The 49,081-nt window shown below is 56.7% G+C and carries 59 protein-coding genes, 3 tRNA genes and 4 pseudogenes; 57 read left to right on the top strand and 9 right to left on the bottom strand.

Features of this window, described 5'->3' with window-relative positions; genetic code table 11:
* Positions 1 to 138: 138 nt before the first annotated feature.
* From ACUVTA_RS00330 to ACUVTA_RS00315, 4 genes are all read left to right on the top strand, one after another.
* A complete protein-coding gene (locus tag ACUVTA_RS00330) occupies positions 139 to 2,556 on the top strand; it encodes a tetratricopeptide repeat protein (RefSeq protein WP_445950987.1) in 2,418 nt (805 codons plus the stop codon).
* A gap of 55 nt (positions 2,557 to 2,611) precedes the next feature.
* Positions 2,612 to 2,691, top strand: a tRNA-Asp gene (locus ACUVTA_RS00325).
* Between the two features lie 11 nt (positions 2,692 to 2,702).
* Positions 2,703 to 2,778 (top strand) — tRNA-Phe (locus ACUVTA_RS00320).
* Positions 2,779 to 2,892: 114 nt separating this feature from the next.
* A tRNA-Gly gene (locus ACUVTA_RS00315) sits at positions 2,893 to 2,967 on the top strand.
* Positions 2,968 to 3,124: 157 nt separating this feature from the next.
* On the opposite strand, the gene ACUVTA_RS00310 is transcribed toward ACUVTA_RS00315, so the two are convergent.
* A complete protein-coding gene (locus ACUVTA_RS00310) occupies positions 3,125 to 3,937 on the bottom strand; it encodes a YkgJ family cysteine cluster protein (RefSeq protein WP_445950986.1) in 813 nt (270 codons plus the stop codon).
* Positions 3,938 to 4,159: 222 nt separating this feature from the next.
* Here ACUVTA_RS00310 and rpmG point away from each other — a divergent pair, with 222 nt between their 5' ends.
* From rpmG to ACUVTA_RS00165, 29 genes are all read left to right on the top strand, one after another.
* Positions 4,160 to 4,309 carry a 50S ribosomal protein L33 gene (gene rpmG, locus ACUVTA_RS00305; protein ID WP_123931691.1) on the top strand — a complete coding sequence of 50 codons (150 nt, stop codon included), beginning with the start codon at positions 4,160 to 4,162 and terminating at the stop codon, positions 4,307 to 4,309.
* Between the two features lie 20 nt (positions 4,310 to 4,329).
* On the top strand, positions 4,330 to 4,704 hold the full coding sequence (secE, locus tag ACUVTA_RS00300) for a preprotein translocase subunit SecE (protein ID WP_445950985.1): 375 nt from the start codon (positions 4,330 to 4,332) through the stop codon (positions 4,702 to 4,704).
* Between the two features lie 42 nt (positions 4,705 to 4,746).
* The gene (gene nusG / locus ACUVTA_RS00295; protein ID WP_445950984.1) at positions 4,747 to 5,274 is read left to right on the top strand and encodes a transcription termination/antitermination protein NusG; all 528 of its coding nucleotides are present in this window, start codon (positions 4,747 to 4,749) and stop codon (positions 5,272 to 5,274) included.
* A gap of 15 nt (positions 5,275 to 5,289) precedes the next feature.
* Complete coding sequence (gene rplK / locus ACUVTA_RS00290) at positions 5,290 to 5,718, top strand: 50S ribosomal protein L11 (RefSeq protein WP_445950983.1); 429 nt, start codon at positions 5,290 to 5,292, stop codon at positions 5,716 to 5,718.
* A gap of 64 nt (positions 5,719 to 5,782) precedes the next feature.
* Complete coding sequence (gene rplA / locus ACUVTA_RS00285; RefSeq protein WP_445950982.1) at positions 5,783 to 6,478, top strand: 50S ribosomal protein L1; 696 nt, start codon at positions 5,783 to 5,785, stop codon at positions 6,476 to 6,478.
* A gap of 198 nt (positions 6,479 to 6,676) precedes the next feature.
* A complete protein-coding gene (gene rplJ, locus ACUVTA_RS00280) occupies positions 6,677 to 7,201 on the top strand; it encodes a 50S ribosomal protein L10 (RefSeq protein ID WP_445950981.1) in 525 nt (174 codons plus the stop codon).
* 57 nt (positions 7,202 to 7,258) lie between these two features.
* Positions 7,259 to 7,642 (top strand): 50S ribosomal protein L7/L12, encoded by a 384-nt coding sequence (gene rplL / locus ACUVTA_RS00275; RefSeq protein ID WP_445950980.1) that lies wholly within the window; start codon positions 7,259 to 7,261, stop codon positions 7,640 to 7,642.
* Positions 7,643 to 7,820: 178 nt separating this feature from the next.
* On the top strand, positions 7,821 to 8,021 hold the full coding sequence (gene rpmE / locus ACUVTA_RS00270) for a 50S ribosomal protein L31 (protein WP_445950979.1): 201 nt from the start codon (positions 7,821 to 7,823) through the stop codon (positions 8,019 to 8,021).
* A 28-nt stretch (positions 8,022 to 8,049) separates the two neighbouring features.
* The gene (locus ACUVTA_RS00265; protein ID WP_445950978.1) at positions 8,050 to 8,958 is read left to right on the top strand and encodes a DUF1385 domain-containing protein; all 909 of its coding nucleotides are present in this window, start codon (positions 8,050 to 8,052) and stop codon (positions 8,956 to 8,958) included.
* Positions 8,933 to 10,000, top strand: a complete 1,068-nt coding sequence (gene prfA, locus ACUVTA_RS00260; protein WP_445950977.1) for a peptide chain release factor 1 — start codon at positions 8,933 to 8,935, stop codon at positions 9,998 to 10,000. Before ACUVTA_RS00265 ends, prfA begins: the two co-directional genes overlap by 26 nt.
* Before the next feature lie 43 nt (positions 10,001 to 10,043).
* Positions 10,044 to 10,895 (top strand): peptide chain release factor N(5)-glutamine methyltransferase, encoded by an 852-nt coding sequence (prmC, locus tag ACUVTA_RS00255; protein WP_445950976.1) that lies wholly within the window; start codon positions 10,044 to 10,046, stop codon positions 10,893 to 10,895.
* A gap of 54 nt (positions 10,896 to 10,949) precedes the next feature.
* Positions 10,950 to 11,957, top strand: a complete 1,008-nt coding sequence (locus tag ACUVTA_RS00250; protein WP_445950975.1) for an L-threonylcarbamoyladenylate synthase — start codon at positions 10,950 to 10,952, stop codon at positions 11,955 to 11,957.
* On the top strand, positions 11,954 to 12,496 hold the full coding sequence (locus tag ACUVTA_RS00245) for a manganese efflux pump MntP (RefSeq protein ID WP_445950974.1): 543 nt from the start codon (positions 11,954 to 11,956) through the stop codon (positions 12,494 to 12,496). The genes ACUVTA_RS00250 and ACUVTA_RS00245 overlap by 4 nt, the downstream gene beginning before the upstream one ends.
* Before the next feature lie 23 nt (positions 12,497 to 12,519).
* Positions 12,520 to 12,984: a low molecular weight protein arginine phosphatase gene (locus tag ACUVTA_RS00240; protein ID WP_445950973.1), complete on the top strand. Its 465-nt coding sequence runs from the start codon at positions 12,520 to 12,522 to the stop codon at positions 12,982 to 12,984.
* 94 nt (positions 12,985 to 13,078) lie between these two features.
* The gene (gene rpiB / locus ACUVTA_RS00235) at positions 13,079 to 13,531 is read left to right on the top strand and encodes a ribose 5-phosphate isomerase B (protein WP_445950972.1); all 453 of its coding nucleotides are present in this window, start codon (positions 13,079 to 13,081) and stop codon (positions 13,529 to 13,531) included.
* 79 nt (positions 13,532 to 13,610) lie between these two features.
* Complete coding sequence (gene glyA, locus ACUVTA_RS00230) at positions 13,611 to 14,852, top strand: serine hydroxymethyltransferase (protein WP_445950990.1); 1,242 nt, start codon at positions 13,611 to 13,613, stop codon at positions 14,850 to 14,852.
* A complete protein-coding gene (locus ACUVTA_RS00225) occupies positions 14,853 to 15,335 on the top strand; it encodes a deoxycytidylate deaminase (protein ID WP_445950971.1) in 483 nt (160 codons plus the stop codon).
* Entirely contained in the window at positions 15,325 to 15,642 is a 318-nt protein-coding gene (locus ACUVTA_RS00220; RefSeq protein ID WP_334111242.1) for a MazG-like family protein, read from the top strand. Before ACUVTA_RS00225 ends, ACUVTA_RS00220 begins: the two co-directional genes overlap by 11 nt.
* Positions 15,639 to 16,835, top strand: coding sequence for a non-hydrolyzing UDP-N-acetylglucosamine 2-epimerase (gene wecB, locus ACUVTA_RS00215; protein ID WP_445950970.1), 1,197 nt, complete (start codon positions 15,639 to 15,641; stop codon positions 16,833 to 16,835). The genes ACUVTA_RS00220 and wecB overlap by 4 nt, the downstream gene beginning before the upstream one ends.
* A 244-nt stretch (positions 16,836 to 17,079) precedes the next feature.
* The gene (locus tag ACUVTA_RS00210) at positions 17,080 to 17,352 is read left to right on the top strand and encodes an AtpZ/AtpI family protein (protein ID WP_445950969.1); all 273 of its coding nucleotides are present in this window, start codon (positions 17,080 to 17,082) and stop codon (positions 17,350 to 17,352) included.
* A gap of 28 nt (positions 17,353 to 17,380) precedes the next feature.
* A complete protein-coding gene (locus ACUVTA_RS00205; RefSeq protein WP_445950968.1) occupies positions 17,381 to 17,785 on the top strand; it encodes an ATP synthase subunit I in 405 nt (134 codons plus the stop codon).
* 59 nt (positions 17,786 to 17,844) lie between these two features.
* Positions 17,845 to 18,660 carry a F0F1 ATP synthase subunit A gene (gene atpB / locus ACUVTA_RS00200; protein ID WP_445950967.1) on the top strand — a complete coding sequence of 272 codons (816 nt, stop codon included), beginning with the start codon at positions 17,845 to 17,847 and terminating at the stop codon, positions 18,658 to 18,660.
* Positions 18,661 to 18,750: 90 nt separating this feature from the next.
* A complete protein-coding gene (gene atpE / locus ACUVTA_RS00195) occupies positions 18,751 to 18,984 on the top strand; it encodes a F0F1 ATP synthase subunit C (RefSeq protein ID WP_445950966.1) in 234 nt (77 codons plus the stop codon).
* A 128-nt stretch (positions 18,985 to 19,112) separates the two neighbouring features.
* Positions 19,113 to 19,604, top strand: a complete 492-nt coding sequence (gene atpF / locus ACUVTA_RS00190; protein WP_445950965.1) for a F0F1 ATP synthase subunit B — start codon at positions 19,113 to 19,115, stop codon at positions 19,602 to 19,604.
* Positions 19,598 to 20,146: an ATP synthase F1 subunit delta gene (gene atpH, locus ACUVTA_RS00185; protein ID WP_445950964.1), complete on the top strand. Its 549-nt coding sequence runs from the start codon at positions 19,598 to 19,600 to the stop codon at positions 20,144 to 20,146. Before atpF ends, atpH begins: the two co-directional genes overlap by 7 nt.
* Positions 20,147 to 20,161: 15 nt before the next feature.
* Positions 20,162 to 21,685 carry a F0F1 ATP synthase subunit alpha gene (gene atpA / locus ACUVTA_RS00180; protein ID WP_445950963.1) on the top strand — a complete coding sequence of 508 codons (1,524 nt, stop codon included), beginning with the start codon at positions 20,162 to 20,164 and terminating at the stop codon, positions 21,683 to 21,685.
* Between the two features lie 20 nt (positions 21,686 to 21,705).
* Positions 21,706 to 22,584 (top strand): ATP synthase F1 subunit gamma, encoded by an 879-nt coding sequence (atpG, locus tag ACUVTA_RS00175; RefSeq protein WP_445950962.1) that lies wholly within the window; start codon positions 21,706 to 21,708, stop codon positions 22,582 to 22,584.
* Positions 22,585 to 22,611: 27 nt separating this feature from the next.
* Complete coding sequence (atpD, locus tag ACUVTA_RS00170) at positions 22,612 to 24,033, top strand: F0F1 ATP synthase subunit beta (protein WP_445950961.1); 1,422 nt, start codon at positions 22,612 to 22,614, stop codon at positions 24,031 to 24,033.
* A gap of 12 nt (positions 24,034 to 24,045) precedes the next feature.
* Positions 24,046 to 24,468, top strand: a complete 423-nt coding sequence (locus tag ACUVTA_RS00165) for a F0F1 ATP synthase subunit epsilon (protein ID WP_445950960.1) — start codon at positions 24,046 to 24,048, stop codon at positions 24,466 to 24,468.
* Between the two features lie 135 nt (positions 24,469 to 24,603).
* Here ACUVTA_RS00165 and ACUVTA_RS00160 read toward each other — a convergent pair whose 3' ends face one another.
* Entirely contained in the window at positions 24,604 to 24,825 is a 222-nt protein-coding gene (locus tag ACUVTA_RS00160) for an FmdB family zinc ribbon protein (protein WP_445950959.1), read from the bottom strand.
* 210 nt (positions 24,826 to 25,035) lie between these two features.
* On the opposite strand from ACUVTA_RS00160, the gene ACUVTA_RS00155 reads away from it, so the two are divergent.
* From ACUVTA_RS00155 to ileS, 13 genes are all read left to right on the top strand, one after another.
* Complete coding sequence (locus tag ACUVTA_RS00155; RefSeq protein WP_445950958.1) at positions 25,036 to 26,583, top strand: MBL fold metallo-hydrolase RNA specificity domain-containing protein; 1,548 nt, start codon at positions 25,036 to 25,038, stop codon at positions 26,581 to 26,583.
* 123 nt (positions 26,584 to 26,706) lie between these two features.
* Complete coding sequence (pgeF, locus tag ACUVTA_RS00150) at positions 26,707 to 27,468, top strand: peptidoglycan editing factor PgeF (protein WP_445950957.1); 762 nt, start codon at positions 26,707 to 26,709, stop codon at positions 27,466 to 27,468.
* A gap of 102 nt (positions 27,469 to 27,570) precedes the next feature.
* A complete protein-coding gene (locus ACUVTA_RS00145) occupies positions 27,571 to 28,077 on the top strand; it encodes a substrate-binding domain-containing protein (RefSeq protein WP_445950956.1) in 507 nt (168 codons plus the stop codon).
* A complete protein-coding gene (locus ACUVTA_RS00140; protein ID WP_445950955.1) occupies positions 27,995 to 28,417 on the top strand; it encodes a hypothetical protein in 423 nt (140 codons plus the stop codon). Before ACUVTA_RS00145 ends, ACUVTA_RS00140 begins: the two co-directional genes overlap by 83 nt.
* A 3-nt stretch (positions 28,418 to 28,420) precedes the next feature.
* Positions 28,421 to 29,176 carry a phosphate ABC transporter ATP-binding protein PstB gene (gene pstB, locus ACUVTA_RS00135; protein ID WP_445950954.1) on the top strand — a complete coding sequence of 252 codons (756 nt, stop codon included), beginning with the start codon at positions 28,421 to 28,423 and terminating at the stop codon, positions 29,174 to 29,176.
* Positions 29,177 to 29,280: 104 nt separating this feature from the next.
* Entirely contained in the window at positions 29,281 to 29,952 is a 672-nt protein-coding gene (gene phoU / locus ACUVTA_RS00130; RefSeq protein WP_445950953.1) for a phosphate signaling complex protein PhoU, read from the top strand.
* 57 nt (positions 29,953 to 30,009) lie between these two features.
* Complete coding sequence (locus ACUVTA_RS00125) at positions 30,010 to 30,732, top strand: YggS family pyridoxal phosphate-dependent enzyme (protein ID WP_445950952.1); 723 nt, start codon at positions 30,010 to 30,012, stop codon at positions 30,730 to 30,732.
* Entirely contained in the window at positions 30,713 to 31,144 is a 432-nt protein-coding gene (locus ACUVTA_RS00120) for a cell division protein SepF (protein WP_445950951.1), read from the top strand. The genes ACUVTA_RS00125 and ACUVTA_RS00120 overlap by 20 nt, the downstream gene beginning before the upstream one ends.
* A gap of 3 nt (positions 31,145 to 31,147) precedes the next feature.
* Entirely contained in the window at positions 31,148 to 31,975 is an 828-nt protein-coding gene (gene proC, locus ACUVTA_RS00115; RefSeq protein WP_445950950.1) for a pyrroline-5-carboxylate reductase, read from the top strand.
* Positions 31,976 to 32,039: 64 nt separating this feature from the next.
* The gene (locus ACUVTA_RS00110) at positions 32,040 to 32,312 is read left to right on the top strand and encodes a YggT family protein (RefSeq protein ID WP_445950949.1); all 273 of its coding nucleotides are present in this window, start codon (positions 32,040 to 32,042) and stop codon (positions 32,310 to 32,312) included.
* 50 nt (positions 32,313 to 32,362) lie between these two features.
* A complete protein-coding gene (locus ACUVTA_RS00105; RefSeq protein ID WP_445950948.1) occupies positions 32,363 to 32,923 on the top strand; it encodes a DivIVA domain-containing protein in 561 nt (186 codons plus the stop codon).
* Positions 32,907 to 33,233: a DUF167 domain-containing protein gene (locus ACUVTA_RS00100; protein ID WP_445950947.1), complete on the top strand. Its 327-nt coding sequence runs from the start codon at positions 32,907 to 32,909 to the stop codon at positions 33,231 to 33,233. The genes ACUVTA_RS00105 and ACUVTA_RS00100 overlap by 17 nt, the downstream gene beginning before the upstream one ends.
* A gap of 252 nt (positions 33,234 to 33,485) precedes the next feature.
* Complete coding sequence (gene ileS, locus ACUVTA_RS00095; protein WP_445950946.1) at positions 33,486 to 36,266, top strand: isoleucine--tRNA ligase; 2,781 nt, start codon at positions 33,486 to 33,488, stop codon at positions 36,264 to 36,266.
* 98 nt (positions 36,267 to 36,364) lie between these two features.
* Here the strand turns inward: ileS and ACUVTA_RS00090 are convergent.
* The 4 genes and pseudogenes from ACUVTA_RS00090 to polA form a co-directional block, all read right to left on the bottom strand.
* Positions 36,365 to 36,799 (bottom strand): annotated as a pseudogene (locus ACUVTA_RS00090) (lytic transglycosylase domain-containing protein); the annotation flags it as partial.
* Entirely contained in the window at positions 36,796 to 37,419 is a 624-nt protein-coding gene (coaE, locus tag ACUVTA_RS00085) for a dephospho-CoA kinase (RefSeq protein ID WP_445950945.1), read from the bottom strand. The gene coaE and the pseudogene ACUVTA_RS00090, both read right to left, overlap by 4 nt.
* A 16-nt stretch (positions 37,420 to 37,435) precedes the next feature.
* On the bottom strand, positions 37,436 to 38,257 hold the full coding sequence (gene mutM, locus ACUVTA_RS00080) for a DNA-formamidopyrimidine glycosylase (protein WP_445950944.1): 822 nt from the start codon (positions 38,255 to 38,257) through the stop codon (positions 37,436 to 37,438).
* 3 nt (positions 38,258 to 38,260) lie between these two features.
* The gene (gene polA / locus ACUVTA_RS00075) at positions 38,261 to 40,855 is read right to left on the bottom strand and encodes a DNA polymerase I (protein ID WP_445950943.1); all 2,595 of its coding nucleotides are present in this window, start codon (positions 40,853 to 40,855) and stop codon (positions 38,261 to 38,263) included.
* A gap of 137 nt (positions 40,856 to 40,992) precedes the next feature.
* On the opposite strand from polA, the pseudogene ACUVTA_RS00070 reads away from it, so the two are divergent.
* The 7 genes and pseudogenes from ACUVTA_RS00070 to ACUVTA_RS00040 all read left to right on the top strand — a co-directional run.
* Positions 40,993 to 41,097, top strand: a pseudogene (locus tag ACUVTA_RS00070) (SEC-C metal-binding domain-containing protein); the annotation flags it as partial.
* A gap of 24 nt (positions 41,098 to 41,121) precedes the next feature.
* A complete protein-coding gene (locus tag ACUVTA_RS00065) occupies positions 41,122 to 42,264 on the top strand; it encodes a hypothetical protein (RefSeq protein WP_445950942.1) in 1,143 nt (380 codons plus the stop codon).
* A 3-nt stretch (positions 42,265 to 42,267) separates the two neighbouring features.
* Positions 42,268 to 42,870, top strand: coding sequence for a DedA family protein (locus ACUVTA_RS00060; RefSeq protein WP_445950941.1), 603 nt, complete (start codon positions 42,268 to 42,270; stop codon positions 42,868 to 42,870).
* Between the two features lie 139 nt (positions 42,871 to 43,009).
* Positions 43,010 to 43,243: pseudogene (locus tag ACUVTA_RS00055) on the top strand (N-acetylmuramoyl-L-alanine amidase family protein); the annotation flags it as partial.
* Positions 43,244 to 43,305: 62 nt separating this feature from the next.
* Positions 43,306 to 43,794: an N-acetylmuramoyl-L-alanine amidase gene (locus ACUVTA_RS00050; RefSeq protein WP_445950989.1), complete on the top strand. Its 489-nt coding sequence runs from the start codon at positions 43,306 to 43,308 to the stop codon at positions 43,792 to 43,794.
* A 27-nt stretch (positions 43,795 to 43,821) separates the two neighbouring features.
* A pseudogene (locus ACUVTA_RS00045) lies at positions 43,822 to 44,096 on the top strand (divergent polysaccharide deacetylase family protein); the annotation flags it as partial.
* Between the two features lie 37 nt (positions 44,097 to 44,133).
* The gene (locus tag ACUVTA_RS00040; RefSeq protein WP_445950940.1) at positions 44,134 to 44,571 is read left to right on the top strand and encodes a divergent polysaccharide deacetylase family protein; all 438 of its coding nucleotides are present in this window, start codon (positions 44,134 to 44,136) and stop codon (positions 44,569 to 44,571) included.
* A 45-nt stretch (positions 44,572 to 44,616) separates the two neighbouring features.
* Here ACUVTA_RS00040 and pdaB read toward each other — a convergent pair whose 3' ends face one another.
* The gene (gene pdaB, locus ACUVTA_RS00035; RefSeq protein WP_445950939.1) at positions 44,617 to 45,366 is read right to left on the bottom strand and encodes a polysaccharide deacetylase family sporulation protein PdaB; all 750 of its coding nucleotides are present in this window, start codon (positions 45,364 to 45,366) and stop codon (positions 44,617 to 44,619) included.
* 152 nt (positions 45,367 to 45,518) lie between these two features.
* On the opposite strand from pdaB, the gene ACUVTA_RS00030 reads away from it, so the two are divergent.
* From ACUVTA_RS00030 to ACUVTA_RS00020, 3 genes are read left to right on the top strand one after another with little or no spacing between them, the layout of a single operon-like run.
* Positions 45,519 to 46,178 carry a D-alanyl-D-alanine carboxypeptidase family protein gene (locus tag ACUVTA_RS00030; RefSeq protein WP_445950938.1) on the top strand — a complete coding sequence of 220 codons (660 nt, stop codon included), beginning with the start codon at positions 45,519 to 45,521 and terminating at the stop codon, positions 46,176 to 46,178.
* Positions 46,117 to 46,677, top strand: a complete 561-nt coding sequence (locus ACUVTA_RS00025; RefSeq protein WP_445950937.1) for a hypothetical protein — start codon at positions 46,117 to 46,119, stop codon at positions 46,675 to 46,677. The genes ACUVTA_RS00030 and ACUVTA_RS00025 overlap by 62 nt, the downstream gene beginning before the upstream one ends.
* 39 nt (positions 46,678 to 46,716) lie before the next feature.
* The gene (locus ACUVTA_RS00020) at positions 46,717 to 47,142 is read left to right on the top strand and encodes an EamA family transporter (RefSeq protein ID WP_445950936.1); all 426 of its coding nucleotides are present in this window, start codon (positions 46,717 to 46,719) and stop codon (positions 47,140 to 47,142) included.
* Between the two features lie 286 nt (positions 47,143 to 47,428).
* Here the strand turns inward: ACUVTA_RS00020 and ACUVTA_RS00015 are convergent, their stop codons facing one another.
* Complete coding sequence (locus ACUVTA_RS00015; RefSeq protein ID WP_445950988.1) at positions 47,429 to 47,725, bottom strand: VanW family protein; 297 nt, start codon at positions 47,723 to 47,725, stop codon at positions 47,429 to 47,431.
* A gap of 535 nt (positions 47,726 to 48,260) precedes the next feature.
* Here ACUVTA_RS00015 and ACUVTA_RS00010 point away from each other — a divergent pair.
* Positions 48,261 to 48,722: a pyruvoyl-dependent arginine decarboxylase gene (locus ACUVTA_RS00010; protein WP_445950935.1), complete on the top strand. Its 462-nt coding sequence runs from the start codon at positions 48,261 to 48,263 to the stop codon at positions 48,720 to 48,722.
* An 87-nt stretch (positions 48,723 to 48,809) separates the two neighbouring features.
* Here ACUVTA_RS00010 and ACUVTA_RS00005 read toward each other — a convergent pair.
* The coding region (locus ACUVTA_RS00005) for a hypothetical protein (protein ID WP_445950934.1) at positions 48,810 to 49,081 on the bottom strand (272 nt) is incomplete at its 5' end.

Below are 49,081 nucleotides of genomic sequence, written 5' to 3'. Positions count from 1 at the left end.
AAAACTCGGGGAGAATAGGAGATACGGCGTACTTTCAGCAGTGGAATCATAGATTGACAGCAAAAGGATGTCCCATTTAATATAGATGAAGATATTACGGGGTGCCGAGGGGCGCCTTTTTGGTAAGGTGGTAGGAGGATGGGGGTTAGAGCGGAGATCCAGAGACAAAGGGTTCCGGTAACAGAAGCCGCGCCGCTTCCGCTATCGTCAGCGATAGCCTTCTGGGGGATAGCGGGGCTTTTATTTTTTACCCCCTTTTTCCGCGGCCTTTTCTTCCCGCCGGAACAGGAAAGGGCGCTAATTGTAGCGGCATTATCCTTTTGGCTTCTCTACTTTGGCCGGTGGTTGCGGCGGAAAACAAGATTCTTCGAACACCCGCTCGATTTCTGGGTCCTCGGGCTACCGGTAGTTTACGTGCTGAGTGCTTTTGGGGCCGTGAACAAAGGCCTGGCGGTAAACGAGATCGTTAAGGCTGCGCTCTACTTCGTGGTTTTCTGGACGGTTTCCCGGTTGGTGGCCGGGGAGGCGGATATTCGCCGGCTCCTGAAGGTAATCTGGGCCAGCGGCGTTCTGGTTGCTCTGGCGGGCTTGGCTACGGCCACCGAAATCATCTTTATCCGGGACGGTTTCCTGGGTGGCAGGATCTACTCCTCTTTCCAGTACCCCAACGCACTGGCCAGTTACCTGCTCTGTGTCCTCATCCTGGGCGCTTATCTTTGGGCTTGGGCACTGGGGCACGGTGCGGGGTTTAAAAATATCTGGCCATCCTGTCCGGCCTGGGTGGAGCGTCTCCGTCCTTATGCATATCTCTTTGCAGCGGGCAATTTCCTGATCGCCACGGTTTTCTGGGGCGCGAAATCGAATGGTGGTCTCCTCACACTGCTTATCGTTGCGCCGCTGTTGCTTCTTGGCGTGCCGGCAGAAAGGCGTGCGTCGCTTGTCTTACACGCCGTGCAGGTAGGTGTTCCTGGCCTTTTGGTTGCGCTTCCGTTTGTTAACTCGGCCACGGCAAAGAATTATGACCTTGCCTGGCTTTTGGTTTTCGCGGGTCTGGTGGTAGCGGTCGGCGTGCAGGTCTTCTACGACCTGGTGGTACGGCCTAAAGGCGTCAAAAAGATCCGCTTGCCACGCTGGGGCTTGCCAGCCGCGGCTGGCATCGCTGCAGCCGCTGTGGCGGTTGTTTTTCTGGTGCGCCCGGTTTTAGGGCATAAGATCCTATCGCTTATTCATTTCCGGAACGCGGTTGAGCGCTTCTATTTTTACCGGGACGCCTTAGAGATGATAGCGGCACGGCCTTTGCTGGGCTGGGGGGGTGGCGGCTGGCAGGAGGCCTACCGGGCCTACCAGGACTACTTGTATAACTCCACGCAGGTTCACGGCTACTACTTCCAGATTGGGGTCGAGACGGGCATCATCGGTCTCATCGTTATCGGCGGCATCTGGCTTACCTTCCTGCTTTCGGCCCACCGCCTCTACCACGGCGCGCAGGGGAACGAGGAGCGCCGCTTTCTGGTCTGGGTGCTGACGGTGAGCGCTTTAGGTGTGGGGCTGCACGCCGCCATCGACTTTAACCTTTCTCTTTCCGCCCTGGCCCTCGTTCTTTTTGCGATTTTCGGTATGGTTGCGGGGCTCGCGCGGCCGGAGGAAAAAGTTGTGGTGGCCAAGCGCCCGAAAAAAGTACAAGAGCCAGTAAATACGGCACCGCTCATAGCCGTGACCACTGCCGTCGTCCTCTTGGTGGCCGGCAGCTTCAGTCTGGCGTTGGCCGGAGATTGTGCCCTGGAAGCGAACATGAGGCTGGCGAAGAACGATATTGCGGGTGCCCAGAAGAAGTTAGAGCGCGCTCGGGTGTTTAACCCCTTCGACGCTGATTGTGATATGCTGCTGGGACGCATCTATATGAGCCAGGGCGACGCAGCGGCGGCTATCGGAGCGGCGGAGGCCGCGCTTGCCAAGAGCCGGTATAGCGCGGCGAAGCACGCGGAGTTGGGGATGGCCTACATGAATGCGGGCCGGTACGAGGCGGCTGTAGCCGAAGCACGCCAAGCGGTGGCGATGGCCCCCTTCCAGGTTCAGTGGTACGAAAACCTGGCCCGGACGGCTTTAAACGCCGGCTATTTAGAGCTACGCGCCCGGCAGCAGGAAAAAGCCCGTGCCTTTTTCAAGCAGGCAGCGGCGGTGCCTGGGAAGATCAAGCGCCGGATGGCCACGGTAACACCGCAGGAGCGTAAACTCTGGGTCGTCGCGCCGCTGATGGAACCTACCCCAGCGGTGAATATCAGCGCGGGTGGCGCGCTCTATTTCCTCGGGCGCTTTCCGGAGGCTGCGGAAATATTGCAAAACGCGCTCAAAGAGGTGGAACGTGAGGGCGTGGCCGAGCAGGAGAAGGAGATGTACGCGGAAGGCTGTTTGTGGCTGGCGCTGGTAAGTGAAAAACAGGGCCATATGTCCCTGAAGGAAGAGTATCTGAAGAAAGGCAGGGAAGCTGTGCCGGCGGTTGCGGAATGGTACAAGTACACGGTTCAACTGCCGGTTCTCGGCGCGGCTAAAAAGTAAATTGTCCCCTCTTGACTTTGGGCCGTGGTTTTAGTTATACTAAGTTTGGTTTTGCGGAGCCGTGGTGTAGCCAGGTTTTAACACACTGGCCTGTCAAGCCAGAGAGCGCGGGTTCAAATCCCGTCGGCTCCGCCAGGACTCTACTTGCCGCGGTAGCTCAGTAGGTAGAGCAGAGGACTGAAAATCCTCGTGTCGGCGGTTCGATTCCGTCCCGCGGCACCAGTTTAGAGCCAGGAGGCAGGAGGTCAGAGGTCGGGGGAAAGAAACTGGCCTTGCCAGTTTCAATAAAATTTAATAGGTTCTCGCGTCCGACTTCTTGCAGGGGATGTCTGTTGCGCGGAAGTGGCTCAGCGGTAGAGCATCGCCTTGCCAAGGCGAGGGTCGCGGGTTCGAATCCCGTCTTCCGCTCCATCTAAGAAATAAACGGCTTTCCAGGTTTGGCGGGAAGGCCGTTTTTAGTTTAAAAAGCGTTATGGGCGATGGCCCTTGCTAACTACTCTTGCGTTCGGGGCTGGCGGGCATTTTATTTTCGACTGGCCCTTTTTACCGCCAGCCGCAGGACCGGCTACTATGCATCCGGCAGGATAAGCTGCCGGACGCGCGTGGCAAGCGACATTTCCTGGTCGGCGCTATCCTGACCGGCAAATGGCCCAAAGCCAAAGGGGGCCGCCATCTCGGTGAGAATCACCCGTGCGGCTTTAAGGCGCCGGCGGTAGAAAGTTTCGTGGTCCATCATCTCTTCGGCGATGCCGATCTTTTTACGGAGGCGGTCGGGGGTAAAGAGGAGCGGCATCAGGATGCGGGCGGTGTTAGGGGTGAGCCAGACCCGGCAGTTGAGCGTCTCGCTGGCGTAGTGAACAAGCGCGAGATAGAGGTCGGAAAGTTCGTAGTACTTAAAAGCGTCCGCAGCGGCGAGCCATTCTTTAACGGTCCAGACGCGTTCTCCATCATGTCCCAGGCAGGGCCTGTTCTTTTCCACCATGAGAAAAAAACGCTCCGTTACCCGGGGAGCCTCGCCGGCGGCTTCAATTTTCACGGCCCGTCCTACGGGGTAGGTGCGGCAGTTGCGGGGCCGGGCCGGGTAGATGCTGCACTTTCCGTCCGGAAGCATAAAGGCGCAGCAGCCTTTTTCGGCGTGTTTCAGCCAGACGAAGGGCCAGTGGGAGGTGGCGCCGAAGTCATAGCTGCAAAAAAGATCGAGGAACTCGGTGCTGGGAAGTTTTAAATGGCGGGCCATCACCTCGATATCCCACGGGTCAAGGAGAATGGTGATCAGGCGGCAGCAGTTACCCATGCATTTTTCGCTGCATTCAAAGGCGAATCGGTCGTTAAGCTCGATTTCCTGGCGTCCGGCTTTAGAGAAACTGATCGTGTGCTGCATGTCGTTTCCTCCTTTTTTAGTTAGGCCACTTAAAGCCTATCGCGTAGCAGTCTTGGTGTCAATGGCTGCCTGTCCGGAGAGTAAAGGGGCGCAAGCCTAAATATAGACATAATAAAAAGAGTTGACAGCATGTAGCCCATATGCTAAATTACTTAAGGCGTGGTTTGTGTGACCGGGGACGCTTCTTTTTTTTACTTTTTTGCGAGGCAGGTGTTGGCGCGAATGCGGGTTATTATCACCCTTGCGTGTACTCAGTGTAAGCGGCGGAATTACGCGACCACCAAAAACAAGAAAAACGACCCGGGGCGGCTTGAGCTCAAGAAGTACTGCCGGTGGTGCGGGACCCATACCGTTCATAAGGAAACCAAATAGTTTTAAGCGAGGATAAGATTATGGCGCCGACGAAGACCAAAAAAAAGGCGGGAAAGACGCTGCCCCCTACGGAGAAGGTGGTAGTGCCGCTGGAAACAAAGGCGAAGGCAAAGAAGGAGGTTCCGGCGGCGCGGGAATCTGTGGTTAAGCCGTTACGCCGGGAGGGTGCCCAGCGCGAAGTCCCCAAAAAACGCTTCCAGTTAGGGGAGTTTATTGCTAGCGCCCGGCAGTTTTTTGCGGGGGCCTGGCAGGAGCTCAAGAAGGTGCACTGGCCGTCACGGCGTGAGGTAATCATCTATACCGGGGTAGTCCTGGTGGTAGTAACGATTGTGATGCTCATCATCTGGATTGCCGACTCTGTTTACAGCCAGATCCTGCGCTTGATCATTAAGTAACGTATTTGTTTTTAGGAGGTGAGGGAGGGGGACCTCCCTGCCGTGAGCAAGCAGTGGTACGTTATCCATACCTATTCCGGCTACGAAAATAAGGTTAAGGCGAACTTAGAGAAGCGGATCGCCTCGATGAATATGGGCGATAAGATTTTCCGCATTGTCGTACCGGAAGAAGACGAAATCGAAATCAAAGGCGGTAAAAAACAGGTTTTAAAGCGGCGGATATTTCCTGGTTACGTGCTTGTGGAGATGATCTTAACCGATGAGTCTTGGTACGTGGTGCGTAATACGCCGGGAGTAACGGGTTTTGTGGGGAGCGGTAATAAGCCCTTGCCGCTAACGCAGGCGGAGGCGGAGGAGATTCTGAAGCGAATGGAAGGCGAGTCACCGCGGATCCGCCTCGACGTTACGCCCGGCGAGAAGATCAGGGTGACTTCCGGCCCCTTCCAGAACTTTATCGGCGTGGTTGAGGAGGTTAACGCCGAAAAAGCAAAGTTAAAGGTATTAATCTCGATGTTTGGCCGGGAAGTGCCGATAGAACTTGATTATTCCCAAATAGAAAAGACCGTGTGACGGGAGGTGAGACGATTGGCCAAAAAGGTCGCGGCAGTAATCAAGCTCCAGATACCCGCAGGAAAAGCTACGCCGGCACCACCTGTCGGTCCCGCTTTGGGCCAGCATGGTGTTAACATAATGGCCTTTGTGAAGGAGTACAACGAGCGGACGGCAGCGCAGGCCGGTTTGATCATCCCGGTGGAGATCACCGTTTACGAAGACCGTTCTTTTAGCTTTGTTTGCAAGACGCCGCCTGCGGCGGTGCTTCTGAAAAAGGCCGCCGGCATCGAGACAGCATCTGGTGAACCCAACAAGAAAAAGGTCGGGAAGGTGTCCCGGTCCAAGGTCCGGGAAATCGCGGAGCTAAAGATGCCCGATCTGAACGCGGCTTCGCTTGAGGCGGCTATGCGGATGATCGAAGGGACGGCCCGGAGTATGGGTATTGAGATCGTGGAAGGTTAAGACGCTGCTTTAAAGGCAAAAGGTGGGAGGAGTTATCTCCGCAAGACCACAAGGGGGAATAAAGTTGCCAAAACACGGGAAAAAGTACCAGGAAGCGCGCAAACAGATCGACCGGACAGTTCTCTACGAGCCTTTGCAGGCGGTAGAGTTAGTGAAAAAGGTCGCGCCAGCTAAGTTTGACGAGACGGTAGAGGTTGCCGTAAAGTTAGGCGTTGACCCGCGGCACGCCGACCAGCAGGTGCGCGGTGCGGTGGTCCTGCCGCACGGGACGGGTAAGACGCGGCGGGTACTGGTTTTTGCCCGGGGGGAGAAAGCCAAAGAGGCGGAGGCTGCGGGTGCCGACTACGTTGGGGCGGAGGACCTTATCGCCAAGATTCAAGAAGGATGGCTCGATTTCGACGTGGCTATCGCTACTCCCGATGTTATGGGTATGGTCGGTAAAGTCGGGCGGATTCTGGGCCCCCGGGGTTTAATGCCGAACCCGAAGACCGGGACGGTTACTTTCGATATCGCTCGTGCGGTAGGGGAAGTCAAAGCAGGTAAGATTGAGTACCGGGTCGATAAGGCGGGGATCATCCACGCGCCTATCGGCAAGGTTTCTTTTAACGCCGAGAAATTAGTTGAGAATCTGCGGACCTTAATCGAAGCTTTGATCCGGGCTAAGCCGCCAGCGGCCAAGGGTCAGTATATCAAAGGGGTGAGTATTTCCTCGACGATGGGCCCCGGCGTTAAGGTAAATGTTGCTAAGTTAGTTTCGTGAGAAATCACGAAAGTTTAGTTTAAAATACCGCTTAACGGCGGTTGAAAAGCTTTAAAAAAGCCGTAGACAGCCTGGTGCTCAAAAGGCTTAATGGCGGTTCTTACCGCCGCCGGCCGAGGCTTGAGGTCAACCCAGCGGGATCCTCTTTGTCTACGGATCCCGCTTCTTTTTCTGGTGCGAGTGAAAGGAGGTGAGGATGTGCCGGTTCGCGAGGAGAAGAAGGCGGTAGTAGAGGAGCTTACACGAAAATTGAAAGAGGCCCGGGCGGTGTTTGTAACCAACTATAGGGGTATCCCGGTAGCCCGGCTGACAGAGTTGCGGCGCCGGTTGCGGGCTGCAGAATGTTCCTTTAAGGTGAGCAAGAACACTTTAACGCGGATTGCGGCGCACGAAGCCGGCGTGGCGGATCTGGTTCCCATGCTTGAGGGGCAGGTAGCCCTGACCTTCAGTTTTGGTGATCCGGCAAGTGCCGCCAAGGTGCTGAACGATTTTACGCGCGAGTTCAAGATGTTAGAGATAAAAGGAGGCCTCCTTCAAGGGCGGCCGCTTACAAGCGATCAGGTCAAGGCCTTGGCTGATCTGCCGCCATACGAGGTAATGATTGCCCGGGTCGTCGGCGGAATCAAAGCACCGCTCTACGGTCTGGTTGGTGTGCTTAACGGGCCGATCCGGAACCTTGTGTACGTACTCAAGGCGATAGGAGAAAAGAAGGCGGCTTCATAACGCAGCCGCAAACTTTTGTTTTTGGAAATTAAAAATCTTTTAGGAGGGTGCAAAAGAATGTCCAAGATAGCGGAAATCATGGAGGCCATTAAGGGGCTTACGGTGGTTGAACTTGCCGATCTGGTAAAGGCCCTTGAGGAAGAGTTCGGGGTGACGGCTGCAGCGCCGGTGGCTATGGCTGCGGTTCCGGCAGCAGCGCCGGGAGCGGCGGCGCCGGCGGAAGAAGAAAAGACCGAGTTCGACGTTATCCTGGCCGCGGTAGGAGATAAGAAGATCAACGTTATCAAAGTGGTTCGGGAGATAACGGGTCTCGGCCTGAAAGAGGCGAAGGACCTTGTGGATAACGCACCGAAGCCGGTCAAGGAGAAGGTCAGCAAGGAGGAGGCCGAAGCGATCAAGGCTAAATTGGTCGAGGCCGGCGCCACCGTGGAGATCAAGTAAGGCTGCGGCGGTTACGTGGGGGTTATTTAAGGGCGACCTTTATTAAAAGGTTGCCCTTTTTATCGCCTCTGGGTCCTTGAGGCTACCGGACGTTGCGGGCAGGTGGCGCCTGTGTTATAATACCATTTGGTCCCTAAATAGCTGGGGTAATTGTTGTGAAGAGAGGAGCGGATTCTTTATGAAAAAGGGCATTCACCCGAATTACGGGCCGGCGCGGGTGATCTGCGCTTGCGGGGCGACTTTTGAGACTGGTTCGACGAAAAAGGATCTGCGGGTAGAGGTATGCTCCAAGTGCCACCCCTTCTTTACCGGACAGCGCCAAAGTATGGTAGAGCGGCGCGGCCGCGCGGAGCGCTTCCGCAAGAAGTACGGCCTTTAAGCTTACTCCGGGGCGTTTTGACACCAGGGTGATCCTGTTGGGGAAACCGGAGGTTACCTACGGGGGGCAGGCGGTCATTGAAGGGGTGATGATGCGCGGTCCCGAGGCGTGGGCGGTGGCGGTGCGGCGTCCCGACAACTCAATAGTCGTGCGGCGGGAGCCGTTGCGCGCCTTGAGCAGCTCCGGGATCTGGTGTCGGCCGCTTTTCCGCGGGATGGCGGTCCTTTACGAGGCGCTGGTGATCGGGATTCAGGCGCTCAGTTACTCTGTCGAGCAGGCAGTGGGAGAGGAAGAACGTCCGGTTGGCCGCTGGGAGATTGCGGCCACCGTCTTTTTAGGGATCGTACTGGCGATTTTCCTTTTCGCCATCATTCCGGCGGGCCTGGCCTACCTGGCAAGGGGCGCGGTTTCTTCGGGGGCCGGCCAGAACCTTCTCGAAGGGCTGGTGCGGCTGGGCGTTTTCCTGCTTTATATTGTTCTGGTAGGTCTGATTCCCGATATCCGGCGGGTTTTTGCCTATCACGGGGCGGAGCACCGGGTAATCAACGCTTACGAGGCGGGCGCGGCGCTAACCATAGAGGGGGTGCGGGGGTATCCGGTGCTGCATCCCCGCTGCGGGACGAGTTTCATCCTGGTTGTGCTGCTTTTAAGTATCCTGATTTTTTCCTTTTTAGCTCAGGAACCTTTATGGTGGCGCCTGCTATCGCGGGTGCTCTTTCTGCCGCTCATTGCGGGGATCAGTTACGAGTTTATCAAACTGGCGGCCAGGAAGCAAGGGAATACCTTCTGGCAGTTTCTGGTTGCACCGGGCCTGTGGCTCCAGCGCCTGACGACGCGCGAGCCGGACGACGCCCAGGTGGCGGTGGCCCTGGCGGCGCTTGATGCAGTGCTGGTAAAGGAAGGTGATCCGGGTGCTGGAAAAGTTGGACAAGATTGAAGAACGTTACGAGGAATTAAGCAGGAAGATTGCGGACCCGGAGGTAATCGCGGATTACAGCCGGTGGCGGGAATATGTCAAAGCCCACGCCGAGATGGAGGAAATAGTCCATACCTACCGCGAGTACAAGAAGGTGAACTGGGATATAGAAAATGCCGAACTCCTGCTGCGGGAAGAGAACGATCCGGAACTTCGGGATTTGGCCGCCGAGGAGCTTAAGCTGCTGAAGGAACAGAAAGAAGCGTTGACCGAGCGGCTCAAGGTTCTCCTCCTGCCGAAAGACCCGAACGACGAGAAAAACGTGCTTCTGGAAATCCGCGCCGGAACCGGGGGTGAGGAGGCGGCGCTCTTTGCGGCTGACCTTTTGCGGATGTACCTCAAGTTTGCGGAACGGCGCGGCTGGCGCAGCGAGATGATGAGCAGCAGCCCGACCGATCTCGGCGGGTTCAAGGAGGCCATCGTCCTCATTGAGGGACGGGGGGCTTACAGCCAGTTGAAGTTTGAAAGTGGGGTGCACCGGGTCCAACGCGTTCCCGAGACGGAGGCGAGCGGGCGGATCCATACTTCGGCGGCGACAGTGGCCGTTTTACCCGAGGCGGAGGAGGTTGACGTGGCGATCGACCCGAAAGACCTCAGGATCGACGTCTTCTGTTCAACCGGTCCGGGCGGGCAGTCGGTGAACACTACCCAGTCTGCGGTCCGGATCACCCACCTGCCGACGGGGATAGTGGTCACGTGCCAGGACGAAAAGTCCCAGCATAAAAACCGGGATAAGGCGATGAAGGTGTTGCGGGCGCGGCTTTTGGACAAAATGCAGCGGGAGCAGCAGGAAAAGATCGCGGCGGCCCGGCGGTCGCAGGTTGGAACCGGTGACCGCAGCGAGCGAATTAGAACGTATAATTTCCCGCAGAACCGGGTCACTGACCACCGGGTGGGGCTCACGCTTTACCGGCTCGGTGAGGTTTTGGACGGGGATCTGGATGAGCTAATCACTGCGCTGGTTACTCACCACCAGGCCGAGCGCCTCCGCCAGATCAGCTGAGTTTGCGGCCGGGACTGGGGCCCAAGATAGAGCGTGACGGTTGATGCGGGCGGATGAACTTTTGCGCGCGGCGACAGCGGAACTGAGAGCCGCAGGTTGCGCTTCGCCACGGCTCGATGCGGAGGTGCTCCTGAGTGCTGTGCTCGGCTGCGACCGGCTGGCGTTATACCGGGAGCCAGCGCAGCAGGTAACTGACCGGGAAGCCGCTACCTTTCGCGCACTCCTATCCCGCCGGGCGAGCGGGGAGCCGATTGCTTACCTCACCGGCGAAAAAGAGTTTATGGGGTTGCGCTTCAAAGTGACACCGGCGGTTCTGATCCCGCGTCCCGAGACGGAGTTGCTGGTGGAGACGGCGCTAGCACTTTTACAGGGTGTAGCGGCGCCGGTGGCGGCGGATGTGGGGACCGGCTGCGGGGCGATTGCCGTGAGCTTGGCCGTTAGCCTGCCGGCGGCGCGCGTATTCGCGACGGATATTTCGCCGGCGGCGCTCGCGGTGGCCAGAGAAAATGCCGGGCGCCAAGGGGTGGCCAAAAGAATAACTTTTTTTGTAGGGGATCTTCTTGAACCGCTTCTAGCGGCAGGCGAGCTCGTCCTGGACTTGGTGGCGGCTAACCTGCCGTACATCCCCGCCGGTGCGCTGGGTCGCCTCCCCCGCGAGGTCCAGCGGGAACCGGCGGTGGCCCTCGATGGGGGTGCGGACGGCTTGACGCTCTACCGGCGTCTGGTGCCGCAGGCGGAGCGCCTCTTAAAGCCCGGCGGTTACCTGTTAATGGAAATCGGCCCGGGGCAGGGGGAAAAAGCGCTTTTGCTTGTGCCGCCGCCTATGTGGGAGGCTCGGGTTGAATCTGATTTGGCGGGCAGAGAGCGACTGGTAGTCGCTTATCGTTGCCGCTGAAATTCGGTCTTTGGTTCCCTGCGCCGTGATATACTACAAAAGACGGGGATAGCGATGGCTAAGGAAACCTTGAGGTGGCAGGTGGACGCATTATGTCCCGACGCCGGTGCGCTTACCGCCGCGGGGGAACTTCTTCGCTGGGGGGGGCTGGTGGCTTTCCCTACGGAGACGGTTTACGGCTTGGGGGCGCACGCTGGCGACGTGGCGGCGGTAGCCGCCCTTTTTGCGGTGAAAGGACGACCGCTGCAGAAAGGGCTAATTCTCCACATAGCGGCGCGGGAAGAGCTCTGGCCTTACGTTAGGGAAGTTTCCCCGTTAGCCGCAAGGCTGATTGAAGCTTTTTGGCCAGGGCCGCTCACCCTCGTCTTTAAGAGTTCGGGCAGATTACCGGCGGCGGTTACGGGGGGGCTTCCTACGTTGGCCGTTAGGGTGCCGGCGCACCCGGTCGCGCTGGGCCTGATCCGGGCGGCAGGTGTGCCGGTGGTGGCGCCGAGCGCTAACCTTTCGGGACGGCCGAGCCCGGTTACGGCTGCGGCGGTGCTGGCGGATCTGGACGGGCGAATTGACGCGGTAATCGATAGCGGTCCGGCACCTTTAGGGGTTGCGTCCACCGTTTTAGACGTGACGGGCGAGGTGCCGCGGGTGTTGCGGTCCGGAGCGGTAGGCGCGGCAGAGATTGCGGCGGTAACCGGGACGGTTCCGGAAGGAGTTGCGGAAAAAGAAGAATCTTTTCGGTTCGGTATTCCCCTTATCCTGGTCGAAGGAGCGGAAATTGCCGTGAAGGCGGAGATTGAACGGCTGTACGCGCGGTTCACCATGGAGGGTAAAAAGGTGGGCGTCATCGCCCGGGAGGAAAACGTAGCACGCTATCCAGGCACCGTTATCCCGTGTGGCAGGGTGGGCGACGCCAATTCGGTTGCGGCGGGCCTTTACGTGGCGGTCGGGCGTTTAGCGACAGCCGTAGACCTTATTCTGTTCGAAGGTGTCTCCGAGGAGATAGGTTTTTTCGAACGCCTGCGACGGCTGGCCGCCCAGGTAACCCGTATGGAGGCAAGGTTATGAGCCTCTGGGCGATGGTGCTTTTGGGGATGGCGCTCGGCGTGGACGCTTTCTCAGCTTGCCTGGGTATCGGCTTTGGCGGGATTAGCCGCCGCCGGGCCCTTTATTTAGTGGGTAGCGTGGCTGCTTTCCATGTGGTTATGCCTTTTGCTGGTTGGTGGCTTGGGCAAACGGTAGGAGCGTTGCTCGGGCGCGTGGCGGGCGTTATCGGTGCGGCGCTCCTTTTTATTATCGGCGCGCGTATGATTTACGCTGCGACACAAACAGGTATTCCTGGTGCGGCCTGCTTTTTATTGCCGGGCAGTTGGGGCCTTCTTGGTTTTAGCGCGAGCGTGAGTGTCGACGCGTTGAGCGTCGGGTTTGCCTTAGGGGTTCACCGGTTCGGCCTCCTGCTTGTAATCTTGACTATCGGCTTAGTTGCCGGTTTAATGGCTGCACTCGGCTTAGGGCTCGGGCGAACCGTAGGCGCCTGGGTGGGCCACCGGGCGCAGTTGATTGGGGGTATAATCCTTTTGGGTGTGGGGCTACGCCTCCTTTCTTGACCTTTTAAAACGGGGGTGCGGCGATGCGACGCATTCTTTTTGTCTGTACGGGAAATACCTGTCGTTCGAGTATGGCGGAAGGCATCTGCAAGGACTTGCTGGCCCGCGAGGGCGTGGCGGACGTTGCGGTGGCTTCGGCAGGAATCTACGCTCTCACCGGCGCGCCGGCTTCTCCCGAGGCGGTGGAGGCGCTGGCGGAATGGGGCATAGACTTGAGCGGTCATCAGGCACGCCTTCTGACGCCAGAGATGGTGCGAGAGGCTGATCTTGTCTTAACCATGACCGCCCGCCATAAGATGGCTGTTTTGGAGATGGTGCCGGAGGCGAAAGATAAGGTTTTTACCTTTAGCGAGTATGCCGGTTTTGCCGGGGACATCCCTGATCCCATCGGAAAACCCCTCTTTTTTTACCGCCAGTACGCCGAAGAAATTCGCCGCCTCTGCCGCGTGGCGCTGGCGCGATTTCTTAGCGAAGGCGAAAAAAGGTAGACACCTTGATAGGGAATGGTGCTTTTATGTAGAATATCCTAAGCTTGGGTGTTTCACCGGCGAATAAGAAAGAGGTATTGGTGGAGGGTTTTTGATGCGTGTCGCTATCGGCTCGGACCACGGTGGTTTTAAGCTTAAGCGGGAGATAATTGCGTTTCTTTCGGAGGAAGGCGTTACGTTTCAGGATTTCGGTACCTATACGCCGGAATCGTGCGACTACCCGGATATCGCTTTTGCCGTGGCGCAAGCCGTGGCCCGTGGCGAATACGACCGGGGAATTATTATTTGTGGTACGGGTATCGGAGTGGCGATCGCGGCGAACAAGGTGCCGGGCGTCCGGGCCGCGCTATGCCACGATACCTTTTCGGCACGCATGGCGCGGGAGCATAACGATGCCAACGTCCTGACGCTTGGCGAACGCGTCATCGGCCCCGGTCTGGCGCGCGAGATCGTTGGGGTTTGGCTTAAGGCGGAATTTGCCGGGGGGCGGCACGCGCGGCGGGTGGACAAGATTACGACCTACGAGCAGGAGGTCGTAGCGCGGTAGTTTTGCGGAGTGTGTTTATAGCGAATTTACGGGGAGGAGAAGAGGTTGTCAAATTTACGGGGAGGAGAAGAGGTTGTCATTGGTGGAGCCGCTGGCCGTGGTTGACCCGGAAGTTTTCCGGGCAATTGAGCTGGAACTAAAGCGCCAGCAAAATAAGATTGAGCTTATCGCTTCGGAGAATTTTGCGAGCCGGGCGGTAATGGAGGCTCAAGGTTCTGTTCTTACTAACAAGTACGCCGAGGGCTATCCAGGCCGGCGTTACTACGGCGGCTGCGAGTACGTCGATATTGTGGAGCAGCTCGCGATTGCGCGGGTCCGCGAGCTTTTCGGCGCCGAGCACGCCAATGTCCAGCCCCATTCCGGGGCTCAAGCGAATCTTGCGGTTTATTTTGCGCTGTTGCGGCCCGGTGATACGATCATGGGAATGAACCTGGCCCACGGCGGGCACCTAACCCACGGAAGCGCGGTAAACATTTCTGGACAGTATTACTGTTTTATCCCCTATGGTGTCAGCCGGGAAACCGGCCGGATCGACTATGAAGAGGTGGCGGCCATCGCGCGGGAGCACCGGCCGCGCCTGATTATCGCCGGCGCGAGCGCCTACCCGCGCGAAATCGATTTTGCCCGGATGCAGCAGATTGCGCAAGAAGTTGGGGCCTACCTTATGGTGGATATGGCCCATATTGCGGGGCTGGTGGCGGCAGGGCTGCACCAGAGCCCCGTTCCCTGCGCCGACGTGGTGACTTCGACAACGCACAAAACCCTGCGCGGGCCGCGCGGTGGCCTGATCCTCTGCCGGGAGAAGTATGCTGCCGCCATCGATAAGGCGGTTTTTCCGGGAACGCAGGGCGGGCCGCTCATGCACGTGATTGCGGCTAAGGCGGTAGCTTTTGGGGAGGCGCTGCGGCCCGAATTTAAGGACTACCAGCGGCGGGTAGTAGAAAACGCCAAAGTGCTGGCGGAAGCCCTCGCCAGCTATGGTTTTCAGCTTGTTTCGGGCGGCACCGATAACCACCTCATTTTAGTCGATTTACGGAATAAGGGGTTGACGGGATTAGAAGCGGAGCGGCTGCTCGAGGAAGTCAACCTGACTGTAAACAAGAACGCCGTTCCCTTTGATACCCAGCCGCCCTGGGTAACAAGCGGCATCCGGCTGGGGACGCCGGCGGTTACTACCCGGGGGATGGGGATTGCGGCGATGAAGGAAATCGCGACGATTATTCATTATGCTCTCGACCACCGTGGCGATACGGCTTACCGGCAAAAGGCGCGGGCAATGGCGGCAGAGCTCTGCCGGCAATTCCCGCTCTACGAAGGGTAAATGCGACCAGACTGGGACCTTTATTTCATGACCATCGCCAGGGTGGTGGCGACCCGGTCCACCTGCCTGCGACGCCGGGTGGGAGCGGTACTGGTAAAAGAGAACCGGATTCTTGCTACCGGCTATAATGGTGCACCGTCGGGGCTTCGCCACTGCCTTGACACTGGGTGTCTACGGGAGGAACAAGGGGTTCGGGCTGGCGAGCGTCACGAGTTATGCCGGGGGCTTCATGCGGAGCAGAACGCCATCCTGCAGGCCGCTGTTCACGGCATTAGCATTGCGGGGGCAACGATTTATATAACGCACCACCCGTGTGTTCTCTGCGCGAAGATGCTGGTTCAGGCGGGTATCAAACGCATCGTTTTCGGTGGGGATTACCCTGATATGCTGGCGCAGCGTATTTTGTCTGAGGCCGGAGTGAAGGTTGAGCGGTTTGCGCGGGAGATAGATTTTCCGGGAAGGGGTAACGGCGGTGACGGTTAAGCATAAGGTTATTTCGCTACCACGACTAAATAAACTCTCCCCCACCCTCGAGTCGACGGCGCTTAAACTAATGGAAGAAGCAGGAGAATTAGCTCAAGCGATCGGAAAGCTCCGGGGCTTATCAGGGGAAGTCTGTGCCGAAGATACCCGGACGGTGATGGAAAAAGTGACCCGGGAACTCTTAGATGTTGCCCAGACGGCCGTTTCGATGATGTTTGTTCTCGAAGAAGATTACGGTATTAACATCGAGGCGGCGCTTGAACAGCATATAAATAAGCTAATGGCCAAAGGGTACCTCTCTTTATGAAGAACAATCCCAGAGAAGTTCTGATTATTTTCGGGACCAGACCTGAAGCCATTAAAATGGCGCCTGTGGTTCAGGTATTGCGTGACCGTCCCGACCTTTTTCGGGTCCGGGTAGCGGTTACGGCGCAGCACCGGGAGATGCTCGACCAGGTGCTGGCGCTCTTCGGGATTATCCCAGACTACGATCTCGACATCATGCGCGAGGGGCAGGATCTCTTTGAGGTAACCGTACGGGCCTTGACCGGCCTCAACCAGGTCTTGCAAGAAACCCGTCCAGAACTGGTCCTGGTGCATGGCGACACTACTACTACCTTTGCGGCAGCTCTTGCCGCTTTTTACCATCGAGTAGCTGTAGGGCATGTCGAAGCGGGGTTGCGGACCAGGGATAAATATGCGCCTTTTCCCGAGGAAATGAACCGGCACCTGACCGCTGTGCTGGCTGATTTGCACTTCGCGCCTACAGAGCGAGCGCGAGGGGCGTTGCTCCAAGAAGGGGTGCCTGCAGCGCGTATCTTTGTCACGGGAAATACGGTAATTGATGCTCTTTACCAAGTGGTTCGTCCGGGATACTGCTTTGCGGATCCGGTGGTTAGAGCGGCCGTAGCGAGCGGTTACCGGCTCATTCTGGTGACGACGCACCGGCGGGAAAACTGGAGCGAGCCGCTAGCGAATGTTTATCGCGCGCTGCGGCGACTAATCGAAACTTACCCCGACGTAGCGGTAGTTTTCCCAGTTCACAGGAACCCGCTTATTCGCAAAATAGTGACCCAGAGCTTTATGTTTTGCCCCCGGCTCTATCTCACCGAGCCGCTTCCTTATGGGGAGTTTGCGAACCTTATGGCCCGGTGCCATCTCGTCCTAACCGATTCGGGAGGCTTACAAGAGGAGGCGCCGGCCCTAGGGAAGCCGGTGCTTGTTTTACGACGGGTGACGGAGCGGCCGGAGGCGATAGAGGCCGGCACCGTCCGGCTTGTGGGTACGGAGGAAGAAGACGTGTTTCGGGCTGCCGCTGGCCTCTTAGAGAACCGGGCGGCCTACGAGCAAATGGCCCAGGCGGTGAATCCCTATGGGGACGGGAGGGCTGCACGTCGGATTCTGGAGGCGCTTGCTTTTTACTTCGGCGTTGGAGAACGCCCGGCCGATTTTCGACCGATTATGGCTACACCTGACCGGACCTGCGGCGCAAAAGTGTGAAATTTATCGCTTATTTACCGGAGCGTGACGGGGAAACTGGCTGAGTCTATGTAAGAGTGGGGAGATTAGGTCGGATTTTATGGAAAAGGCCCTTGCAAACTTTGGCCTCCGTGTAATATTATTTTTTAAAAAAAATCTTCTCTCTGGCAGCAGGAAAGACCTGATTTTTGTAGAATAACCTTTTGCAAGTGCCGTGCTACGTGAATCTTCAGCCCTAAGTCGATAGAAAGGCTTCTTTTTGAGGATGTTTGCGATTTTAAGAACAAATGATGCCGGGGGAGGGAATAACGGCCGTAAGGACAGTGGTCTAGGGAAGCCATTAAAAGCGTTTGCGCTGGCTTCGACGATTGCTGTTCAGTTTGCGGCTAGTGTTTTTGTGGGCGTCTGGATAGGAGATTATCTCGATGGCAAGCTGGGAACCCGGCCGTGGCTTATGCTTGCCGGACTCCTTACCGGAATTGGGGCAGGGATGTTAGGTGCCTACCGGACTGTTTCTAATATCCTCGATAAAAAATAAAAAATAGGTTACAGGGGGAGAAGCCTGAGTGCGTGATATCCATCTCGATACGTTGTTCAAGCAGAGCTTTCAAGGGACAGCAATAACAATATTTCTGGTGTCTGCCGCACTTCTGAGTGCCGCACCGTGGCGTTCTGAACTCATAGGTTTTATCATTGGGGCGTCGCTAAGTATAATTAATAGCTGGCTTCTGGCTAATAGCATCCAAAAGCTGGTAGCTTTTGTTCTCCGGCAGGACCGGGAGTTTGGGCAGGTCCTTTACATCATGGGTATGGTCGTCAGGTGGTTTCTGATTTTCGGTGTTTTAGTTTATATTGCGTGGACAGGATGGTGCGGGCTTTTAGGCTTACTAGCCGGTTATTTTGTACCGCCCTTATTAATGCTGGTAAGGCTTATTCATTTCCTGCTCTTTGGCCGGGTTGATTATTCGTGAACAGGGCTCCCAAAAACATCACCATAAAAATTCTCTGCGGAAAGGAGGTGAACAAGGGCTTGAAACGGTGCAGGCGCTACCTGGTTTTGCCTCTTTTTCTGGGTGGTTTGGCCTTGTTAGCATCCGGTTGTGCCGAGGGGTTCAGCGTTGAGAGGGTAGAGCATGACCTTAATATCTGGGGGATACCGCACCACCCGTGGCAAATCGGTCCTGGTAGTTTTTGGCAGCTTACCCCTGCGACGATAATCTTCACCTGGGTAGCGATGGGGTTGACCCTGTTACTCGGGGTACTTGCGGTTCGGGGGGCAAGTGTACGCCGGCCAACAAAGATGCAGGCTCTCTTCGAAATGGTCCTTGAGTTTTTGCGGGGCCTGGTCAATGATACGATGGACCCCAAGAAAGGTGCCGGTATCTTTCCCGTGATTGTAACCTTCTTCCTCTTCATCAGCGTTTGTAACCTGCTCGGACTCGTTCCCACTTGTATGGCTCCCACTGCCGACCACCAGACCACCTTCGCCTTCGCGTTGATTACCTACGCCCTTACTTACATCTGGGGAATCAAGTACAAGGGTGTAGGGGGATATTTCAAACACTTCCTACAGCCGTTTCCTTATTTCTTGCCCATTACGATTATCGAGGACCTAGCCAAGCCGCTTACCTTGGCCTTCCGTCTTTTCGGTAATATGAAGGGTAAGGAAACGATGGTCCTCGCCCTGCTCGGGTTGATCACCGGCTGGGCTGAGATCTGCGGCGGTTTTACCGCTTCCGTGGTCTGGTTGGCTTTCGGTGTTTTTGTCTCCTTTATCCAGGCTTTCGTCTTTACGATGCTAACTATTTCGTACATCGGTATGGTAGTTGCCGATGAACACCACTAATTGATGACGAACATTATTAATCAATTTTTTAAAAAATTAACTAAACTGGTCCATAAAAATTTTAAATCTTTCAAGGAGGAGGATCTTTCAATGGAACTCGGTGCTGCTGCTGCTCTCGGAATGAGTATTGCTGCTGGTCTTGGTGCGTTGGGTGCTGCGATTGGTGACAGTTTGGTAACTGGTAAACTGCTTGAGGGCGTTGCCCGCCAGCCGGAGGCGCGAGGTCAGCTAGTAACGCTCATGTTCATTTCTGTCGGCTTAATCGAGTCGCTACCGATTATCGCCATCGTTATCGCCTTCATTCTCATGGGCAAGATGGGTTAAATGCTTATACACCAGGAAACGGTAGAGGAATGACGCAGGCGCGGCCAGCTGAAGGCTGCGTTGCGGGTAACGTTAGGTCGCGGCTAATGGTACCTTGGCGGCATTAGATTTAGGAAGGAGGCGAGCAGGTGGAACTGAAATTAAACGCAACCCTGCTGGCACAGATATTCCACTTCCTGCTTCTCCTTGTTCTACTCCGCTTGGTGGCTTATAAGCCACTTATGCGGATTCTGGAAGAACGGCAGAAATTAGTTGCCGACCGGATCGCGCAGGCGGAGCAGAGACAGGCGGAGGCCGAACGGATCAAGGCCGATATGGAGGCCGAGTTGCGCCGTGCCCGTGAGGAAGCCCAGCAGATTATCGAGCGGGCTACCAAGGCGAGTGAGCAGCAGGCGCAGGCCATCATGGATGCGGCAAAAGAAGAAGCGGCGCGCCTGAAGGAGAGTGCGATGACGGATATCCAGCGGGAGAAGGATAAGGCCCTGGCCGAGCTTAAGGATCAGGTAGCCAACCTTGCTATTCTGGTTGCCGGAAAGGTAATCCGGGAAGGTTTAACGGCAGAAGTGCAGGAAAAGCTCATCCAGGATGCCATTAGCGAGGTGAAGAACTTACCATGCTAAAAGGCGCAGTGGCCGAGCGCTATGCCGGAGCACTCTTTAGTATAGCGCAAGAAAAGGGTCTGATGGAAAAAATTGAGCAGGAACTGCGCGGTATCCTGGAAGCGCTGGATGCTTCTCCGGATTTTAAGCGGGTATTTTACCACCCGCAAGTTCCGGCCGCCGTAAAAAAGGAAATAATGAAAGAGGCGGTTGAGGGCCAGATTGAAGCCTATACCCTCAATTTTATTAACGTGCTTTTGGATGCCCGGCGGGAGGTCTTCTTTAAGGATATCGTACAGGAATACACCCGCTTGGTAAACGAAACGCGGAATCTGGTCGAGGTAACCGTGACCTCGGCCGTAGAGGTGCCTGCTACCTATAAAGAGGAATTGGTAGCCGCGCTTGCTAAAGCTACTGGGAAGGAGGTCCGGGTTACCTACGAAAAGAAGCCGGAAATCCTCGGCGGGCTTGTAATCCGGATCGGGAACCGGGTAATCGATACCAGCGTGGCGCGGCAGCTCGAGCGATTGAGAGAGCAGATCCGCCAAATTCGAGTAGGATAGGGGTGACAGAACGACATGAAGCTGAGACCCGAGGAGATCAGCTCGATAATCCGCCAGCAGATTGAAAAGTATGAGGTTCAGGTTGAGGTCTCGGATGTCGGCACCGTAATTTACATTGGTGACGGTGTGGCGCGGGTTTACGGGCTGGAAGACTGTATGTATGCAGAGCTCCTGGAGTTTCCGGGAGGCACACTCGGGATGGCGCTTAACCTCGAAGAGGATAATATCGGGTGCGTCATTCTCGGTCCGTATACCCACATTAAAGAAGGGGACGTGGTTAAAAGGACCGGCCGTGTGGCGTCGGTACCGGTTGGCGATGCCCTTATCGGCCGGGTGGTAAACCCAGTAGGTATGCCGCTTGACGGCAAGGGGCCGATTAAATCTGACAAATACCGGCCGATTGAACGTATTGCACCCGGTGTTATTTACCGGAAGCCAGTGGATACGCCGCTCCAGACGGGTATCAAGGCGGTTGACGGTATGATCCCCATCGGGCGCGGCCAGCGCGAGCTTATCTTGGGCGACCGGCAGACCGGTAAGACGGCTATTGCGGTAGACGCGATTATTAATCAGAAGGGCCAGAACTGCATCTGCATTTACGTTGCGGTAGGCCAGAAGGCGTCTACGGTGGCCAACGTGATCCAGAAGTTCCACGAGTACGGCGCGATGGACCATACGATTGTAGTTGTAGCTACCGCTTCCGACCCGGCGCCGCTACTTTACATCGCCCCGTTTGCCGGCTGCGCCATGGGTGAGGAATTCATGGAGCAGGGCAAAGACGTCCTGATCGTTTACGACGACCTATCCAAGCAGGCAGCTGCCTATCGCGAGCTTTCCTTGCTCCTCCGGCGCCCACCTGGCCGGGAGGCCTATCCGGGTGACGTTTTCAACTTGCATTCACGGCTTCTGGAACGCGCGGCCAAACTGCATCCGGATTACGGTGGTGGTTCGTTGACCGCGCTGCCGGTTATCGAGACGCAGCAGGGTGACGTTTCGGCGTACATCCCAACCAACGTCATCTCGATCACAGACGGGCAGATTTACTTAGAGCCGGACCTTTTCTACGCCGGTGTTCGTCCGGCGATTAACGTTGGTCTTTCGGTGTCCCGTGTTGGCGGTAAGGCGCAGCGGAAATGTATGCGCCAGGTTGCCGGCCGGCTGCGTTTGGATCTTGCCCAGTACCGTGAGCTAGCTGCTTTTGCGCAGTTCGGCTCCGACCTTGACAAGGCCACGCTGGCCCGGCTAAACCGCGGTGAGCGGCTGGTTGAGCTCTTAAAGCAAGACCAGTACTGCCCGATGCCGCTTGAAGAACAAGTAATGTCGATTTACACAGGCGTCAATGGTTATCTTGATGACTTGCCAGTAGATAAGGTCCGGGAATTTGAAGCGGAGTTCCTTAAATTCATGCGGACGCAGCGCCCGGACGTGGGCGAGGCTATCAAGAAGGACCTGGAAATTAAACCGGAAACAGAGGCGAAGCTTAAGAGTGCCATCGAGGAGTTCAAAAAGGGCTTCAAGATGCAGTACGGGTTGGCATAGGCGCGGGGGTGAGGATATAAGTGCCATCACTACGCGACTTTAAACGGCGAATCAAAAGCCTGCAGAGCACGCAGAAAATCTGTAAAGCTATGAAGGCCGTGGCCACCGCCAAGATGGCCAAGGCGCAGGCGGCAGTGATGGCGGCGCGTCCGTACGCCCGCCAGATCCACGAGGTTTTAGCGCGTCTCTCTCAGGCTGCCGGCAACGTGAAACACCCCCTTTTAGCGGTACGCGAGGAGAACAAGGTTTGTTATATCGTGATCACCGCTGACCGCGGGTTATGCGGGGGCTTTAATAGCAATATCATGCGGACGGTGATGCGGGAGATAGAAAAACACCCCGGCGCGGCCCTGATCCCTGTGGGGCGCAAAGGGCGTGATTTCTTCCGCTTCCGCCGGATGCCGATGGAGGCCGAGTTCAGTCGGTTGGGCGAGGAGATTAAGTTTGCCCACGCCCGCCAGATAGCGAAAATCGCTATCGATAAGTACGCGGCCGGTGAATACGACGCGGTTTACGTGGTGTATTCAAAGTTCGTCAACATTCTTGTGCAGCAGCCGACGGTGGTCAAGGTTTTGCCGATAGAGCCGCCGGCAGACGAGGGCGAAGAGGTAGTGAAGGAAGAGAAGAAGCACGGGCCGCAAGCTCTGTATATCTTCGAACCTTCGGCTGAGGCCGTGCTCTACGACCTGCTACCTAAATATGTAGAAACGGTAATCTTCCACGCAATACTTGAATCCAAGGCTGGTGAGCACAGCGCTCGGATGACCGCAATGGATGCCGCCACGAAGAACACGGAGGAGATGATTGCGCGGTTGACGCTGAAGATGAACCGTGTGCGGCAGGAGGGCATCACGAAGGAGTTGCTGGACATCGTGGGCGGTGCTGCGGCGCTCGAATAACGGCTTGAAGGAGGTTGAGGGGATAGAATGGCCAATGTTGGCGAGGTAGTTCAGATTATCGGCGTTGTGGTTGACGTACGCTTCCCCCCGGGACAGGTTCCGGAGATCTACAACGCCTTGAAACTTGAGTACGAAGATCCCTTTACAGGCGAAAAGAAGGAACTGGTGCTGGAAGTCGAGCAACACCTTGGGAATAACGTGGTGCGGACCGTGGCTATGTCCACGACAGACGGTCTTAAGCGCGGGACCAAGGTGATCGATACCGGGGCGCCAATTTCTGTGCCGGTAGGTAGGCCGGTTCTGGGGCGTCTGATCGACGTACTTGGGAACGCGATCGACGGCAAGGGCCCCATTAAGTCGGATAAGTACTATCCGATTCACCGCCCCGCGCCGCCGCTGGTCGACCAGTCGACTAAGGTTGAGCAGCTCGAGACGGGCCTCAAGGTAGTAGACCTGCTGGTTCCGTTCATGAAAGGCGGCAAGATCGCGATGTTTGGCGGTGCTGGTGTAGGCAAGACGGTTATCGTTATGGAGCTTATCAATAATATCGCGAAGCAGCACGGCGGTATCTCGGTCTTCGCGGGCGTCGGCGAGCGGACGCGTGAGGGCAACGACCTCTACTTGGAAATGACCGAGGCCGGGGTTATGCCGAAAACGATGATGGTTTTCGGGCAGATGAACGAGCCACCTGGGTGCCGTTTGCGCGTAGGGTTGACCGGGCTCTGCCTTGCGGAGTACTTCCGTGACGAGGAAGGGGCAGACGTGCTGATCTTCATCGATAACATCTTCCGTTTCTCGCAGGCAGGGTCTGAGGTTTCGGCGCTCTTAGGCCGGATGCCGTCCGCTGTAGGTTACCAGCCAACGCTCGCGAGCGAGATGGGGCAGCTACAAGAGCGGATTACCTCGACAAATAAGGGGTCGATTACTTCGGTGCAGGCGGTTTATGTGCCGGCCGATGACCTGACCGACCCGGCGCCGGCCAACACCTTCGCTCACCTCGACGGGACCGTTGTTCTTTCGCGGCAGATTGCCGAGCTCGGTATCTACCCGGCAGTGGACCCGCTGGACTCGGTTTCCCGTATCCTGGACCCGAAAGTTGTGGGCGCGGAGCACTACCAGGTAGCGCGCGGTGTCCAGAAGGTGCTCCAGCGGTATAAGGAACTCCAGGACATCATCGCGATCCTCGGAATGGAGGAACTTTCGGAAGAGGACAAACTTATCGTGGCCCGGGCGCGGAAGCTACAGCGGTTCCTCTCGCAGCCCTTCCACGTAGCGGAGGCCTTCACCGGCCGGCCGGGAGCTTACGTGCCGCTAAAGGAAACGATCCGGGGCTTCAAGGAGATTCTGGAGGGCAAGCACGACGACCTACCGGAGGATGCTTTCTATATGGTGGGCGGTATCGACGAGGCGGTCGAAAAAGGCAAGAAGCTCCTCGCACAGGCCTCTTAAGGAGTGAGCGCTTTGGCAGAAAAACTCCAAAAGTTAATTGTGGTTACGCCGTCCCGCGTTGCCTTCACCGACGAAGTCAGGATGGTAATTGCCCGCGGCGTTGGCGGGGATTTGGGTATTTTACCCGATCACGCGCCGCTTATCACCAGTCTAAAGACCGACGTTGTCCGGATCCAGAAGGACGGACAGTGGCGGTATATGGCGGTGAGCAACGGCTTCCTGGAGGTTAAGAATAACCGGGTAGTAATTGTTGCCGATAGTGCGGAGCTTGCGGAAGAAATAGATGTGGAGCGTGCCCGACGGGCTAAAGAGCGCGCTGAGGAACGGCTGCGGGCCCGCACCCCAGAGATTGACATCCTACGTGCGGAGGCAGCACTGATGCGGGCGCTGGCGCGGCTGAAGGCGGTTGAACTCGCTGGCGGGCCGAGGCATTAAGAGGCTTGGCAGCATCAGTTTCAGCAAGCGGAAAATCTAGGTTGTTAGATTAAAGGGGCTGTCTTAAAAGTGGCAGCCCCTTTTCCCTTGATACCGCTGTAACTTAATGACGGAGCGCTCCTGTATATTGGCTATTTAGCGGCACGTGGAACAACTAGAGCAGCTTGTTGCTTTACAGGAAGTGCAGGAAGAACCCTTGCCGCCATCAACACCGCGTGTGGCGAAAGAGGAAAGGAGTCTCTCGGGTTTGGGGGAGTTACAGGCGGGGCAGCTCAAGTTCGCGCCGGTTTCCCCAAGCTGGCAGAGCCTTTCGAAGTGGTATCCGCACCGGGAGCAACGGAATTCGTAAATCGGCACGGTCTATCTCCTTTCTAAGCAACAGACCTACAACCGCGTTTAAAACCGCGACTGCGCGGGCAGAACCGGGTTCCATACTAACTAAAAGCTTAAGGGAAGGGTCCCTCTTTGTCAATAGATACGCGGAGGTAGAGTAAATTTCGACAGGATTTCGCTGTTGAGTGGCGAATAAGTGCAAGCATATCCGAATAGAATCAAGGGAGAATATGTATGCGGTTGAATTTTTACGGTGCTGCGCGGACGGTAACCGGATCCTGTTTTTATGTAGAGGTTTCCGGAATACGGTTACTGATCGATTGTGGTCTTTTTCAGGGCCCCCGGGAGATCAGAGAGAGAAATTTTCAACCCTTCCCTTTTTCACCAGCTTCGCTTGATTACGTGCTGCTTACCCATGCCCATATCGATCATTCTGGGCTTATCCCGCGTCTCTGCAGGGAAGGCTTTAAGGGCAAAATTTTAGCGACAGGGGCGACGGTCGATCTGGTAGGGGTACTACTCCCTGATGCTGCCCACATTCAAGAGATGGAAGCCAAGCGGAAAAACAGAAAGGCCCAGCGTGCTGGTAGGCCGCTCGTCGAGCCGTTATATACGGTAGCGGACGCTTACGACGCGCTCCATTTTTTTCAGAAAGTCGCTTACAATACGGAAGTCCCGCTCTCTTCTACGGTAAGCGCTACTTTTCTCGATGCTGGCCATATCCTCGGTGCGGCGATGATTTTACTGCGGACTAACGAATCCGGTATGCCCATGAATGTGCTCTTTACTGGGGATCTAGGGCGGCCGGGGCAACGACTGGTAAAGGATCCAGCGGTAGTGGAGCGTGCAGACTACGTGATTATCGAATCAACTTACGGCAATAGACAACACCCGCAGGTGGACGAAGTGGCGGTTCTGCACGACGTTCTATGGCGTACCTACCAGCGTGGGGGCAATGTTGTTATCCCGGCATTCGCTGTCGAACGCACGCAAGACCTACTCTACGACCTTGATAGGCTCTGGCAAGCGGGGAAGACGCCACCGGTTACGGTTTATATCGATAGTCCGCTGGCAGCGGCGGTAACGGATATCTTTAACCGGCATAGCGAATGTTATGATTCCGAAGCCCGCAGTTACCTGAGATCCGGAGAAAATTTGTTTAGTTCCGGATTCATGAAATTTTCGGTGAGCCCGGAGGAATCGCGGGCCCTAAACGAGATCAAGAGTGGGCTGGTAATTATCGCCGGTAGCGGGATGTGTGAGGCGGGGCGGGTCCGGCACCACTTGAAACATAACCTTTGGCGGTCTGAGTGTACGGTGGTCTTTGTGGGTTACCAGGCGCAGGGCACGCTGGGCCGGCATATCCTCGATGGAGATAAGAGTGTGAGGATATTCGATGAGGAGGTGGCAGTAAAGGCGGAAATCGTGGAGTTAATGAGTTATTCGGCTCATGCTGACCAACCAGCCCTGCTTAACTGGCTGAAAAAGATGAGCAGCGCACCCCGACAGGTTTTCGTCGTTCACGGTGAGCCGGAGGCTGCTGAGACCTTGCGACTCATGATTGAAGAGAAGCTCGGCTTCAACGCCGTTGTCCCTGATTACGGCTCCTCATGGTTGCTCACCGGGGACCCGGATAAGGTGGCGCTTTACGAGGCGTACCGCCGCCTTGGGGAGCGGCTGCGGGTAGTACTTCAGACTGGGGACCCGGCGGTGATCACGGCGGTTACCCGCCAGATAGAAGCTATTGTTGCGGGTAGCGGTGCGGGGGCAGTAAGCAAATAGGGTATAGGTGCCGGTGGTTGGGGATTTGCACGACGCGCCGCGAATTTTTTTTATAATGGTTTTACGGAGGAATTAATTATCGGCGACGGGTTCACGCTCACACGTTATAACGGGTTACCTCTTTTGCAAACGGCGGTCATGGACCTACCTTGGCTCGGACACGCCTTTACCACGCGTCTAGGAGGCGTAAGCGAAGGTCCTTTTGCTACCCTTAACTTAGGCTTTACAGTCGGTGACGTGCCGGAACGGGTATTGGTCAATAGGCGGTTGCTGGCTACCGCCCTCGGTTACGACCCGGCCCGGATGGTTGCTGGTCGGCAGGTTCACGGCGAAAAGGTCGCTGTTGTAACGGTGCGCGAGGCTGGAGCCGGTGCCTGTAGGCCGGAGACAGCGCTCGATGCCACCGATGGTCTAACTACCAGCGAAGCGGGTCTGGCTTTGATGGTCTTCTTTGCGGACTGTGTCCCGGTGCTTCTTGCGGATATGGTGAAGCGGGTTATAGCGGTAGTCCATGCCGGTTGGCGGGGTACGGCCAGGGAGATTACGCGCCGGGCGCTCGGTGTTATGGCGGCGAACTTACAGGTTGCACCGGCACATTGTGTAGCGGCGATCGGGCCGGCCATCGGGCCCTGCTGCTACGAGGTAGATGAACCGGTGGCGGCGGTCTTTCGCCCGTGGGGGGAAAAGGTTACCTGGCGCCAGGGTGATAAATGGCGCGTTGACCTGTGGGAAGCTAACCGAGAGACGCTTATTGCCGCTGGTATCCCCCCGGAACAGATTGCGGTAATCAGGCTTTGTACCTGTTGCCACCCGGAGCTTTTCTTCTCCTACCGCCGGGATGGGGTTAAAACGGGGAGGATGGCCGGTGTGATTTTTCGGCGCTAAAATGGTTATCTGGACGCTAAGATAAGCGAAGATTTAAGGCGATAAAGACGGAGTGCTGGTTGTGCATTCTTGCGGGGTAGCTAAAAAGAAGCCGGGTATTTTTTGCTTGGTATAGTCATAATGGTGCTGGCGCTGGGCTGCGTTCCTAAGGCGGCGACAACTCCCCGTCATCCCGCCGTTAGGGTGGTGGGCTCTACCGCTCTTTTACCTATAGCGCGGGATGCGGCCAGGTTGCTAAGCGTTGCAGATAGGACAGCCAGGGTAGAGGTTTTTGGCGGTGGTTCCCTGACGGGGCTACAGCAGGTTGCTGGTGGCTGGGCTGACGTCGCGCTCTCGCTCGTTGAGCCGCCTTCCGGTGAGCCGCTTTACCGCCGACTTAAGGGAAAAGTTATTGGGGTGATGCCGGTGGCCCTAGTTGTTCATCCTGCGGTCCAGGTGGATAATTTTTTTAAAGACGAAGTAACCCGAATCTTTCTCGGACAGGTGAGAAGCTGGGTGGAGTTGGGGGGGTACAAACACCCCTATTGTGATTATCAATCGTGCCCAATCGTCGGGTTCGCGGCAGTTGATAAAAAAGCTTGTCCTTGGCGGGCGCGAATTTACTGGTAATACCCGACTAGTTAATTCTGACTTTGAGGTTCGTAAGGTAGTGGCCTCCACTCCAGGGGCGATAGGCTATCTCGGGGCTACATACCTTAACGGGTCCGTGAAGGCTTTAAAATATAACGGTATTGAGTGCACGCCAGAAAACGTAGCGAACGGTAGCTACCCCCTTTACGGGCTGGCTCGGGTTTATACACGGGTAAAGCCGGAAGGAACGGTGCGGTCCTACAGCGAAGTTTTGCTCAAAGAGTCGTTTTTATTGGAAGAGGCCAAGAAGGAGCTAGTACCCCTTAAAATGCTGAAAAAGAGTTCGGAAACATCTCAAAGCAGGGTTAAGGGGAGATGAAAAATGGCGACGAAGATAAGGGTTGAGCGGCTGAATCTCTATTACGGCCAGGAGCAGGCTTTAAAAGAGATTAGCATCGAGATAAAGGCGAACCAGATAACGGCTTTGATCGGGCCTTCCGGCTGCGGGAAGACGACATTCCTCCGGACCTTGAACCGTATGAACGACCTAATAGAAGGGGTGCGGATTCAGGGGAAGGTGCTCCTTGACGGCGAAGATATTTATGCCCCCCAGGTTGACGTAGTAGAACTACGTAAACGGGTCGGGATGGTTTTTCAACGGCCAAATCCTTTCCCGATGTCAGTTTACGATAACGTTGCCTTTGGCCCCCGGATACACGGCTTGAAAAATAAGCGCCGCCTCGACGAGATTGTGGAAGCGAGCCTGCGCAGCGCCGCGCTCTGGGATGAGGTGTGTGACCGGCTACACCGGTCGGCGCTTGGTCTTTCCGGGGGACAACAACAGCGGCTTTGTATCGCGCGGCTTTTGGCGGTAGAACCGGAGGTTCTCCTCATGGACGAGCCGACCTCGGCTCTCGATCCTGTTTCCACCATGAAGATTGAGGAGTTGTTCCAGGAGCTCAAGAAGAACTATACCATCGTCATCGTAACCCATAATATGCAGCAGGCGGCGCGGGTTTCGGATGTCACGGCTTTCTTCTTGGTCGGCGAACTTATTGAATACGGCGAGACGGGGACGATTTTTACCCGGCCGCGTGATGCCCGGACGGAGGACTACATAACCGGACGGTTCGGATGAAAGGCTACTCACGGCTAGTTTTCGGTATCTCTATTTATCTTAGTGAACTTTTTGTTGTCAGAATAGGTATAATCTTTTAAAAAGTTTCGGGGAGTGGTTAGGACGTGGCGAGCCAGCGGACTTCTTTTGAACGTGAATTAACAGAGCTACAGCGTGACGTCCTGCGGGTGGGCAGTTTGGTTGAGGAGCTTATCTTTAACGCCGTGCAGGCTTTAGTTACCCGGGATGAAGGACTGGCCAAAAAGGCGATTGCCGGTGATGACGAGGTTGATAACCTGTGTAAGGAGATTGAGCGCAGGTGTGTCCGACTGGTCGCTACCCAACAACCCCTTGCCCGCGACCTCAGGATTATTTTTACGGGGATTAAGATCATCTCTAACCTTGAGCGAATGGGGGACCATGCGGTAGATATTGCTAGATACGCCCTTAACCTCATCACTTGTTACAGTTCGACTGTTGCGGACGTTGCCTTGCAGGGTATCACGCAGATCGCCCGGATGGTGCAGCAGATGGTTAAAACGAGCCTAGATGCTTATGTTTCGAACGACACAAGCCAGGCGCGACAAATGAGTAACGCTGATGACGATGTAGACCATCTCTACCGCAAGACTTTCGATGCCATCCTGTCGCTTATGGAAAAGGAGCCTGAAAATCCACGCTGCTATGTTTACTTACTTCTTGCTGCCCTGCGCCTGGAACGGGTGGCCGACCGGGCTACTAATATTGGCGAAGACGTGATTTACCTGGTTACTGGTGAGTGGGAGGAGCTTAATTAATAATTATCGGGACCAGGCGTTGCAGGAATTACCAGTGCGGTGGGGAATATTTAAAAGATGGATCAGGTTGTAAAGGCAAACCTCAGGCGGGTTAAGGAGGAGATCGCGCGCGCGGCACGCCGGGTCGGGCGAGATCCGGCCGAAGTCCAGCTTGTCGCTGTATCGAAAGGGGTGCCGGTTACGGCGATCCGTGCGGCACAGGCGGTGGGGCAGAGGCTCTTCGGGGAGAACCGGGTGCAGGAGTTCGTAAGAAAGTACGAGACGATTGGCGATACGGTCGACTGGCATTTTATCGGTTACCTCCAGCGTAATAAGGTAAAATACCTGGTGGGCCGGGTTAAGTTGCTTCATAGCCTTGACCGCTGGGACTTAGCTGTAGCGCTTGATCGTTGGGCACAAAAGAAAGGTCAGGGGTTTGAAGTGCTCCTCCAGGTAAACGTAGCGCGCGAGCCTTCAAAACACGGCCTTCATGAGGAGGAAGTGCCAGATTTCCTGGCGGCGGCCGCTGCTTTGCCGGGTATCCGGATCCGGGGGCTGATGACGATTGCTCCGTTCGTTTCCGATCCCGAAGAGGTAAGACCCGTTTTCAGGCGGCTGCGGGAATTGGCAACCGCCTACCGCCATTACGCGGGGGCGACGCTTGAGTTTTTATCGATGGGGATGTCGGGCGATTACGTGGTAGCGGTGGAAGAAGGAGCTAACCTGCTGCGGATTGGTACCGCGATTTTTGGCCCGCGACGCGGAAAGGGGGAAGGGGAAGATGAGCAAAAAACTGGTTGACAAGGTGCTGGGTTTTATCGGTTTTGAGGAGGAACCGGAAGAAGAACAGGTAGCGACAGAAGCTCAAGATGGTCTAATTCGCCCCAAGAAAAGGGCGGTGGTAAGCATTCACACCCAGCGGCAGATGCGGGTAGTTGTAGCTGAACCGCGTTCCTTTGACGATACGCAGGAGATTGTCGATCATCTGCGCAACAGGCGGCCGGTGGTTGTCAATCTAGAACGGGTGGAGACGGAGCTGGCACGCCGGGTAGTTGACTTTGTGAGCGGTGCAGCTTACGCCCTAAGCGGTAGCGTCCAAAAGGTGGGTGCCGGCATTTTTCTCTTTGCCCCCAATAACGTGGATATTACGACGGAGGGGAAGGAGCCCGAGCGCGGCCTCTTCCTCTGGATGCGCGGGCAGAGGGAGGCTTAAAGGGTGCCGCTCAGTGGGCTTAAAATCGGATTAATCGGCGGCGGGGCGATGGGTGGGGCGCTAGCCGCCGGTTTGGTATCAAGCGGCCGGGTGCCACCGGCAACCATACTGGTGAGCGACGTTGCTCCGGAACGGTTGCGCCGGCTGGAAGAAGAGCTTAAGATTTCCACCCTTCAGGATAACCGGCTTTTGGCTCAAGAGGCGGATATCGTTTTACTGGCGGTAAAGCCCGATATTGTTCCCCCGGTCTTGCGGGAAATCGGTTCCCTTTTGCGCCCGTCACAGACGCTTATTTCTATCGCCGCGGGTGTCACTTTAAGTTTTCTCGAACAAAACATCCCGCAACCCGTTCCGGTTGTGCGCGTTATGCCCAATACGCCGTGTTTAGTAGGAGAAGGAGCGAGCGCCTACGCACTCGGAAGGAACGCCGGCCCGCGCGATGCGGCGCGCGCTGGAGCGATCTTTTCAGCCGTTGGTCGCGCGGTTCAGGTGAGGGAAGAATTACTCGATAGCGTGACCGGGTTAAGCGGGAGTGGACCGGCTTACGTTTATCTCCTGATCGAGGCGCTGGCTGATGGTGGGGTACGCATGGGTTTACCACGTGACGTGGCGCTTGTGCTCGCTGCCCAGACCGTTTTGGGAGCGGCCCGTATGGTTCTAACCCAGGGGGTGCACCCGGCGGAGCTAAAAGACCGGGTGGTGACCCCTGGGGGCACAACGGCGGCTGGGCTTCTTGTGCTTGAGGAGCGGGGAGTTAGGGCGGCGCTTATCCGGGCGGTAGAAGCAGCCGCTTTGCGGTCGCGCGAATTGAGCCGGACAAAGTTTACATAAGATATGGACGGGGCAAAAGAGAAACCGAATAAAATTGGGAAAGGTGCGGAGATGATAGCGTAAGATGGAATTTGTAGTGAAGTTAGTCGATGTGGCCTTTGAGGTTTACGCCATTCTTATCCTCGTCCGGGTGGTCCTCTCCTGGATCCGGCACAATCCTTACCACTCGGTTATCCGTTTTATTTACGATATGACCGACCCCTATCTTAATATTTTCCGGCGTCTTATTCCCCCGGTAGGGGTCGTCGACTTTTCGCCGGTCGTAGCCTTTTTCGTCCTCGAACTGATCCGGGCGCTCGTTTTGCGGCTTCTTGTCGGTTTAATTGGTCTCTTTTGAGGCTATTCAGCTGCCTGTGGCGTAGCGCTTGGGTGGGGTGATATAGGTTGTTGACACCTTACGACGTTTACAAAAAAGAGTTCCGGAGAGTCTTCTGCGGTTACGACGAGCAGGAAGTAGATGAGTTCCTCGACCAGGTAGCCGCCGTCTTGAAGGAGCTTTACCGGGAGGTCGAGGAGCTCCGTGCGCAGACCCAGCACGGGAACACGGGGTATCCTGCTACCGCCTCCGACATAAGGCTTAAGGAGGTGTCAGCAGTTCCAGACGTTCAGCGGGCGCAGCGGGAACTGGAGGCAAAGGTTCAGGCGCTTCGCCAACAGGTGGCGGAGGTTATCGATATGGCTTCTCTCCAAGCGGCCCAGCGGGCTGAAGACGTAATGCTTCAGGCTGAAGCCCGTTTAGGGGAGCTCGTGGCTAAGGTAGAGGAGGAAACTGAGCGGCGACTGCACGAAGCGGAACAGCGTATGGAAGCGATGTTGGCAGAGGCAGCTCAAAAACTTAGGTTTTTATTTAGCCGGGAAATGAGCAAGGACGAAAGCACCAGGCGAAGAAAGACTACTCTTGTAGCTCAGGCGAAGACGCGGAAGATGTGGGATGGCGGCGCCGAATGATTTAGCGAACCTCTTTCAGACGGACCAGGACGGGGTGCGCTTTCGTGTGCGGGTAACGCCCCGGGCGAGCAAAAACGCTATTTGCGGTGTAGTCGGCGCTGGGTTACGGGTGCGTATCGCCGCGCCGCCTGTCGAAGGCAGGGCGAACGAGACACTGCTGCGGTACTTAGGCGAAGTTTTCCAAGTGCCTGTCCGGTGTGTAACGATCCTCCATGGAGAGGGGGGACGGGAAAAAACGATCAAGATTGCGGGCCTTGGGCCGAAAGAAGCCCTAGATGCGGTTGCCCGGGTCCTGTCGGTTAGATCATAAACTTGGGTTGTCACGGTGGTATATGGCACCGCTGCTTCTATCTCCAGTATGGGCCCTGTTGGTATAGCATTGCTTCCCCGCCGTCTTGATTTTCCCTTTCTTCCCTTGCGACAGGAGATTTTTAGTATTATAACTTAATATATACGATGGCGGAAGCGGTTTACGCTGGTAAAGTATAGGACCTCGAAGCTGCGTAACCACCATCCTTTCACGCTACGGATGGTGAACTTGACCTTGCAAGGGAGGAAAGTGATGGACTGGAGCAAAACGCTTAACCTGCCGCAGACGGATTTCCCGATGCGTGCCAATCTGCCCCGCAAGGAGCCAGAAATCCTCAAGTTCTGGAACGAGATCGGCCTTTACCGCCTGGTTCAGCAGAAGACCGCGGGGCGGCCAAAATTCATCCTCCACGACGGCCCGCCTTACGCGAACGGACACATCCACTTGGGCCACGCCCTCAACAAGGTTCTCAAGGATATTATCATCAAATACCATTCGATGAGCGGCTACGATGCTCCTTACGTTCCGGGCTGGGATACGCACGGCCTGCCTATTGAGCAGCAGGCGATCAAGGCGCTTGGTATTAACCGCCACGCGGTAGGTCCCGTGGCGTTCCGGCGCCACTGCAAGGAATACGCGCTGCAATTTGTGGACATCCAGCGTGAGGAGTTCAAGCGTCTCGGTGTCCGGGGTGACTGGGAGCATCCCTACCTCACTTTATTGCCTGAGTACGAGGCGCGGCAGATCGAGGTTTTCGGGGAAATGGCGAAGAAGGGTTACATTTACAAGGGTCTCAAGCCGGTCTACTGGTGTGCCTCCTGCGAAACGGCGCTGGCCGAGGCCGAAGTAGAATATGCGGAGGTTGAATCCCCTTCGATTTACGTCGCCTTTACCGTGGTTGACGGTAAGGGGTTCCTGCCGCCCGGCACCGCCGTGGTTATCTGGACGACGACACCATGGACGCTGCCGGCCAACGTTTCGGTGTGCCTGCATCCGGATTTTGTTTATGTGGTGGTGCGGGTGGATGGCGAACGGTACGTAGTAGCACGAGAGCTTCTGCCGGCCTTTTTGAAGGTCCTGGGCAAAACGGGTGTCGTTGAGGCGGAGTACAAAGGGCAGGAACTGGAAGGCGTCCGTTTGAAGCACCCCTTTCTTGAGCGGGAGTCGCTGGTGGTGCTCGATACTTACGTTACGCTGGAGCAGGGTACCGGCTGCGTGCATAACGCGCCGGGGCACGGTGAAGAGGACTTCCTTACCGGTAAAAGATACGGGCTGCCGGTAATCTCCCCGATCGACGAGCGCGGCATCTTCACCACAGAAGGGGGGCTGTTTGCGGGTAAGTTTTACCTGGACGCGAACCCGCTGATCCTGGAGGAGCTCAAGCGACAGAAGGCGCTACTCAGCGCGGGGCGGATCAGACACCAGTACCCGCACTGCTGGCGTTGTAAAAAGCCTGTTTTTTACCGGGCTACCGAGCAGTGGTTTGCGTCCATTGATGGTTTCCGGGAGGCGGCGCTTCAAGCCATCCGGGAGGTTAAGTGGATTCCTGCGTGGGGGGAGGAGCGCATCTACAACATGGTGGCGACGCGGGGAGACTGGTGTATTTCGCGCCAGCGTTGGTGGGGCGTGCCGCTTCCCATTTTTTATTGCGAGGGCTGTGGCAAGCCTGTAATTAACGACGCCACCATTACGCATTTGAAAGCGCTCTTCCAGCAGCATGGTTCCGATATCTGGTACAGCGCGCCGGTAGAAGAACTGCTGCCGCCGGGGCTGGCCTGCCCGAACTGTGGCGCTGCCGCGTTCAAGAAGGAAAACGATACGATGGACGTCTGGTTTGACTCGGGCTCAAGCCATTGGGCGGTGCTGCGCCAGCCCTCTCTCTGGCCGGACCAGGACTGGCCAGCAGACCTTTACCTGGAAGGGAGCGACCAGCACCGCGGCTGGTTTAATTCTTCACTTTCCACCGCGGTGGCGGTTACCGGTAAACCGCCCTACCGGGCGGTGCTCACGCACGGCTTTGTGGTTGATGAGCAGGGCCGGAAGATGTCCAAGTCGCTCGGCAACGTGGTCGATCCCCTGAAGGTCATCGAGCAGTTAGGGGCGGATATCCTCCGGCTCTGGGTCTGCTCGGCCGATTACCGGGGTGACCTTGCCGCTTCGGACAACATCCTCAAGCAGATCGCCGAAGCCTACCGCAAGATCCGGAACACCTTCCGTTTTCTGCTCGGGAACCTTTACGATTTCGACCCGCAAGCGCCGGTGGCTTACACTCAACTACCGGAGATAGACCGTTACATCCTGCACCGGCTTGAGCAGCTCAAGCGGCGGGTCCTGCAGGCCTACCGGGAGTACGAATTTCACGTGGTCTACCACGCGATTCACTCCTTCTGCGTGCTGGATTTAAGCGCCTTTTACCTGAACGTCCTTAAGGACCGGCTTTACTGCGAGCACCCGGACGCGCTCGCGCGGCGCGCTACCCAAACGGTTCTTTACGAGATTCTCGACACCCTTTTGCGTCTTCTCACGCCGGTTCTCGCTTTCACGACGGAGGAGATCTGGCGCTACGTACCGGTGGTCGGGGAGAAATTGCCTAGTGTGCAGCTCCTGGACCTGCCGCCGCTGCGGGACGACTACCTCGATCCGGGTTTAGAGGGCCGCTGGGAGCGGCTGTTAGCGGTGCGGGAGGCGGTTTTAGAGGCTCTCGAGCGGGCACGGCAGGAGAAGCACATTGGCGATTCGTTAGAAGCCCGGGTGGAGCTTTACGCGGGGGATGAACTGCAGGAGTTTTTACAGAAAGCCGTAGCGGAACTAAAGATGATCTGCATCGTTTCGGATCTAGCCGTGGTGCCAAGCGGTTCTCTACCGGCAGACGGAGCGGTCCGTGGCGACCTTGTGGTCCGGGTAACACGGGCGCCGGGTGCAAAATGCGCGCGCTGCTGGATGTACAGCGAATCGGTGGGTACAAGCCCCGAGTACCCTGACATCTGCGCGCGGTGCGCCGGAGTTGTCAGGGGGCTGTTTGCGGAACGGTAAAGTGAGCGGTATGCCCGGTAGGCCCAGAGGGTCTTCCGGATAAATTGCCTGGTTTCCGGGAAGGGTATCTGGTCGAGGTCGGCCGCCCTTCCCGTCCATTTTCCTTCGGCCAGCCATTCCCTTATGTTACCCCGGCCGCCGTTATAGGCGGCAAGGGCGGGAACGAGAGCGCCGAATTCGCGTAATAGACCGGCAAGGTAGCGTGTACCCAGGCAAATGTTTGTTTCCGGGTCGAGGAGGCAGGCGGGGGTGAAGCTTTTCTGCTCCTGAAGGGCGACCCACCGCGCCGTTTCCGGCATTAGTTGCATCAACCCTACGGCGCCACGGGCTGAAACCGCGTCGGGGCGGTAGTTGCTTTCGGTCTTGATCACCGCGGCTACGAGCAAGGGGTCGAGTCCGTTTGCCGCGGCGTACCGGAAGATGAGCTCCCGGTACTTTAGGGGATAGTAATGCTTGCCCAAGTGCTTCCAGTTGGCCAACAGTAAAACAAGCAGCAAGAAAATTGCGCTTAAGAAAACCTTGCGTAACGTCACCTATTCTTTTCGCTCTGCTCCTCTTCTATTAATTTTCTGAAAAAATAGGCCACCTGGTCGCGGGTATGGTTGAAGCCGCTGCTGTTATCGATTACGCGGTTAGCCCGCCGGATCTTTTCCTCCTGGGACATCTGTGCGGCGACCATGGCCTGGGCGAGTTCAGGTGGGATGCCGTCGCGTGCCATGAGCCGCCGGATGACGCTGTGAGGGTCGGCAATGACCACCCAGACTTCGTCTACTAACCGTTCGAGTCCGGCCTCCAGAAGAAGGGCCGCTTCAATGACGGCTACCGGCGGCGGTGTTGGGCGCTCCCGCAACTCCGCAAGCCACTTTTCAATCACGGCGGTAATTGCGGGGTGGGTGATTTCTTCGAGTTTGCGCCGGGCGTTTGGATCGGTAAAGATGAGCCGCCGCATTTTTTTTCGGTCGAGGCTGCCGTCGGGCAGAAGGTATTCTGGCCCAAAGACCTCGACGATCTTGGCTAGCAGCGGTTCGCCTGGGGCGGTGAGCTTTTTGGCTACCGCGTCGGCTTCGAGGACTTCGGCGCCAAGGCTTTTGAGATAGCGCGCCACGCTTGTCTTGCCCGTCCCTGCATTTCCGGTGAGCCCAATAACCTTCATTTGCGCCTCCTGAACTTCATAAAGGCTGACAGCAGGGGCAAAAATATGTTCCCCTACCGCCTAATTTTATCTTTTCGATCCTGGTCCCACACTTCGGACAAGGCCTACCGGCCCGGTTGTGGACCCTTAAAAAGTATTGGTGGCTGCCCTCCTCACCAGCGGCATCGACATAATCCCGGATGCTGGTGCCGCGGTGGGCTATGCCTTCCTGCAGCACGTCCCGAATGGCGCGGTGGAGGGCCTTCCCTTCGCGGACGCTCAGGTCGCTTGCCCGGCGCGCGGGGTGGATTCCTGCCACGTAGAGGGCTTCGTCTGCATAAATGTTGCCGATTCCGGCGACCACTTCCTGGTCAAGCAGCAGCGCCTTTATCCGCCGCCGGGACTGCTTAAGACGGGCAAGAAAGTACTCGCCCGTGAAAGTGTTGCTTAGCGGCTCTGGTCCCAACCGGGCGAGTTCCTTCACCTGTGCCTCGGCCGCCGGCACCAGCCAGACCCGGCCGAACTGGCGAAGGTCGGTGAGCCGCAGGCGTCCCCGGTCGAGGTGGAATACCAGGTGCGTGTGACGCGGCAACGGGCCATCCGCAGTCTCGTAAACGAGTTGGCCGCTCATCCGGAGATGGACGACGAGGCGGTGGCCACCGGATAAATCGAAGAGTAGAAACTTACCGCGCCGGTTCACTCCCAGGATAGCGCGCCCGCGAATCGTTTCGCTAAAACGTACCGGTGCGGGCGCGGCGATTACCTTTTCTAAGTACATTGTAGTACCGGTGATGGTCAAACCGGTAATTTTTGCGGCTAACTGCTCTTTGATCGTTTCTACTTCGGGAAGCTCAGGCAAGGGTTACACCTCGATTTTTTCGAGATCGTGCCAGTTGGGGCCTGCCTTCAACGTGACGGTGATGGGCACGGCAAAAGGCAGCGCCTGTTCCATTTTGGCTTTGATCAGCGGCGCGACAGCGGGAAGTTCGCCGGCTGGCACTTCAAAAAGGAGTTCATCGTGCACCTGGAGCACCATGCGTGTTCTGTAACTGCCGCGGGTCAGCTCCCGGTGGATATCGACCATCGCTTTTTTGATTAAATCGGCGGCGCTTCCCTGAATCACAGTGTTAACCGCCAGCCGCTCGCCGAGCTGCCGCTGGATGCGGTTGGGGCTTAGTATTTCGGGGATGTAGCGCCGCCGGCCAAGTACCGTGGTCACAAACCCGTTCTCGCGCGCCTGCCGGATTGTTTTTTCGATAAAGCGCTTCACCCCTATATAACGGGCAAAGTAGCGCTCAATGTACCGGTGCGCTTCACCAGGTTCGCTCTTGAGCTCCTGAGCTAGACCGTAGTCACTCATTCCGTAAATGATGCCGAAATTGACGACCTTAGCGCGGGCGCGCAGCTCCGGAGTTACGGCTTCGGGAGGGAGGCCGAAAACCTCGGCGGCCGTCCGGGTATGGATATCCTCACCCTGGTTGAAGGCGGCGGTGAGGAGTTCGTCGCCGGCAAGGTGGGCTAAAATCCTAAGTTCAATTTGCGAGTAGTCGGCGCTTAAGAGCAAGCTTCCTGGCAGGCCGGCTACGAAGGCGCGGCGGATCCTCCGCCCGAGAGGGTCGCGCACCGGGATGTTCTGTAGGTTGGGCTCGGCAGAAGCGAGGCGACCGGTGGCGGTGCCGGTCTGGTAAAAGGTGGTATGCAGGCGCCCGGTCTGCAGGTTGATGAGCTGGAGTAGGGCATCGGCGTAGGTATTCTTGAATTTGGCAAGCTGCCGGTACTGCAGGATCCGGGCCACGATCTCGTGCCCGGCCAGCTTTTCCAGAACTGCGGCGTCCGTCGCGTAGCCGGTTTTGGTCTTCCGCACGGGTTTCAACCCTAGCTTTTCGAAAAGGATCCGGCCCAACTGCTTCGGCGAGTTGAGGTTGAACTCTTCGCCTGCGAGCCTGAATATCTCCCCGGTGACCTCTCTGATCTGGTCGGCCAGCTCTGCCGCGATCTTTTCGAGTTCCCGCCGGTCGACGGCTATCCCCGCCGCCTCCATCGCCTGCAGGACTGCCACCAGGGGAAGCTCGACTTCCCGGAAAAGGTAGTCCTGTCCCTCCAGCCGGAGTTTGGCCGCGAGGGTGGGCGTAAGCAGCAAAACGGCCAGTGCCTGCTCCGGTGGCCCGCTCTGTGCGGGCAGGACTATGCCCGCGTGCTCGAAGGCTACCGCGTCTAACGTGTTAGGAACAGCAGGGTTGAGCAGGTAGGCGGCGATCATGGTGTCGAAAGAAATCTTCTCTGGCATAAGCCCCAACGGCTGCAGAAGGTGCAGGGCCTGCTTGGCGTCGTGAACGGTGAGTTGCAGTTCCGGAAACGCCAAGACGACCTTAAGGAGCGCGGCAACAGACGCGCTGCCTGCGGCGGTGAAAACGGTTTCTGGATCCGGGCAGAGGGCGCACGCCAGTGGCCCCTGCGCATTTCCCTGCAGGGCGAGGGCCACGGCCGGGCGTTCCTGTAGCTTTTTCAGGAGTGCCTCTGGCGCCGCGGGATCAAAAACGATTTTGGCGGCTGCCGGCAGCGCCGTGCCGGGAGTTTCTTTTTGGGGGCGCTGCCCTCTGAGTTCCGGGAGCTTTTTAAGGAGGGAGCGGAATTCAAGACGCTGAAAAACCCGGTAAACCTCCTCCATATCTGGACCGGGCCAGGTGGAGGCAGTGATATCGGTGGTAAGTGGTACTGCCCGTTGGATCGTTGCCAGTTGCTTAGAAAGGAGCGCCTGGTCTTTGTAGGGTAGTAACTTGTTCCGGAGGTTCGCTGGCAACTCCGGAAGGTGGTTGAAGATTTCCTCGAGGCTGCTGTACTTTTGCAGCAGCGCGGCGGCCGTTTTCGGGCCGATACCCGGCACGCCGGGAATGTTATCCGCAGCGTCTCCGGTTAAGCCTTTCAGGTCGGGGAGCTGCTGGGGGGCAACACCAAATCGTTCGACCACCGCCTTTTCGTCGTAGGGAACGATTTCGCTGATCCCTTTCCGCGTCGTCAGCACGGTGGTTTGCGGCGAAACGAGTTGCAGCGTATCCAGATCACCGGTTACGATGAAGCAGGAGTACCCCGCCTTTTCGGCCTGGGTGGCGAGGGTGCCGATGATATCGTCCGCTTCGAAGCCCTCCATTTCGAGAACCGGAATCCTGAAAGCCTGGAGAACCTCCTTGATCAGCGGGAATTGGGGGCGGAGGTCCTCCGGGGTTGCGGGCCGGTGGGCCTTGTAGGACGCGGCAGCTGCGTGACGGAAGGTAACCTTTCCCTTATCGAAGGCCGCTACCACACTATCGGGCGCGATTTCTTTGAGTAGCTTCAAGAGCATCCCGGTGAAGCCGTAGGCCGCGTTGGTAGGTAAACCTTCCTTGGTGCTAAGCGCCGGAATGGCGTGAAAGGCCCTATGGGCCAAGCTATTTCCGTCAAGCAAGACTAACCGCTGCAACCTTCCACCGCCGGGCTACGTTTTTGTTTGTCATGGCTACTACTATTATTTCAGCGTCCCTGATAAAATACCTTCGGGGTACGTTGAAGAAAAATAGGTGACGGTGCAGGAAAAATAAGTGCAGCAGGGAATATACTATAAGATCGAGACTGAAGGGTAGCAAGGAGGTCTTTCAGATAAAGGGTTCTTTTTTCCGCGAGTGCCCCTGTGGCAGCGGGCGCAACTTTGAGGAGTGTTGCGCGCAAAAGGTTGTCTCCTTTGACCAGTTGCGGTGGCGAGCGGCGGCGCGGGAACTTAAGCGTAAGCTCGGGGCTTTCGCGCAGCAGCCGGTTTTCACCGAAGCGGCGATTTGGGCCCAACACCTCTACCTGAGCGCGATTGGTGGAAGCCTTTTTGCGCTCGATGAGGAGTTTGTGGGGGAGCGCTGTTTCGAATGGTTCATTTTCGATTTCCCGGTGACCGGAGAAGAAACGATCCTCGAGCTCTTTAAACAGGTGGCTGCCGAACAGCTTAACGAGCGGGAACGGGCCCTCCTTAACTGGTGGTGCAAGACTCCCACTACTTTTTACGAGGTGAAGGCCCTGGGTCAGCAGGTTGTTCTTGTTGAGGACATTCTGACGGGCGATACTTTTTACGTGCGTGGTTTCCAGAACCCTGCGGACATGGCGGTGGGGAACATTCTCTACCTCCGCGTGCTCCGGGTCGGGGAGGAATTTGAGTTTTCGACCGCGGGGTTGTCTCTGCCAGGAGGGGCGAAAGGACCGCTCCTCTCGTGGCTTAAAAAGGATTTTGCGGTTTTCCGGCGGCTGAGTAAGCAAAAGAAAGCGGGCTGGCCGCTTTACCTGCGGCAGCGAGCGCACCGGATCATGGCCTGGGCGGCTGCCTTTGGAGCGGGTCAGGAGAGTGACCCTCTTGCTGAAGGGGAAGGGGTTTGGGGCGAGCGGTTTGACGCTCTGCTGATGTTGCTTGAGGAATATCTTCTCCGCGAGCTCATAAACAACAAGATAAGACGCGAAGGTTGGAAAGGTTTTCTGCGCCAGGTTCTGAGCGGCGTTAACGAACCTGATGTTACGCCCCGCGAGGGCGGCGGGAAGGTGGCAGGAGCCGAAGGTTTCACCTGGGCGCGTCCGGAATATGCTGAGGTGGCGCATCTAGTGGCCAGGGATTTAAAAAAACGCGGCCGGAGCGATACCGTTTCCCGGGCTCTCGAACTATGGTACCGGTTTTGCCTCCTTGAAGAACCGGTAGTGCGGAAGGCGCCGGCTTGGGCCGCAGCAGTGGTTTACGCGGTCGCCAGGACGGAGGGGGGGCGTTTGAGCCAGCAGCGCCTAGCAGCGGAGTACGGCATCTCTGTTTCGGCCCTTTCCACCAATTACCGCCACCTGCGTCGCCTACTTGGCCTCTCTTAAGGGATGCTTGAAAAGATCGTTGCTTTCGCCGCGCAACTTGCGGAACATATCGCTTCTCTCGGGTACTGGGGGATCGCTCTCGGTATGGCTATCGAGAGTTGTAACATCCCCCTTCCTAGCGAGGTGATCCTTCCTTTCGGTGGCTACTTGGTTTCCCTGGGGAAGCTCAATTTCTTCTTAGCCGTCCTTGCCGGAAATATCGGAGGAACGGCTGGTTCCGTGCTTTCTTACTATATTGGCCTTAAAGGTGGACGCCCCTTTCTGGAGCGCTACGGGCGCTACTTCTGGATTTCGGAGCGGGAACTCGCGCTGGCCGACCGGTGGTTTGCGCGGTGGGGTGAGGCAACCGTCTTCTTCACCCGCTTAATGCCGATAGTGCGGACCTTCATCTCCTTTCCGGCGGGCGTGGCCCGGATGAACTTCACGCGTTTTGTCCTTTATACCTTTTTAGGCTCGTTGCCTTGGAGCCTTTTCCTTACCTATCTCGGCTTAAAATTAGGCGAACACCGGGAGCTCCTCCGGGAGTGGTTCCACCGCTTCGACCTCGTCATCTTAATTGCGCTTATCTGCGGGATAATTCTCCTCTTCTGGTGGTGCCGGCGCTAATAAGAAACTAAATTTTACATTGTTTAAGGCAGGACCCGCTCTCCCACAATAAAGAGCAGAGGGAAGTGGGTCCTGTGTTTCGGCGGGGTAAGGTAAACCTTCTGATAGGCCTTTTTTACTTGTCCTGCCTGTTTTTGCCTTGCCGGCCAAGGCTACTGCTGCGGCGTTAAGCGGGCGGGTTGTAGTCGTTGACCCAGGCCACGGGGGGAGCGACCCCGGGGGTGTCAATCAGGAACTGGGCCTCCATGAAAAGTACGTTAACCTTGCTGTCGCTAGGCAACTCCAGCGGATGCTCATGGATGCTGGCGCGATGGCTCTTCTAACCCATAACGATACGGAGACGGTAGAGCGCGGCGCCGGTGGTTTGAAGCTACCCTACTTCAGCCTCCGTAGCCAGGCGGCGCTGGCCAACGCCGCCGCGGACATCTTCACCACATCCATACAAACTGTTTCCCCAACCCCCATCGCAGCGGGGCGGAGGTCTTTTACCACCCAGGTTCGGCAAAAGGTGCGCTGTTGGCAGCTTCTATCCAGGAGCAGTTGGCCGGTATCGCGGGAGGCTGCAGTTGCCGCGCTGCCTCTTACTACGTTCTCAACCGTACCGCAATGCCTGCGGTTTTGGTGGAACTCGGTTACCTTACTTGTGCCGGTGAAGCGGCCCACCTGCTCGATACTACCTACCAGGAGCGCCTCGCGCGGGCCATTTGGGGGGGTGTGTGCCGCTATTTTGAGGCGGTACCCGTGCTCGCTAACAGGGACCTTCGGCCCCGGCATAGAGCGCAACTGGCGATAGTGGTCGATGACTTTGCCGGCGCGACGAAGAACGGGACGCGGGCCTTTTTTGCTCTAGGCAAGCCGCTGACCTTTGCGGTGATACCCAATTTCCCCGACTCAGCGTCCATAGCCCAGCGGGCTGTCCGGTAGGGCTATCAGGTGCTGGTCCACCTACCGATGGAGCCATTTAAGGGGAAGGCAAGCCACCTTGGTCCGGGGACTATTTACGTTCATCTGAGCGACGTGGAGATTGAGCAGCGGGTGCACCGGGCGATTGCCAGCGTTCCCGGGGCGGTAGGGGTTAACAACCATATGGGTTCCCGGGCTACGTTTGACGCGCGGGTGATGCGGGCAGCGTTACGCGCGGTGAAGGCCCACGGGATGTTTTTTTAGATAGCAGAACTACTGACCGCTCGGTGGCTTGTGACGTGGCGGCGGAACTCGGTGTTCCTTGTGGGAAGCGGGATTACTTTCTCGATAACGTAAACAATGTCGGTTATATTAAAAGAACAGCTCCGGATGGCGGCGCGGCTTGCGCAGAAGCGCGGCAGCGCTGTGGCCATCGGACACGTAGGCATAACCGGTGCGAATACGGCCAGAGCGATCCGCGAGATGATTCCAGAGTTAGAGGCTCAGGGAATAGAGCTTGTTTACCTCTCAAATGTGCTTGCCGGCAGCACCGCCTACGTTGGCCTCGACCTGAAGGCGGGGCTTGAGAAAGGGGCCGTAGCGCGGGTCAAGCGCGACGTGGCGGCGCGGTTGAAGCGGGCCGAGCCGCGGCTCACCCGGGTAATGGTGACCACCGATCCGGATACTTACACCCGGATTCGCCGCGTGCAGGAGGGGATCGCGAAAGGGAAGCCGCTCTCTGCTTTCACGAGCGAACTCCGGGAGATAAACTGGCGGATGACACCAGAAACTCGTTGAGGAGAAGCAAATTGTGCGCGAAAGGACGACTCCCGCGGTCGCCCTTTACTCTGCCACGCCAGGTCCGTACTTAAAAAGCTCGGAGACCGTTACCATTTTATACTTCCGTTCGCGTAAACCCGCAATAATTGCCGGTAGGGCCTTATCCGTCTGCTGGCAGGTATCACTTGCGTGCAGGAGGATGATGCTACCCGGGCGGGCCAGTTGCAAGACGCGGTTGATGATGGTTTCCACACCTGGATTCTTCCGATCCAGGGAGTCCGCGTCCCACTGGATCACCGTATAACCGAGCTCTGCGGCCGCTTTGAGCACCTTAGCATCGTGATCCCCGTTAGGTGTTCGGATAAGGCGCGGCTCTTTGCCTGTGACGGCGCGGATGCTTTCGTGGGCTTGAAGAATCTCGTTTTTTATCTCTTCCTTGGGCAGCTGGCTTAAGTTGATATGCCGGTGGCCGTGACTCGCGATTTCGTGGCCGTCTGCAGCAATCCGTCTATCTATCTCCGGGTATTTAGTTACCCACGGGCCGGAAAGGAAGAAGGTGCATTTGATCCCTTCTTTTTTGAGGATATCGAGGATGGGCCCCGGCGTTTTGTTTCCCCAGCTGATGTCAAAGGTGAGGGCCACGACTTTTTCGTTGGTTTTCACCCGGTAAACGATCGGATTGCCCGTTGCGCTTGTAGGGGTATAAGGCTTGGGCAAAAGAGCGTAGGCGAAAAAGATGCCGATCGCCAGAAGATAAAGGAGCAAAAGGAGGCTCTGGCGCAGGGTGCGCAGATTCACATAAAAAACCCGCATCTTAAATCCCCCGGATTAAACTTCCTCCGTTTATTTAGGTATTGTCCGGGGGCGGAAAATATGCTTTGAATGCGAAAAATTGCTTTGTCTGCAGAAAAGCAAAAATAGAGGCCGCAAGGGCGATATGCTGCTACGGAAAGGTGGTAGGGAAATTGCGCCTTGCAGGGATCGTTATTCTTGCGTTTTTATTTTTGGGGATGCGGCCACTCTCGGCCTGGGGGCAGCCTCAGGTGACCGCGGATGCGGCCGCTCTAATGGATGCCGACACCGGCGTTTTTTATTACGTGAAGAATGGCCAGCAATGGCGGGCGCCGGCCAGCCTTACGAAAGTGATGACGGCCATCCTGGCACTTGAGCTTGCTGATCCTGAGGAAGAAGCAACGGTGAGCTACCGGGCGGCGTCGGTGTGGGCAGGTTCAATTATCGACTTGCGGACGAACGAGCGCATCAAGCTCGGAGAACTGGTAAAAGCGGCGCTTATCTGCTCGGCAAACGACGCCACGGTAGCCATTGCGGAAGGGGTGGCTGGCGACCACGATACTTTTGTCCGGTGGATGAACGCTAAGGCGCTGCTTCTCGGGATGACGCGGACTCGCTTTGTCAATACCAACGGCTACTCGCACCCCAACCACTCTAGCACCGCGGTAGACCTTGCCCGTCTGGCGCGCTATGCGATGCGTAACCCTGAATTTGCCCGGCTGGTGCAGACACGCGCGGCAACTATTTACTTAGGTTGCGCCGCGGCGGACGATGCGTATAGAAAATACGAACCAGCTTCTCCACGAAAACTTTCCCGGTATCACCGGCGTTAAGACCGGGACCACAAGCGCAGCCGGACAGTGCCTTATTGCTGCCGTTTCGCAACGCGGGCGGAACCTTATCAGCGTAGTGCTGCATAGTGACGGCCGGTACTGGGATACCCGGCGGCTCCTCTCCTGGGGGATGGATGCGCTACAGCAGCGGACAGTCTGCACAGCGGGCGAATATTATACCCGGTTGCGGGTGCGTGAAGGGCGGCTGCCGGACGTCCCCCTGGTAACCGACCGGGCCCTGGTAGTATCGCTGCCTGCGGGTGAAGAGGGTCTTCTCCAGAAAGAGGTAACCTTATACCCCGCGCCGGTTGCACCGTTACGTTTGGGGGCGCGTCTGGGAGAAGTGGTTTTTACCTGGCGGGGGCAGGAACTGGGGCGCGTAGGGTCGATAGCCGGGCGGGGGGGTGGAACGGCTTCCGTGGTACGCACGGTTCTGGCAGTGGAGATAGAGGGTGCGGCGCCAAGTTCTCAGGAGGCGTGGCGGCATATAAACTATTAGCTTTTTCGCACATCTTCTTAATCGAGGGACGGCGCGTTGGTGTTTTTGCTCGCCCTGTTAGGGACCTTTTGCTGGGGCCTCGCTCCTCTTTTTGGCAAACTGGGCCTTACCCAGACCAATCCCTTGACAGCCTTGGCGTTCCGGACCTTTTATACTGGTGTGGTCCTTGCTGGTTGGTTTGGCTTTACCCGGGGCATAGCCGAGTTTCGGCATCTCCCCCCGAAAATCTGGCTTTTCATCGCCTTCGAGGCGCTCTTGGCCACTATTTTGGGGGACCTTGCTTATTTCTCCGCTCTTAAAATCGGTAACCCTAACGACGTGACAATGATTATGTCGACCTCGCCGATGGTCACACTCATCTTAAGTCACTTCTTTCTCGGTGAACAGATCTACGCCTACCAAGTTCTCGGTATCCTGCTCATCGTGGCGGGGCTGGTACTGGTTGGTTTACAGCCGAAGTTTTAGCGGCTGTTTTTACGCGGGCCAAACTCGACGATACGGGGGCTGGGCTCGTACCAGTCCGTTCCGAAGTTCTTTCTTGATCACTTTACCGGTGGGTGTTTTGATTGTAAGCCACGAACGGACCACGATTCCTTCCTGGCCTTTCATAAGCACTCTTTTTTCTCCGGGCGGGAACTGCGGGTTAAAATGCTCTTCAGTCCAGGTGGGCACTCGCTTTAGAACGGTGTGGTGCCACCTGACTTCCGGGGGTTTTACCGTCCCGTAGAGCGCCATATAGAGCGTATTACCTTTAAATTTGGCCATAATCACGACCGGTCCGGCGGGTAGTATTCTGGAATTTAAAGTCCCTGACGCCGTAATAAACGGTCGCGTCTTGCCCCGGAGGGACGTAGGGAACCGTCAGCGAATGGGGGTGGCGCTCCACTACCCGGAGATTGCTAAGCAAAACGACATTGTAAAGAAGGGACGAGATTTTGCAAACCCCGCCGCCGATGGTGGTAGTGTACCGGTTCCCCATGTAGGTAGGGCTAGCACGGTAGCCACGCTCCTCAGTATAAGGCCCGATAGTTTGGTTTTGCGAGAAGATCTCGCGGGCAAGACAACGGTTCCGGAAAGCTTTTCGGCCGCAAGGGCAATATTGTAAGGCTCTGCACCGATGGGTTCGCGCCGGACCGCCTTGAAAGCGGCCATCAATACGGGTGCGCCGCGCTCGACCAGGAAAGCCTGAATACTGGGACTCTCATCCCAGGGTAATGGTCCTTGGTAAGAGGTGGCCTGCGCTTCCCAGTCCCAGTCTTCGGCGGTGTTAATCGGTCCGGGGCGCGGTTTGGTACCGGGCCTTACGGCCGTATCAACCGGCCACGAAAGAAAGGCTATAGCGGTACAAGCCAAAAGGATTACCAGGAGACTTGTTTTTTTCAAGAAAGGGCCCCCTTCAAATACCGGGTCCGTACTCGTAACGCGCTTTGCTTCGGGTTAAAGACCTTTCCGTAAAGATAGCTTTCCCCGAAAAAGGCTTGCGTTTTACTCCCGGTACCCGATAATCTTTTCACCCCGCTACGCCCTTCCCCATACTAATAGATCAGGTTTATCCTCAAAAAGAAGAGCCGGAGGTGTCGCTCTTGCTCCCAATTCCTGTTAAATTTAAGCTCGTTTCCGGAACGGCGGAAGGAGAAACGAGGCTTACGGCCTTCGATAAGGCCATTTTGCGGGCTGGGGTCGGTAACTGCAACCTCATTAAAGTGAGCAGTATTCTTCCGCCCCGCTGCCGTTTGGATGAGGGTATCGTGTTGCCACCGGGGGCGCTTGTCCCTGTAGCCTATGGCTTCATCACGAGCGATGTTCCCGGTGCGGTTATTGCGGCGGTGGCCGTCGGCCTAGCGGAAGACCCTGATTCCTACGGCATCATTATGGAGCACAGCGGCCGGGTTTCGCGGGCCGTGGTGGAGGCAGAGATCGTGCGGATGGTCGAGGAGGCCTTTGCTTGCCGCTCGCTGCCGTTGAAAGAGGTTCTTGTCGAAAGCACCGAACACCGGGTGGTGAAGCTGGGTTGTGCCTTCGCGGGCGTGGTTCTGTGGTACTGAAGACGGGCTGGCCGGCGAACTACGCATAGTTTGAGTGCCGCTCTGACTGCGGTTTAGCTTTATTTAGGTAGGGGTGCCCGTTAGAATTTACCTTTCACCGCGAGGGGAGCAGAGCGCACCCACGGCTAGGGCCTCTGCGCGCCTCAGTTTTGAGCATATGTTTTTTAAATTTTTGGCTATACCAAGAGGATTTTGGTGGAACCTATCGAATATTTTCGATAAAATTTTCGAAAAGGGGATGAGCGAATAGCCACGTGTGAGCTTTACGAGAAGTGCCCCATTTACAACCGCTTCAAAACGGAGATGCTCAAAAACATCTATATCCGCCAGTATTGTTCCGGCGACTTTACCAAGTGCCA

It is taken from the genome of Thermodesulfitimonas sp. (genome assembly GCF_052743955.1).
This window is presented reverse-complemented; position numbering and strand designations above follow the sequence as displayed.

Excerpts from the sequence above, each read along its gene's own strand:
- atpD (WP_445950961.1), top strand. The coding sequence starts at position 22,612 with ATGGCCAATGTTGGCGAGGTAGTTCAGATTATCGGCGTTGTGGTTGAC.
- atpH (WP_445950964.1), top strand. The coding sequence starts at position 19,598 with ATGCTAAAAGGCGCAGTGGCCGAGCGCTATGCCGGAGCACTCTTTAGT.
- ACUVTA_RS00210 (WP_445950969.1), top strand. The coding sequence starts at position 17,080 with ATGTTTGCGATTTTAAGAACAAATGATGCCGGGGGAGGGAATAACGGC.
- ACUVTA_RS00025 (WP_445950937.1), top strand. The coding sequence starts at position 46,117 with ATGCGTATAGAAAATACGAACCAGCTTCTCCACGAAAACTTTCCCGGT.
- ACUVTA_RS00330 (WP_445950987.1), top strand. The coding sequence starts at position 139 with ATGGGGGTTAGAGCGGAGATCCAGAGACAAAGGGTTCCGGTAACAGAA.
- secE (WP_445950985.1), top strand. The coding sequence starts at position 4,330 with ATGGCGCCGACGAAGACCAAAAAAAAGGCGGGAAAGACGCTGCCCCCT.
- ACUVTA_RS00060 (WP_445950941.1), top strand. The coding sequence starts at position 42,268 with ATGCTTGAAAAGATCGTTGCTTTCGCCGCGCAACTTGCGGAACATATC.
- ACUVTA_RS00250 (WP_445950975.1), top strand. The coding sequence starts at position 10,950 with ATGGCTAAGGAAACCTTGAGGTGGCAGGTGGACGCATTATGTCCCGAC.
- wecB (WP_445950970.1), top strand. The coding sequence starts at position 15,639 with ATGAAGAACAATCCCAGAGAAGTTCTGATTATTTTCGGGACCAGACCT.
- atpE (WP_445950966.1), top strand. The coding sequence starts at position 18,751 with ATGGAACTCGGTGCTGCTGCTGCTCTCGGAATGAGTATTGCTGCTGGT.
- ACUVTA_RS00040 (WP_445950940.1), top strand. The coding sequence starts at position 44,134 with ATGTCGGTTATATTAAAAGAACAGCTCCGGATGGCGGCGCGGCTTGCG.
- ACUVTA_RS00110 (WP_445950949.1), top strand. The coding sequence starts at position 32,040 with ATGGAATTTGTAGTGAAGTTAGTCGATGTGGCCTTTGAGGTTTACGCC.
- rpmE (WP_445950979.1), top strand. The coding sequence starts at position 7,821 with ATGAAAAAGGGCATTCACCCGAATTACGGGCCGGCGCGGGTGATCTGC.
- ACUVTA_RS00120 (WP_445950951.1), top strand. The coding sequence starts at position 30,713 with ATGAGCAAAAAACTGGTTGACAAGGTGCTGGGTTTTATCGGTTTTGAG.
- rpmG (WP_123931691.1), top strand. The coding sequence starts at position 4,160 with ATGCGGGTTATTATCACCCTTGCGTGTACTCAGTGTAAGCGGCGGAAT.
- prmC (WP_445950976.1), top strand. The coding sequence starts at position 10,044 with ATGCGGGCGGATGAACTTTTGCGCGCGGCGACAGCGGAACTGAGAGCC.
- pdaB (WP_445950939.1), bottom strand. The coding sequence starts at position 45,366 with ATGCGGGTTTTTTATGTGAATCTGCGCACCCTGCGCCAGAGCCTCCTT.
- pstB (WP_445950954.1), top strand. The coding sequence starts at position 28,421 with ATGGCGACGAAGATAAGGGTTGAGCGGCTGAATCTCTATTACGGCCAG.
- rpiB (WP_445950972.1), top strand. The coding sequence starts at position 13,079 with ATGCGTGTCGCTATCGGCTCGGACCACGGTGGTTTTAAGCTTAAGCGG.
- ACUVTA_RS00245 (WP_445950974.1), top strand. The coding sequence starts at position 11,954 with ATGAGCCTCTGGGCGATGGTGCTTTTGGGGATGGCGCTCGGCGTGGAC.
- ACUVTA_RS00100 (WP_445950947.1), top strand. The coding sequence starts at position 32,907 with ATGGCGGCGCCGAATGATTTAGCGAACCTCTTTCAGACGGACCAGGAC.
- rplL (WP_445950980.1), top strand. The coding sequence starts at position 7,259 with ATGTCCAAGATAGCGGAAATCATGGAGGCCATTAAGGGGCTTACGGTG.
- ACUVTA_RS00155 (WP_445950958.1), top strand. The coding sequence starts at position 25,036 with ATGCGGTTGAATTTTTACGGTGCTGCGCGGACGGTAACCGGATCCTGT.
- ACUVTA_RS00125 (WP_445950952.1), top strand. The coding sequence starts at position 30,010 with ATGGATCAGGTTGTAAAGGCAAACCTCAGGCGGGTTAAGGAGGAGATC.
- ileS (WP_445950946.1), top strand. The coding sequence starts at position 33,486 with ATGGACTGGAGCAAAACGCTTAACCTGCCGCAGACGGATTTCCCGATG.
- coaE (WP_445950945.1), bottom strand. The coding sequence starts at position 37,419 with ATGAAGGTTATTGGGCTCACCGGAAATGCAGGGACGGGCAAGACAAGC.
- ACUVTA_RS00310 (WP_445950986.1), bottom strand. The coding sequence starts at position 3,937 with ATGCAGCACACGATCAGTTTCTCTAAAGCCGGACGCCAGGAAATCGAG.
- ACUVTA_RS00225 (WP_445950971.1), top strand. The coding sequence starts at position 14,853 with ATGCGACCAGACTGGGACCTTTATTTCATGACCATCGCCAGGGTGGTG.
- atpA (WP_445950963.1), top strand. The coding sequence starts at position 20,162 with ATGAAGCTGAGACCCGAGGAGATCAGCTCGATAATCCGCCAGCAGATT.
- ACUVTA_RS00240 (WP_445950973.1), top strand. The coding sequence starts at position 12,520 with ATGCGACGCATTCTTTTTGTCTGTACGGGAAATACCTGTCGTTCGAGT.